The sequence below is a fragment of the Tenacibaculum halocynthiae genome (genome assembly GCF_964512825.1).
In the GTDB taxonomy this organism is placed as follows: Bacteria; Bacteroidota; Bacteroidia; order Flavobacteriales; family Flavobacteriaceae; genus Polaribacter; species Polaribacter halocynthiae.
Genome location: NZ_CAZELG010000012.1, coordinates 115,344 through 173,014 on the forward strand (window position 1 = coordinate 115,344; position 57,671 = coordinate 173,014).

General features: G+C 28.9%; 59 protein-coding genes (2 of these 59 cut by a window edge). 14 read left to right on the forward strand and 45 right to left on the reverse strand.

Going from position 1 to position 57,671, the window contains the following annotated elements; translation table 11 throughout:
• Positions 1-273: the 5' end (the start) of a 16S rRNA (cytidine(1402)-2'-O)-methyltransferase gene (gene rsmI, locus ACKTTQ_RS03895; RefSeq protein ID WP_093869646.1), read on the reverse strand. The gene continues 399 nt to the left of window position 1, outside the view; 273 of the gene's 672 nt are visible here — the first part of the coding sequence; it begins with the start codon at positions 271-273; its stop codon lies off the left edge, out of view.
• Positions 274-338: 65 nt separating this feature from the next.
• Between rsmI and dxs the strand changes: the two genes are divergently transcribed.
• Positions 339-2,102: a 1-deoxy-D-xylulose-5-phosphate synthase gene (gene dxs, locus ACKTTQ_RS03900; RefSeq protein ID WP_408048457.1), complete on the forward strand. Its 1,764-nt coding sequence runs from the start codon at positions 339-341 to the stop codon at positions 2,100-2,102.
• Positions 2,103-2,155: 53 nt separating this feature from the next.
• Here dxs and ACKTTQ_RS03905 read toward each other — a convergent pair whose 3' ends face one another.
• Both ACKTTQ_RS03905 and ACKTTQ_RS03910 read right to left on the reverse strand, forming a co-directional pair.
• Positions 2,156-2,872: a T9SS type A sorting domain-containing protein gene (locus tag ACKTTQ_RS03905; RefSeq protein ID WP_408048458.1), complete on the reverse strand. Its 717-nt coding sequence runs from the start codon at positions 2,870-2,872 to the stop codon at positions 2,156-2,158.
• 53 nt (positions 2,873-2,925) lie between these two features.
• Positions 2,926-4,836 (reverse strand): Ig-like domain-containing protein, encoded by a 1,911-nt coding sequence (locus ACKTTQ_RS03910; protein WP_408048459.1) that lies wholly within the window; start codon positions 4,834-4,836, stop codon positions 2,926-2,928.
• Between the two features lie 190 nt (positions 4,837-5,026).
• Between ACKTTQ_RS03910 and ACKTTQ_RS03915 the strand changes: the two genes are divergently transcribed.
• Positions 5,027-5,905: a hypothetical protein gene (locus ACKTTQ_RS03915; protein WP_408048460.1), complete on the forward strand. Its 879-nt coding sequence runs from the start codon at positions 5,027-5,029 to the stop codon at positions 5,903-5,905.
• Positions 5,906-6,168: 263 nt separating this feature from the next.
• Here the strand turns inward: ACKTTQ_RS03915 and ACKTTQ_RS03920 are convergent, their stop codons facing one another.
• The 29 genes from ACKTTQ_RS03920 to gdhA form a co-directional block, all read right to left on the reverse strand.
• Positions 6,169-7,806 carry a hypothetical protein gene (locus ACKTTQ_RS03920; protein ID WP_408048461.1) on the reverse strand — a complete coding sequence of 546 codons (1,638 nt, stop codon included), beginning with the start codon at positions 7,804-7,806 and terminating at the stop codon, positions 6,169-6,171.
• A gap of 96 nt (positions 7,807-7,902) precedes the next feature.
• Positions 7,903-8,763, reverse strand: a complete 861-nt coding sequence (gene atpG, locus ACKTTQ_RS03925) for an ATP synthase F1 subunit gamma (RefSeq protein ID WP_093869642.1) — start codon at positions 8,761-8,763, stop codon at positions 7,903-7,905.
• 63 nt (positions 8,764-8,826) lie between these two features.
• Positions 8,827-10,407 carry a F0F1 ATP synthase subunit alpha gene (gene atpA / locus ACKTTQ_RS03930; RefSeq protein WP_093869641.1) on the reverse strand — a complete coding sequence of 527 codons (1,581 nt, stop codon included), beginning with the start codon at positions 10,405-10,407 and terminating at the stop codon, positions 8,827-8,829.
• Between the two features lie 21 nt (positions 10,408-10,428).
• Positions 10,429-10,986, reverse strand: coding sequence for an ATP synthase F1 subunit delta (atpH, locus tag ACKTTQ_RS03935; RefSeq protein ID WP_093869640.1), 558 nt, complete (start codon positions 10,984-10,986; stop codon positions 10,429-10,431).
• A gap of 7 nt (positions 10,987-10,993) precedes the next feature.
• Positions 10,994-11,491: a F0F1 ATP synthase subunit B gene (locus ACKTTQ_RS03940; protein ID WP_093869639.1), complete on the reverse strand. Its 498-nt coding sequence runs from the start codon at positions 11,489-11,491 to the stop codon at positions 10,994-10,996.
• A 93-nt stretch (positions 11,492-11,584) separates the two neighbouring features.
• A complete protein-coding gene (gene atpE / locus ACKTTQ_RS03945; protein ID WP_053973883.1) occupies positions 11,585-11,773 on the reverse strand; it encodes an ATP synthase F0 subunit C in 189 nt (62 codons plus the stop codon).
• A gap of 54 nt (positions 11,774-11,827) precedes the next feature.
• A complete protein-coding gene (gene atpB / locus ACKTTQ_RS03950; RefSeq protein ID WP_113786184.1) occupies positions 11,828-12,967 on the reverse strand; it encodes a F0F1 ATP synthase subunit A in 1,140 nt (379 codons plus the stop codon).
• Between the two features lie 136 nt (positions 12,968-13,103).
• Complete coding sequence (locus ACKTTQ_RS03955) at positions 13,104-13,484, reverse strand: DUF6168 family protein (RefSeq protein WP_199488190.1); 381 nt, start codon at positions 13,482-13,484, stop codon at positions 13,104-13,106.
• Complete coding sequence (locus tag ACKTTQ_RS03960; RefSeq protein ID WP_093869637.1) at positions 13,477-13,707, reverse strand: AtpZ/AtpI family protein; 231 nt, start codon at positions 13,705-13,707, stop codon at positions 13,477-13,479. The genes ACKTTQ_RS03955 and ACKTTQ_RS03960 overlap by 8 nt, the downstream gene beginning before the upstream one ends.
• Positions 13,676-14,083 carry a bactofilin family protein gene (locus tag ACKTTQ_RS03965; protein ID WP_093869636.1) on the reverse strand — a complete coding sequence of 136 codons (408 nt, stop codon included), beginning with the start codon at positions 14,081-14,083 and terminating at the stop codon, positions 13,676-13,678. Before ACKTTQ_RS03965 ends, ACKTTQ_RS03960 begins: the two co-directional genes overlap by 32 nt.
• A gap of 23 nt (positions 14,084-14,106) precedes the next feature.
• Positions 14,107-16,350: a type IX secretion system periplasmic lipoprotein PorW/SprE gene (porW, locus tag ACKTTQ_RS03970; protein WP_299133037.1), complete on the reverse strand. Its 2,244-nt coding sequence runs from the start codon at positions 16,348-16,350 to the stop codon at positions 14,107-14,109.
• Positions 16,351-16,439: 89 nt separating this feature from the next.
• A complete protein-coding gene (locus tag ACKTTQ_RS03975) occupies positions 16,440-17,135 on the reverse strand; it encodes an ABC transporter ATP-binding protein (RefSeq protein ID WP_093869634.1) in 696 nt (231 codons plus the stop codon).
• 12 nt (positions 17,136-17,147) lie between these two features.
• Complete coding sequence (locus tag ACKTTQ_RS03980; protein ID WP_093869633.1) at positions 17,148-18,626, reverse strand: DUF5687 family protein; 1,479 nt, start codon at positions 18,624-18,626, stop codon at positions 17,148-17,150.
• A 117-nt stretch (positions 18,627-18,743) separates the two neighbouring features.
• Complete coding sequence (locus ACKTTQ_RS03985) at positions 18,744-19,145, reverse strand: hypothetical protein (RefSeq protein ID WP_299133032.1); 402 nt, start codon at positions 19,143-19,145, stop codon at positions 18,744-18,746.
• On the reverse strand, positions 19,146-19,625 hold the full coding sequence (locus ACKTTQ_RS03990) for a hypothetical protein (RefSeq protein ID WP_408048462.1): 480 nt from the start codon (positions 19,623-19,625) through the stop codon (positions 19,146-19,148). It abuts the gene before it with no gap.
• A 7-nt stretch (positions 19,626-19,632) separates the two neighbouring features.
• Positions 19,633-20,244 (reverse strand): hypothetical protein, encoded by a 612-nt coding sequence (locus tag ACKTTQ_RS03995; protein WP_408048463.1) that lies wholly within the window; start codon positions 20,242-20,244, stop codon positions 19,633-19,635.
• 53 nt (positions 20,245-20,297) lie between these two features.
• Positions 20,298-20,879 carry a Crp/Fnr family transcriptional regulator gene (locus ACKTTQ_RS04000; protein ID WP_299133028.1) on the reverse strand — a complete coding sequence of 194 codons (582 nt, stop codon included), beginning with the start codon at positions 20,877-20,879 and terminating at the stop codon, positions 20,298-20,300.
• 138 nt (positions 20,880-21,017) lie between these two features.
• Positions 21,018-21,518 (reverse strand): DUF1761 domain-containing protein, encoded by a 501-nt coding sequence (locus tag ACKTTQ_RS04005; RefSeq protein WP_093869627.1) that lies wholly within the window; start codon positions 21,516-21,518, stop codon positions 21,018-21,020.
• 192 nt (positions 21,519-21,710) lie between these two features.
• Positions 21,711-22,700 carry a DUF4837 family protein gene (locus ACKTTQ_RS04010; protein WP_093869626.1) on the reverse strand — a complete coding sequence of 330 codons (990 nt, stop codon included), beginning with the start codon at positions 22,698-22,700 and terminating at the stop codon, positions 21,711-21,713.
• 5 nt (positions 22,701-22,705) lie between these two features.
• Entirely contained in the window at positions 22,706-24,235 is a 1,530-nt protein-coding gene (locus tag ACKTTQ_RS04015; protein ID WP_408048464.1) for a lytic transglycosylase domain-containing protein, read from the reverse strand.
• 37 nt (positions 24,236-24,272) lie between these two features.
• A complete protein-coding gene (locus ACKTTQ_RS04020; RefSeq protein ID WP_408048465.1) occupies positions 24,273-25,034 on the reverse strand; it encodes an exodeoxyribonuclease III in 762 nt (253 codons plus the stop codon).
• A gap of 7 nt (positions 25,035-25,041) precedes the next feature.
• Positions 25,042-25,821: a hypothetical protein gene (locus tag ACKTTQ_RS04025; protein WP_093869623.1), complete on the reverse strand. Its 780-nt coding sequence runs from the start codon at positions 25,819-25,821 to the stop codon at positions 25,042-25,044.
• Positions 25,821-26,048 (reverse strand): hypothetical protein, encoded by a 228-nt coding sequence (locus ACKTTQ_RS04030; RefSeq protein WP_093869622.1) that lies wholly within the window; start codon positions 26,046-26,048, stop codon positions 25,821-25,823. The genes ACKTTQ_RS04025 and ACKTTQ_RS04030 overlap by 1 nt, the downstream gene beginning before the upstream one ends.
• A gap of 2 nt (positions 26,049-26,050) precedes the next feature.
• Positions 26,051-26,707 (reverse strand): 3-oxoacid CoA-transferase subunit B, encoded by a 657-nt coding sequence (locus ACKTTQ_RS04035; RefSeq protein WP_408048466.1) that lies wholly within the window; start codon positions 26,705-26,707, stop codon positions 26,051-26,053.
• Between the two features lie 2 nt (positions 26,708-26,709).
• Positions 26,710-27,411, reverse strand: a complete 702-nt coding sequence (locus tag ACKTTQ_RS04040; protein WP_093869620.1) for a CoA transferase subunit A — start codon at positions 27,409-27,411, stop codon at positions 26,710-26,712.
• A 20-nt stretch (positions 27,412-27,431) separates the two neighbouring features.
• On the reverse strand, positions 27,432-29,735 hold the full coding sequence (locus ACKTTQ_RS04045; RefSeq protein ID WP_408048467.1) for a penicillin-binding protein 1A: 2,304 nt from the start codon (positions 29,733-29,735) through the stop codon (positions 27,432-27,434).
• Positions 29,735-30,238, reverse strand: coding sequence for a gliding motility lipoprotein GldH (locus ACKTTQ_RS04050; RefSeq protein WP_408048468.1), 504 nt, complete (start codon positions 30,236-30,238; stop codon positions 29,735-29,737). Before ACKTTQ_RS04050 ends, ACKTTQ_RS04045 begins: the two co-directional genes overlap by 1 nt.
• Positions 30,219-31,841 carry a regulatory iron-sulfur-containing complex subunit RicT gene (ricT, locus tag ACKTTQ_RS04055; protein WP_408048469.1) on the reverse strand — a complete coding sequence of 541 codons (1,623 nt, stop codon included), beginning with the start codon at positions 31,839-31,841 and terminating at the stop codon, positions 30,219-30,221. Before ricT ends, ACKTTQ_RS04050 begins: the two co-directional genes overlap by 20 nt.
• 265 nt (positions 31,842-32,106) lie before the next feature.
• Positions 32,107-33,450 carry an NADP-specific glutamate dehydrogenase gene (gene gdhA, locus ACKTTQ_RS04060; RefSeq protein WP_113786198.1) on the reverse strand — a complete coding sequence of 448 codons (1,344 nt, stop codon included), beginning with the start codon at positions 33,448-33,450 and terminating at the stop codon, positions 32,107-32,109.
• A gap of 191 nt (positions 33,451-33,641) precedes the next feature.
• Here gdhA and pheS point away from each other — a divergent pair, with 191 nt between their 5' ends.
• From pheS to ACKTTQ_RS04080, 4 genes are all read left to right on the forward strand, one after another.
• Positions 33,642-34,661: a phenylalanine--tRNA ligase subunit alpha gene (pheS, locus tag ACKTTQ_RS04065; protein WP_093869615.1), complete on the forward strand. Its 1,020-nt coding sequence runs from the start codon at positions 33,642-33,644 to the stop codon at positions 34,659-34,661.
• Between the two features lie 4 nt (positions 34,662-34,665).
• Positions 34,666-35,205, forward strand: a complete 540-nt coding sequence (locus ACKTTQ_RS04070) for a phosphatase PAP2 family protein (protein ID WP_093869614.1) — start codon at positions 34,666-34,668, stop codon at positions 35,203-35,205.
• On the forward strand, positions 35,206-35,601 hold the full coding sequence (locus ACKTTQ_RS04075; protein ID WP_408048470.1) for a hypothetical protein: 396 nt from the start codon (positions 35,206-35,208) through the stop codon (positions 35,599-35,601).
• Between the two features lie 257 nt (positions 35,602-35,858).
• Positions 35,859-36,863: a hypothetical protein gene (locus ACKTTQ_RS04080; protein WP_408048471.1), complete on the forward strand. Its 1,005-nt coding sequence runs from the start codon at positions 35,859-35,861 to the stop codon at positions 36,861-36,863.
• A 62-nt stretch (positions 36,864-36,925) separates the two neighbouring features.
• Here the strand turns inward: ACKTTQ_RS04080 and ACKTTQ_RS04085 are convergent, their stop codons facing one another.
• The 9 genes from ACKTTQ_RS04085 to ACKTTQ_RS04125 form a co-directional block, all read right to left on the reverse strand.
• Positions 36,926-38,092, reverse strand: a complete 1,167-nt coding sequence (locus ACKTTQ_RS04085) for a kinetochore Spc7 family protein (protein WP_408048472.1) — start codon at positions 38,090-38,092, stop codon at positions 36,926-36,928.
• Positions 38,093-38,378: 286 nt separating this feature from the next.
• Positions 38,379-38,741, reverse strand: a complete 363-nt coding sequence (locus ACKTTQ_RS04090; RefSeq protein ID WP_093869610.1) for a cupredoxin domain-containing protein — start codon at positions 38,739-38,741, stop codon at positions 38,379-38,381.
• Between the two features lie 34 nt (positions 38,742-38,775).
• Complete coding sequence (locus ACKTTQ_RS04095; RefSeq protein WP_093869609.1) at positions 38,776-39,333, reverse strand: carboxymuconolactone decarboxylase family protein; 558 nt, start codon at positions 39,331-39,333, stop codon at positions 38,776-38,778.
• A 397-nt stretch (positions 39,334-39,730) separates the two neighbouring features.
• Positions 39,731-40,576, reverse strand: a complete 846-nt coding sequence (locus ACKTTQ_RS04100) for a helix-turn-helix domain-containing protein (RefSeq protein WP_093869608.1) — start codon at positions 40,574-40,576, stop codon at positions 39,731-39,733.
• Positions 40,577-40,754: 178 nt separating this feature from the next.
• Positions 40,755-42,956 carry a T9SS type A sorting domain-containing protein gene (locus tag ACKTTQ_RS04105; RefSeq protein ID WP_408048473.1) on the reverse strand — a complete coding sequence of 734 codons (2,202 nt, stop codon included), beginning with the start codon at positions 42,954-42,956 and terminating at the stop codon, positions 40,755-40,757.
• Between the two features lie 12 nt (positions 42,957-42,968).
• A complete protein-coding gene (locus ACKTTQ_RS04110; protein ID WP_408048474.1) occupies positions 42,969-43,427 on the reverse strand; it encodes a hypothetical protein in 459 nt (152 codons plus the stop codon).
• A gap of 11 nt (positions 43,428-43,438) precedes the next feature.
• Positions 43,439-43,987, reverse strand: a complete 549-nt coding sequence (locus tag ACKTTQ_RS04115; RefSeq protein WP_408048475.1) for a hypothetical protein — start codon at positions 43,985-43,987, stop codon at positions 43,439-43,441.
• Between the two features lie 15 nt (positions 43,988-44,002).
• On the reverse strand, positions 44,003-44,635 hold the full coding sequence (locus tag ACKTTQ_RS04120) for a DUF4412 domain-containing protein (protein ID WP_408048476.1): 633 nt from the start codon (positions 44,633-44,635) through the stop codon (positions 44,003-44,005).
• A 22-nt stretch (positions 44,636-44,657) separates the two neighbouring features.
• Positions 44,658-45,998, reverse strand: a complete 1,341-nt coding sequence (locus tag ACKTTQ_RS04125; protein WP_408048477.1) for an OmpA family protein — start codon at positions 45,996-45,998, stop codon at positions 44,658-44,660.
• Positions 45,999-46,111: 113 nt separating this feature from the next.
• On the opposite strand from ACKTTQ_RS04125, the gene ACKTTQ_RS04130 reads away from it, so the two are divergent.
• The gene (locus tag ACKTTQ_RS04130; protein ID WP_408048478.1) at positions 46,112-46,651 is read left to right on the forward strand and encodes an RNA polymerase sigma factor; all 540 of its coding nucleotides are present in this window, start codon (positions 46,112-46,114) and stop codon (positions 46,649-46,651) included.
• Between the two features lie 2 nt (positions 46,652-46,653).
• A complete protein-coding gene (locus tag ACKTTQ_RS04135) occupies positions 46,654-47,268 on the forward strand; it encodes a tetratricopeptide repeat protein (RefSeq protein WP_408048479.1) in 615 nt (204 codons plus the stop codon).
• Here ACKTTQ_RS04135 and ACKTTQ_RS04140 read toward each other — a convergent pair.
• Both ACKTTQ_RS04140 and ACKTTQ_RS04145 read right to left on the reverse strand, forming a co-directional pair.
• Positions 47,251-49,941 (reverse strand): CHAT domain-containing protein, encoded by a 2,691-nt coding sequence (locus tag ACKTTQ_RS04140; protein WP_408048480.1) that lies wholly within the window; start codon positions 49,939-49,941, stop codon positions 47,251-47,253. The two genes, ACKTTQ_RS04135 and ACKTTQ_RS04140, sit on opposite strands and share 18 nt — an antisense overlap.
• Before the next feature lie 78 nt (positions 49,942-50,019).
• Positions 50,020-50,595: a DUF3109 family protein gene (locus ACKTTQ_RS04145; RefSeq protein WP_408048481.1), complete on the reverse strand. Its 576-nt coding sequence runs from the start codon at positions 50,593-50,595 to the stop codon at positions 50,020-50,022.
• A 148-nt stretch (positions 50,596-50,743) separates the two neighbouring features.
• Between ACKTTQ_RS04145 and ACKTTQ_RS04150 the strand changes: the two genes are divergently transcribed.
• The 5 genes from ACKTTQ_RS04150 (at position 50,744) to ACKTTQ_RS04170 (ending at position 55,354) form a co-directional block, all read left to right on the forward strand.
• Entirely contained in the window at positions 50,744-51,325 is a 582-nt protein-coding gene (locus ACKTTQ_RS04150; protein ID WP_093869606.1) for a MarC family protein, read from the forward strand.
• Entirely contained in the window at positions 51,326-51,937 is a 612-nt protein-coding gene (locus ACKTTQ_RS04155) for an FAD-dependent oxidoreductase (RefSeq protein WP_093869605.1), read from the forward strand.
• Between the two features lie 4 nt (positions 51,938-51,941).
• Positions 51,942-52,856 carry a glutaminase gene (locus ACKTTQ_RS04160; RefSeq protein WP_113786202.1) on the forward strand — a complete coding sequence of 305 codons (915 nt, stop codon included), beginning with the start codon at positions 51,942-51,944 and terminating at the stop codon, positions 52,854-52,856.
• 131 nt (positions 52,857-52,987) lie between these two features.
• Positions 52,988-54,271, forward strand: coding sequence for a metal-dependent hydrolase family protein (locus ACKTTQ_RS04165; RefSeq protein ID WP_093869603.1), 1,284 nt, complete (start codon positions 52,988-52,990; stop codon positions 54,269-54,271).
• A 72-nt stretch (positions 54,272-54,343) separates the two neighbouring features.
• Entirely contained in the window at positions 54,344-55,354 is a 1,011-nt protein-coding gene (locus ACKTTQ_RS04170; protein WP_093869602.1) for a hypothetical protein, read from the forward strand.
• A 9-nt stretch (positions 55,355-55,363) separates the two neighbouring features.
• On the opposite strand, the gene ACKTTQ_RS04175 is transcribed toward ACKTTQ_RS04170, so the two are convergent.
• Positions 55,364-56,053 carry a LytR/AlgR family response regulator transcription factor gene (locus tag ACKTTQ_RS04175; RefSeq protein ID WP_093869601.1) on the reverse strand — a complete coding sequence of 230 codons (690 nt, stop codon included), beginning with the start codon at positions 56,051-56,053 and terminating at the stop codon, positions 55,364-55,366.
• 7 nt (positions 56,054-56,060) lie between these two features.
• Complete coding sequence (locus ACKTTQ_RS04180; RefSeq protein ID WP_233487122.1) at positions 56,061-56,741, reverse strand: sensor histidine kinase; 681 nt, start codon at positions 56,739-56,741, stop codon at positions 56,061-56,063.
• A 468-nt stretch (positions 56,742-57,209) separates the two neighbouring features.
• Between ACKTTQ_RS04180 and ACKTTQ_RS04185 the strand changes: the two genes are divergently transcribed.
• A protein-coding gene (locus ACKTTQ_RS04185) for an MBL fold metallo-hydrolase (RefSeq protein WP_408048482.1) crosses the window boundary here: on the forward strand, positions 57,210-57,671 show its 5' portion. The gene runs 1,032 nt beyond the window's last position; 462 of the gene's 1,494 nt are visible here — the first part of the coding sequence; its start codon is at positions 57,210-57,212; its stop codon lies off the right edge, out of view.

Genomic DNA, 57,671 nt, shown 5'->3' on the forward strand with positions numbered 1-57,671 from the left:
AGGATCAGAAATTGCTGGAGTTCCAGCATCAGAAATCAATGCAAAAGTTTCACCACTTTGCAAACGCCTAATAATTGTATCTACCGTTTTATGTTCATTATGCATATGATGAGATTGCATTGGTGTTGCAATTTCGAAATGCTTTAATAGCTTCCCACTTGTACGTGTATCTTCAGCTAAAATAGCATCAACTTCTTTAAGAACTCTAATTGCTCTTAAAGTCATATCTTCTAGGTTTCCAATTGGCGTTGGCACTACATATAATTTACTCATACTACAAAACTACAAAGTTTTATGCTTACAGTAGGGTTATATAATGCTTTTTGTACATTTGTTTAATGTCAGAAAGCCTATTACATACTATCGAATATCCCTCTGATTTAAGAAAAATCACTGTAAATAATTTACCTACAGTGGCTAAAGAATTACGCGATTTTATTATTGATGTAGTTTCAACTAAAGAAGGGCATTTAGGTGCTAGCTTAGGGGTAATTGAATTAACAATTGCATTGCATTACGTTTTTAACACTCCTGAAGATTTATTAGTTTGGGATGTAGGACACCAAGCATATGTTCATAAAATTTTAACTGGTAGAAAAAATGTATTCCATACAAATCGTCAGTTAAATGGAATTTCTGGATTTCCAAAACGTAGTGAAAGTGAATATGATACTTTTGGCGTAGGGCATTCTTCTACTTCAATATCTGCAGCTTTAGGTATGGCAATAGCTTCAAAACTACAAGGAAAAAACAAACATCATATTGCTGTTATTGGTGATGCATCTATTGCTAGCGGAATGGCATTTGAAGCTTTGAATCATGGAGGAGACACTAATGCAAATTTACTAGTTATTTTAAACGACAACGCTATAGGAATAGACCCTTCAGTAGGTGCTTTAAAAGATTATTTAACTCGTATAAAATCTACTCGATACGATGTAGAACAACATAATATTTTTGAAGGACTTAATTTTGATTATTCTGGTCCTATAGATGGTCATAATCTTGAAGAATTATTAAGAGAACTTGAACGCTTAAAAAATGTTCCTGGTCCTAAGTTTTTACATGTAATTACTACAAAAGGAAAAGGATTACGCCAAGCAGAAGAAAATCAAGTAAAATATCATGCTCCTGGTAAATTTGATAAAATTTCAGGTGATGTTTTACCGAAAGAAAAAAATGAGTTTACTAAATTTCAAGATGTTTTTGGAAAAACAATTGTTGAATTAGCTCATAAAAACAAAAAAATAGTAGGTATTACTCCAGCTATGTTAACTGGAAGTTCATTAAAATTTATGTTGGAAGAGTTTCCTGAACGTACTTTTGATGTTGGTATTGCTGAACAACATGCAGTAACTTTAGCTGCTGGTATGGCTACTGAAGGGTTAATTCCTTATTGTAATATTTACTCTACTTTTTTACAACGTTCATATGATCAAGTAATTCATGATGTAGCGCTACAAAATTTACCAGTTATTTTTTGTTTAGATAGGGCTGGACTAGTAGGTCAAGATGGAGCTACTCATCATGGTGTTTTTGACATTGCTTACTTACGATGTATTCCTAATTTAATAATATTTGCTCCTAGAAACGAAATAGAACTTCGAAATATATTATACACTGCTCAAAAAGAATTAAAGCAACCAATAGCAATTCGCTATCCAAGAGGAAGAGGAAACATCAAAAATTGGCAGCTTCCTTTTAATAAAATAGAAATTGGTAAAGCAACTTGTTTAAAAGAAGGTAATAAAATAGCTATACTATCAATTGGCACAATAGCTAAAAATGTCACTGAAGCGGTATATAACATTAAAAATAAAGATCTTGTTGCTCATTATGATATGCGTTTTGTAAAACCACTAGACATTGAAATACTTAAAAATATTTTTAAAACCTTTAATAGAATAATTACTATTGAAGATGGTTGCAAAAATGGTGGATTTGGAAGTGCTATCTTAGAAATTGCCTCAAACTATAACTATCAAGGTAAAATAGAAGTCTTAGGAATTCCTGATAATTTTATTCATCACGGAACTACTGAAGAATTACAACTACAATGTGGAATTGATCCGCAAAGTATTTTAAAACTAATTACTCAATAAAAAACGGATTACTAATTAATAATCCGTTTTTTAAAAGTCATTCTTATTATTAATTATTTCTTTATTATTTTTTCTGACAGTTTATTTTCTCCAAGTTCATTAAATATTTCAATAAAATAAATTGAATTATTAGTTAAGTTTGAAATATTTATAGAACTATTTATTACAGGTGCTTCAAGTATTTTTTTACCAGAAATATCAAGAACTTTCGCTATCCATAATAATGTGTTTTCACCTCCACTAATGAATAATCTATCAGAAGTAGGGTTCGGATAAAGAGTAATTTTTGATTTTAATGATGTTTCTTTCTTTTCTTTTTTTCTTGCAGAAGTATTCATTAAACAAAATTGTTTAGTATCTGAACTTGTAAAACTACCACCAGATACCAAAACTGTACCGTCAGTTTTCGTTACTTTATATGAACCGTTTCCATAATCACAACAAATTCCATCTCCATAGGTGTCATTAATACTAAAATCATAACACCCAACTGGTAAGCACTTAGATACCGTAATTGACTCTCCATTTCCTTGGGTATAATTTCCTCCACTCATTACCGTTTCACTACTACTATTTTTCAATGTCCATGAAGTTTCTTTTGAATATTTATCAAACACTAGAGTTACATAAACATCTTCACATTTTGGAGTATTTCCTCCTCCGTCGGAACTACCAGTTGTATACGTTATAACTAATTTTGGAGCTTTACTACTACTTCCTTCATATGATTCAGCAGTTCGCTCTCCTGTTCCTGAGATATAAAACATCATTGAGTTACCAAGACTCCAACTCGATTTATTTATTATTTTTTGTACTAATTCTTTTAACTCTGGTGTTTTTTTTTTTTATTCCCAGATTCTCCAACTGTAGTCCATGAGTTTGGATTCCAATTAATCGTTTTATTATAATACGATCTTGATGTAATGTTATACCCTTGAGAAGTTATATTTTGAGCATTTGACGAGTCTTCAATTTTTATCCCTAATGAAGTATTCCCTGAATTAGTTTCATCTGTAGTGAATTGAATGTATGCACTTGTTATCGTAGCATTTGTAGGTATGTTTAAATTTCTAAATAGTAGACCTATGTGCTGGTTTCCTTTTGAACTTCCATCATACACTAATTCTAAATCAGAACTATTCATATACATTTTACCAGATGATTCATATTGTTCAGCATCATCATCTCCACTATTAATTGTTGATGTTATTGTTTTTGATACCTCTCCTACAAAGATTGAAATTTCTTTTGATGTTGTTTCATTTCCATCATTGTCTATTGCTACAGTTTTTAAAATATATGATTGATTATTAACACTAGGTGTCCAACTGGTTGAATACGGTGAACTTGTATCTGTTTGTATTAAGTTATCATTCACATAAAACTTCACATTAGCTATTGTTCCATCACTATCCGAGGCATTCGCATTGATAGTTATTGCTATATTAACTTTATGAGTTGAACCATCAATCGGGTTAGTTAGAGTTACTTCTGGATAACTCACGTTCGAGTTTATAATAGTTACAACACTTCCATTTGACGGGTTCCAAACATCTAAATTAGAAGGGGTAGTAAATGGATTATCATTAGTTACTGAACCTACATTATTTGCATTATCTACTTTAATTGTTCTAATTTCAATTTTTGATTCTTCAACAAAAACCCATTTAAACTGATTAAAAGTACCATTATTTCTTGTCCAGTTTTTTGCATCATTTGAAGAACGTAATGGAGCTCCCCAACAACCTTCTCCAACATAAGTAGTTCCATTGTTATTATCTCTTATAAAACCATCATCGCATCCACTTCCGCCTGAACAAGGTTTCACGGGCCAAGTTGTTTTAACTGTATGTGAATCTGATTCAAAAACTAAATTAACACCTTTATCATAAAATAACTGAGCCCAGTTAGCATATTCATCATTCCCTTCAGATTTTGAAGATACGTGAGGTCTCATTGGTTTATGATATTGAGCAGATTTCCATATAGAACTATTTCCGTTTAGCTTTTGGTTCAACCAAGAATATTGATTTCCGCCAGCAGAAATTTCAGAATTTAATGTATAAATTGTATACAAATTATTTCCAAAAGTAATATCATAATATACATTAGATGAAGAAACATTAAATAAATTATAAATGCTATTGTTTGAATCTTCATGATTTCCTCTAGCTGGTATTATTGGAAACATTCTTCCATCAGTAGCTATTGTGTATTGCCAATCATTAAACCAACTTTGCCATTCTGAACTTGAATCTCCGTTAGTCATATCACCACCAAAAAAAACAGCTGTTGGTTTTAATTTTGACACTAACAAGTTAGCATTTCTTCTAGGGGTTCTATTATTCCTAGAATCTCCTCCTGCAATGAATGACATTCTTTGATTATTACTAGGAGCAGTTTTAAACCAGAAACGGCTACTGGTTCCTTGACTATCAGTAATAACGAAATAGTAATTGGTATTTGGGGTTAAGCCAGTCAATTTAGCAAAAGTATTACTCATTCCTTTATAAGAAATTGATCGATCTATACTTTTTGAACTTGGATAATTTTGCCAATTTGTTCCATAGTCTGTAGTGCCGTAATGCACTTTAGGGCTTGTACCAGAAATCTGATTCCAACCAATCATAATTGTAGTCGCTGGATTATCTGTTAGAATTAATCGGTACTTATCATTTGATGCGTAAGAAGTAACTACTAAAAAAAGTAGTATGTTTAAAAAAGATTTTTTCATCTTGAAGGGGGATTATGTTTAGTTAATAGAATTTAGTTACAAATATATTTTTACTGATAATTAGTATATAACCAAAAAAAAGAATTAATAGTATAATAAACTACTAAACAATATGTTAACCCTATAAACATAATCTACTAACGCATAGTTAACAAAGGAAAATCGTAGTAATTATATATTTGATCTTTTTATGAATCGAACAACTCTTCTTAATTTTTTAAAAATCAGTACCTTTTTTATTTTTTCTGGTAGAGCATATCAACATTTGTTTTGGGATGCTCCTTATAGAAGTGTATTTTGGGATCAGCAACTATTAGAACCTATAATTAATTTTGTTTTTAATACATCCTGGCAATCGTATGTTACAAACTTAAATACTGATCATGCTATACAGTTTTTAACCAAAAGTATAGGTGGCTTATACACTGTTTGTGCAATAATATCACTCACTATTACTGAAACTTCTAAAAAATGGCAACTAGCAATCTTGAAATTAGGAGCAGTTAGTATAGTAGTATTAGCGATGCTAATTACTAAAAATAAATTTTATCACTTAATTATGTTCTTTGAACATGCAATTCAATTTGGAGTTCCAATAGCATTAGTATATTATTTAAAAACTCGAAATATTCATCAATTGATATTTAAGTTAAAAATTTTCATTGCTTTGGCTTTTACTTGTCATGGAATGTATGCTATTGGTGTTTTTTATCCGTTACCAGGTAACTTTGTTACAATGACGTTAAATATATTACCCATCACAGAAACAAGCGCTAAAAACCTATTATTTATAGCTGGGATTATAGATTTTATTATTGCAATTGGTTTATTTATACCTAAAGTAGCAAAAACGATGTTACTATATGCTTGCTTTTGGGGTTTTATTACCGCTTTTGCAAGAATAATAAGCGGTCTAAGTTATGATGTATCATTGAGTATTATGCATCAATACATATATTTAGTATTATATAGAATACCGCATGGACTCATTCCCTTATTAGTTTATCTATATTTAGTAAATAGAAATAATCAAAAATCCAAGGCAATTAAAAACTTAGTATCTATTTAGCTTAGAAAATAATGTAAACAAAAAAGCGAACCAAGTTGGTTCGCTTTTTTTATTTATTACTCTACATTAAAAGTTATGAGGATAGTATAACCAACCCTTACAGATTTTCCTTCTTGATATCCAGGTCTAAGTTGTGGAGAAGTAATTTAACAATTCTTATCGCTTCATCTCTTAACTTAGGTGTTTTATTAACGCATTGTTAATTTAAAAAGTAAATTAAATTCTATTAATCAGAAATACATCAAAAAAATATCGTTTTAAAATTAATCTACTTCGTAAATACTTAATAATAAAGTTAATATACTCTTTAAGTTTTTATTGTTCTGATGAGTTTTTATTTTTATCTTCAATGAATCTATTATATCTTTTATATCATATTTACTGAGTGTTGAAGTTAGCTTTTTCAAACATGATAAATCTGAAAAAGAAGAAGCTAATCTTATAGGCCAGTCTACATATAAAAAGTAATGTATAATTCTATTATTTTCATCTAAACCTTCAGGGTTTCCTTCTTCTTGATTTATTATAAATATATCTATCAAGCTATTAATAATATTTTTAGATGTAAAATTACTTGATTTAAAATATTTTTCATTGTGTATTAGTGTATTAAAATATAATTGTTTCTGATAAAGGTTATACTTGTTAAAACTTTTCAATTGTTTCAATACTTTCTGATATTGTTTTAAGTTTTCTATTTCAAAAAACCTGGTTTCATTATGAAGAGGATTATTTTTAAGATAAGTTAAGTATGAATCTGGATTATAGTACTCTTCAAAAGTTGCTTGTTTTCTTATACTGGAACTTTTCATATAAATTTCTTTATTCTTTTTTAATAACATAAGATGATTTTTAATTCCTAAAAGAGCAAATAACTCTTCGTCATTTTGTTTTTGTAGTAGGTCTTCATTTAAAGGCACTTTCTTTTTTCTTAATATATCTTTTCCTTTCAGGATATTGGTTATTAATATATCTCTATCCAATGATTCTTTTAGATAATTTACAAAAGAAATACTAAATTTATGGTTAGTTGCTCCATAAATAAAAAATTGAAGTTGAACAGATAATTCTAATCTTTTATGATAAGTAAAAATATAAGATTTTAATTGTAATTTATTCTTAGGGCTTCTTTCAATAATATTAGTTAATTTTTCTTCTAACAAATCTTCTTCTAGTAAAATTTTTTCTATTAGATTATATGCATTTTTTTCAACAGCAATTTCTTTCTCAATTTCCTTACATTTTTTATTCTCACAATCTTCATTAAGATATTCGAGTAAAAGACGACTATTTATTAATTCTTTAAATTTATTATATACATCTAAAAGAAAAGAAAATTTTTCATTTTTACTATCCCAATCTTTAAAATCTACTATTGATAAATTTAAAAACAACTTGTCTTGATCTGTAAGTGGAATATTAGACTGTAGTAAGTCTTCTATTTTATCAATAATCTCTTTTTTCTTTTTAGGATTAATGTTGTAGTAATATGTTATAATATATTGTATTTTTAATTTTGTTTTTAGCATATTATCTTTTATCAATTTAAGATAATAATTATAATCATCAATGTTTTTAGTTAAAAGATTGACATATGCTTTAATATATATCCTATCATCGATATTTATTATATTTTTGTCAATATACTTTGTAAAAATGTCTAACCCTTTAGTGTTATATAATAATTGTCCTTTTACAATATAATATTCTAATGAGTTTTTATTAAGGTTATTAATAAATTTTTCTGAGACAGCAATATTTCCTCCATACGAAGTCGCAATTATCGCCATATCAAAATCTAAAAATGTGTTATTAATATTTATTGCTCGATTACCTACATAGGTAATTTGAGCTTCTAAAGAAAAAGTGGTAAGTAATAAAATAAAAAGTATTTTTTTCATAAATAAAATTTTTAAAAACTAAGATAAAAGTCTTCAAACAAAAAACCAGAAAACTTAAATGTTTTCTGGTTTTATAAAAATATCTATTAGTATTTCTTAATTATTCAATGCTTCAGCACCACCAACAATTTCTAAAATTTCATTAGTAATTGCAGCTTGACGTGCTTTGTTATACGTTAATAATAATTCGTCACGTAACTCAGTAGCGTTATCAGTTGCTTTATGCATTGCAGTCATACGAGCTCCATGTTCAGCAGCAAATGAATCACGAATAGCTTTGTATAACTGAGTTTTTAATGATTTAGGAATTAACTCTAAAACAATTTCTTCTTTTGATGGTTCAAAAACATAATCTAAATTTACGTTTGCGTCACCTTCAATTGGTTTAATAGGTAAGAACTGTTCAACTTGTGGTATTTGAGTTGCAGCATTCTTGAATCTATTATAAATGATTTCTATTTTATCATAAGAACCACCTACGTATAAATCCATTAATTGCTCTGCAACTAAAGCTACGTTATCAAAAGTTAACTCATCAAAAATATCATTTCTATTTTCAATAACATTATTTTCTTTTGATAAGATATCGTTTCCTTTTTTACCAATTGTAAATAAGTCAACAGTAACTCCGTTGTATGTTTCATTAATCGTTTTAACTGTTTCTTTTATAATTGAAGAATTAAAACCACCACATAAACCTCTGTTTGAGGTTATCGTAACTAACAACACTTTGTTTACTTCTCTTTGCGTTGAATATGCTCCACCTGCATCACTATCTAAAGTAGCGCTTAAGCTTTGCAATAATTCAGTAAGCTTAGATGAATAAGGACGCATTGCCGTAATTGCATCTTGAGCTTTTTTCAACTTAGCAGCCGATACCATTTTCATGGCAGAGGTAATCTGCATTGTTGATTTAATTGAAGTAATCCTGTTTCGTATTTCTTTTAAGTTTGCCATGTAATTGCACTTAAAATTTATAAGATTCCCGCAAAATTTGCGGGAATATTGTTTTAACTATTATTAAGCTGAAAATTTAGCTGAAATCTCTTTAGCAGCTGCTGTTAAAGTATCAATTACTTCATCAGTTAATTTACCTGCTTTTAATGTATCTAAAGTATCTCTATGCTTAGCATTTAAGTACTCTATATAATCTTTCTCAAATTCTTTTACTTTCTTAACTGGCACATCTTTTAACAAGTTTTTAGAACCTGCATAAATGATTGCTACTTGATCTTCAACAGTAAAAGGATCGTTTTGAGCTTGTTTTAAAATTTCTACATTACGTTGTCCTTTAGAAATCACATTCATTGTAGCTGCATCTAAATCAGATCCAAACTTAGCAAATGCTTCTAATTCACGGTATTGAGCTTGATCTAATTTTAAAGTACCAGATACTTTTTTCATAGATTTAATTTGAGCATTACCACCAACACGTGATACAGAAATACCAACGTTAATTGCTGGACGTACACCTGAGTTAAATAAATCAGACTCTAAGAATATTTGCCCATCAGTAATAGAAATTACGTTTGTTGGGATATATGCTGAAACGTCACCTGCTTGTGTTTCAATAATAGGTAATGCAGTTAAAGAACCTCCACCTTTTACAATTCCTTTTAAAGAATCAGGTAAATCATTCATTTCACTTGCAATTTTATCATCATTGATCACTTTTGCAGCACGCTCTAATAATCTTGAGTGTAAGTAAAATACATCTCCTGGATATGCTTCACGTCCTGGAGGTCTTCTTAATAATAAAGATACCTCACGGTAAGCAACTGCTTGTTTAGATAAATCATCATAAACAATTAATGCTGGTCTACCAGTATCACGGAAGTACTCACCAATTGCAGCTCCTGCGAAAGGTGCATATACCTGCATTGGAGCAGGATCAGATGCATTTGCAGCAACAATTGTTGTATATGCTAAAGCACCTTTTTCTTCTAACATGTTAGCAATAGCCGCTACAGTTGAAGCTTTTTGACCAATAGCTACATAGATACAGTACACTGGTTGCCCTGCATCATAAAATTCTTTTTGATTTAAGATAGTATCAATAGCAACTGTTGATTTACCAGTTTGACGGTCACCAATAATTAACTCACGTTGACCACGTCCTACAGGAATCATTGCATCAATAGACTTGATACCAGTTTGCATAGGTTCAGTTACAGGCTCACGATAAATAACACCAGGAGCTCTACGCTCTAAAGGCATTTCGAAAGTATCACCCTCAATTGGTCCTTTACCATCAATTGGTTGACCTAAAGTGTTTACAACACGTCCTACAATTCCTTCTCCAGCTCTTAAAGAAGCAATTCTTTCAGTACGTTTTACAGTAGAACCTTCTCTTACAGATGTAGAAGCACCTAATAATACAACACCTGCATTATCTTCTTCTAAGTTTAATACGATACCTTCTAATCCGTTATCGAATTCAACTAATTCACCGTATTGTACATTTGATAAACCGTAAACACGAGCAATACCATCACCTACTTGTAATACAGTTCCTACTTCATTTAACGAAGCTTTCGCTTCGAAATTTGTTAATTGTTCCTTTAAAATTGCTGATACTTCAGCTGGTTTAATTGCTGCCATCTTATATCTTTTGACGTAAAATTAAATTTTTGGAATATAATGACTGTTGTCAAATTCTCTCCTTAATTCATTAAATTGATTAGAAATACTTGCATCATACTGCACATCTCCAACACGTAAAATAAACCCTCCTAAAATAGATGGATTTACTATATTTTCTATACTAGCACTGTTACCTGTTAGGTCAACAATTTTTGCTTGTATTTTATCTTCTAACTCTTTAGTTAAAGCTACTGCAGTAGTAACTTTAGCAACTTGCATACTTTTATGATAATCATAAATAATAGTGTATTGCTTAGCTATTGGTTCTAACATAAGCATACGTTTGTTCTCTTCTAATAAATTAAACAAACCTTTTACTATAGTATCTACTTTATCACCAAAAAGCGCAACTAAAACTTTTTGCTTATCCTTAGCTTTGATTATTGGACTTTTTAACATTGTCTCTAAATCATCACTTTCAGCAATAGTATTTACGATTAGCTGCATGTTTTCATTTACTAAAGCATCATTACCTGATTCTTTAGCTAAATTTAAAACTGCTTTTGCATAACGTAATGCTGGTCTTGCTCCTTTCATCGATTAATTAGTTTAAAGTAACGTCTTGTAACATTCCTTCAACAAGTTTTAATTGTTCGTCTTGTGAAGCTAATTCTTTTTTAACAACAGATTGTGCTATACCTATAGATAATTCAGCAACATTCTTTTTTAACTCAGCAACAGCTGCTTGTTGTTCTTGCTTAATAGTTGCTTTAGCATTTTCAATCATGATAGAAGCTTGTTCTTGTGCTTCTTCTTTTGCTTCTGCTATAATGTTATCTTTAATTTCACGAGCATCTTTCATCATTGCATCTCTCTCTGCACGTGCTTCTTTTATCATCTTTTCATTATCAGCTTGCAAGTTTTGCATTTCTTTACGAGCATTCTCTGCTTGATCTAATGCATTTTGAATACCTTCTTCTCTTTCATCTAAAGAATTTAAAATAGGTTTCCATGCAAACTTTGCTAATAAAAATAATAATAGAATTAAGATAGTTAATTGCATTGCAAATAATCCTATCGAAAAATCATTAAAAATATCCATAATACTTAATTATTGTCTTTTTGTTGTTTAATTTTAAAAACATTTCTGCAACCAACCGTTGCAGAAAATGTTTTCGTTGTTTTTGTTTCGGAATTATTTTCCTAAAAGTAAAGCACCAAATGCTAATCCTTCTAATAATGCTCCGATAATGATCATCGCTGTTTGGATTTTACCAGCAGCCTCAGGTTGACGAGCAATTCCTTCCATTGCTTTTCCTCCAATTTGACCTAATCCGATTCCTCCACCGATTACGATTAATCCTGCTCCAATTAAATTGTACATACTAATTGATTTATATTAAATTAAACAAATTCTTATTCTACTCTATAATAATTCTTAGTGATCATGTGCATGATCATGCTCTTCTACTGCCATTCCAATAAACAAAGCAGAAAGCATTGTAAAAATAAATGCTTGTAAAAAAGCTACTAATAATTCAATAATTGTTAAAAACATAGTTAACAAAAATGAAATACCTGTTGCACCTACTGTTCCAAATTCAGTTTTCAACAACACCATAAGTGCTGCAATACCCATTACTACTGAGTGACCTGCTGTAATATTTGCAAACAAACGTACTAATAATGAAAATGGTTTGATTAGTAAAAACCCTGCTAATTCTAAAACAGCTAATACTGGTCTTAAAATCTTTGGAACACCTGGCATCCATAAAGTATGCGCCCAAAAATCTTTCGATCCGTTAGTTATATAAACTACTAAAGTAAACAATGCTAAACATACAGTTACTGCAATTTGACCTGTAACATTAAAACCTAATGGTGTTAATCCTAATAAGTTTAATATCCAAATAAAGAAAAACACCGTTAATAAATATGGCATAAATCTTTTATATTTTTTTTCTCCAATATTTGGCCTTGCTATTTCATCTCTTACGTATAAAACCAATGGTTCTAAAACACGACCAACTCCAGTAGGAATCGCTCCTTTTTTATACCCTTTAGCTAACGAACCAAAACCTAAAAACATTAACAATCCTGCTAATAAAATTCCAAAAACACTTTTTGTTATAGATAAATCTAACACCTTGTGTGCATTAGTTGCATGATGAGTTTCATCAAAAGCAACTGTTGTAGCGTTAGCATCTAACTCATAAATTTTACTATGAATTTTAGTTAACTTAACACCTCCAGCATCAACAACTAACTTACCATCATCATTATGATGAAATTTTGACGACATAAATGTTTTCAAACCTTTACTAGTCCAAACAATCACTGGTAAAGGAAAGCCTACATGCTTTCTTTCACCTGCATCGTTTGAATAAGAAAACAATGAAAAATCATGTGAATCCGCTAAGTGATGCTTGATGTAGTTTTTAATTTCTTCTTTGGTGTCTACTTTTCCACCGTCGTTTTCGGAAGATTTCTTATCTCCTCCACCAGCAAACACTCCAAAAGAAGTGAAAACCAATGCTAAAACTGTTAAAAATTTGATAGATTTTTTTGCTATCATCATACCTTTTTAAATATAGGGTTGTGGTCTCTAAATTTCCGTGCAAAGGTAAACAATTAATTAAAACTACAAACCGTTTTTTTATTTAGTTTTTATGAGAATGTTTTCATGAGATTTATTTCTAGTAAAAACTAGCAAACTATTTGCTGTTCAATAGTTTTGAAACAGCAATTGCTTCAAGAATTAAAAACAAAAACAACGGAATTACTAATGAAAACCTTTCTGGCTTAGTAAGTTGTTCATTTGTAAAAACTGAAGCTTGAAAAACTAACACGAAAAATCCGATTTTTAAAAATATGGAAGCTAAGTATGCATAACCTGCTTGATTGGGCATTTTATCTGCCACAAATTCAACTATAAGATACACTATAGTTGCTGATACCACATGAAACAAATATACTCCTAGTAATGAGAATGATAATTGAATTTCTTTTGCTATTATAACATAATTATGCGGAAAATAACTTACTGCTAAAACTATAAGTACTGCAGCAAGAAAAAACAAAATTCGTTTAATCATTGTTTTTTGAAATTTTTGTAACTTGTTGAATAACGGAGAACATTGCTAAAAAAACGGCCACTAATGTACATATTTTAGCATATAAGCCTCCTTCATTTGAATATTTGGTATCTAACCATTCACCTAGTAAGTTTCCTAAATAAATGGTTAAACCCATTTGAAAAGCAATAGTGGTAAACCGAATGTATTTGTTAAGCGGTTTTTTCGGCACGTTTTTGCCCATCTTTCTTCAATTCTTTTATTGCTCCTTTCATAGAACATGTTGCATTGAATGTAGCTCCTGGCTCTACTGATAACTTGCCTATAACTACATCTCCGGTAATATTAGCTGACGTTTTTACGGTTAACGTATTTGAAACTTGTAAATCTCCTGAAAATTTCCCTTCAACATCTGCATTAGTACATTCAGCTTTTCCTTTAATGAAACCTGTTTCACCAATAATAATTCTTCCTTTAGTTTCAATGTTACCTTCTAAAGTACCATCAATTCTAAAATCACCTTCAGAAATAATATCACCAGTTATTTTTGTGTTTTTTCCAATTACATTTCTTTCTGAGACAGATTTAACATTCGTTTTTTTACTTTCTTTACTAAACATATTTAAGGGGAGTTTTAATAAGGTTATTTTATTTTTTTCAGTTTTTTCATGATCTCTTTTGCCTTTTTTCCTTCAATAGTATTTGCATAACTTAAAGACACAAACTCTAAAGCTTTAGCATAAGCTACTTTATCTTGATACTTACCTATTGACAAGGCTTTTAGGAGTGCTAATTTAGGAATTAAATTTGAATTTTGAATTGATGAAGAAAACTTATCGATTTCAACTACAGTTTCTTCAAATTTATTTTCTTTGTACAAATAATAAATTTCTTTATACTTTTTTACAACTTGATCTTCTTTTTTATTTTCAATTAATTTTTTGTTTGGAGATTTTATTACTTGTGCAAATTTAGTTTCAGGGTACTTGTTTAACACAATATTCTTGTTGTAATCTGCTTTCTCTTGATCATTTATCTGGCTATAAACCTGATATAAATGGTAGCTAATTGCTAACTCCATTTTATCATCTTTTCTAAGTTTCTTTAACTTTTCAAGGTTTTTTATTGCTAACTCAGAATTTTTAAATTGTTCTTTATAAATTAAGCCTAGTTGATATAATGCTTCATTACGATCATCACTTAGTTTATCAATATCCTTTGATTCTTTAGGAATAGCATCAATATACGTTGATAGTTCATATCTTGGATCAACTTTCACCTCTGTAGGAGAATCATTTTCAGAGCTTTCTTCTTCACCTAAAAGTGAATTTTTGTCTGACAACCTCCAATTATCTTCTAAAACTCTATTTCCCCATACTCTTTCAAAAGCTACTTTACCAAACGCTACACTTTGTGTATTATAAAAATACCATTTCCCTTTTTTACCACTATTATTGGCTCCAATACCTCCAAATGAGCTACCAAAGTTTTGAGAATTCAACATTTGTTGTTTATTCTCTTCATCTTCTTTTTTTATTTTTTCAATATACTTTTCAAAAAACAAAACTTGTTCATCTTTACTCATCGCTACAAGGTTCAAAACACTATCGTTTGTTTTTACAGTTTCTTCAAACTTCCTAAGGGTTGTTAATCCTTTATTTTTTCTACGTATTCTTCGTATTCTTTTTTCTTGATCGAACTCTTTAGATGTAACAGTTAAAACACTATCATAATAAGCTCCTGCGGAAACATATTTTTGCTTGTTAAATGCGATATTCCCCAGTTGTTCATATGTATATGTTTTTTGATAATCATCATTATTTTTAGCTGCTAGTGACTTTTTAAAGTAATTTATAGCATTCTGTGTTTTATTTCTACCAACTTCTAAAACTCCTGCTTGGTAGTATAATACATTTAAAAACTTACGATTATCTGTATTTTTAATTAATTTTTTTAATCTACTCAACACCAGCACTGATGATGAATCATTTGCTGTATTTTTGGCTAATTCAACATTTGCTCTTATTCTATATTTATAAGGTGCTTTTTTATAATCAGCTAATTTTTTAAATACCATTCTAGCTGAATCTTTCCTATCTAATTCACTATAAATCTGTCCTAGAACAAACATATTTCTAGCTGACTGTTCTTTATTTTTAAATATTGTAACTGCCTTTGTTAAATGCTCAATTACTTTTTGAATTGTATCTGTTTTTTCATAAGCCATAGCCATAGCTGTATGTGCTTGTTCTCTTATTTCATCAGGAAGTTCTTTTTCATTTTCTTGAACTTCTAATAAAAATTTTAATGATTCTATTGCTAGCTTTTCATTGTCTAAACGAATGTTAGTTTTAGCTCTCCAAATTTTAGTTTCATTTATTAGATTAGCATTTGGATAGTTTGCAATTACATAATTGAAAGACTCTATTGCAGGAATGAAACGTTGCGTATAATACCTTGCTTTCCCTAGTAATAAATAGGCATCATCTATTTGACGATTTTTTTCATACCCATTAATATTCATCGAATGTTTTTGAATTGCTTTTACAGCCTTTTCTTCTGCCTTATCAAAATTAGTAAGGTTTTTATTTTCTTCTACCGCATCATCATTTCCAAAACCACTACCTGGTTTTAATGATACTTGTTGTATTTTTCTATCATTAAACGTAATTGGTTCAATAGCTAATCGCTTCCAGAAGTTATCTTTATGCTTGTCTTCAATCTCTTTAAGCCCTTTTAAATATGCTTGCTCTCCATTGAACAGCACATTATATTTGGTAGTTAATGCATGGAAGTTTCGACTTATAATAGAATTCTTTTTCACACTACATGATACTATGATAGTTAGAACAATACTGAAAACTAATATATTGGATAGTTTTTTCATAAAAAAATACGCATTTACTTTAACAACAACTATACCTTTAAGTTATTGTGTAAATGCGTAAAAATAGTAATAAAATGGTAATTTTTATATTATGCTGAAAAATAGCTCTCCAATTCTTTCAAAGTTTCTGTTGATGTATTTAAATCTTTTACAACATTTCCTTTATCTAGTACAACTATTCGCTCACAAACTTCTGTTACGTGACTTAAATCATGACTAGATATCAACACTGTAACTTCTTTGTTCTCAGTAAGTTTTTTAATGATTGTTTTTAATCTAATCTGTGTCGTTGGATCTAAATTAGCAAAAGGCTCATCTAAAACAACTACTTGTGGGTTCCCCATCATTGCTGCTATAATTCCAACTTTTTTCTGATTCCCTTTACTTAAATCTCTTAAGTACTTTTTCTTTCCTAAAATTTCATCATTAAAAAAGTCTTCAAATTGACTTAAATAGCTTTTAACATCTGCTTTATTCATTCCTCTTAAATCGCCAACAAATTCAAAATATTCTTGAGGTGTTAAATACCCTATTAAAAAACTTTCATCTATAAATGAACCTGTAAATGTTTTCCAATCTTCACTTTTATTAACTAACACATTATTATTAGATATTTCACCCGTTGTTGGTCGAATTAAATCTAAAAGTATGTTAAAATATGTTGTTTTACCTGCTCCATTGTTACCAACTAAACCAAATGATTGTCCTGTTGGAATTTGTAATTCTTCTATACTTAAAACTTGAGCGTTCCCGTATTTTTTAGTAAGTTTTGTTACTTGTATCATAATGTTTTCTGATTAGTTTTCTTGATCAAATGCGTGTATCATAGCGTACTTATTAGCTATGTATTTTCTAGTAATAGCTTTCATAATTTTTTGGTGAAATACAATACCTAAAAGCCCTAAAAAAATTAATGAGATTATAGCTATTTCAAAATTTACCAACCAACTTACAAGACCAAATATCCCCATTGGAATAAGCATTAATGGGATACCTATTATCCATTGAACTGCTCCAGTTCCTTGATAATTAAATGCAGCTTTTTCGTCTAAATTAATTTTCTTACGATTAAATGTACCTCCATACATAATTACGTGTGTATTAACACCAATATTATAAATGGCAGCTGCAAAATGAGCTAATAAAATTTTCCATCCAAAATAAACATAAGGTATTCCTAATAAAAAAAGAATAATTACACTCATACTCATTAACATAAACTTAGATTTTAAATATCGTTCATATTTAAAATTTTGACTCATAATCATTTTATAATATCCACTATCCCAAGCCGGAATAAATTGCCCAAAGTTTATTAAAAAAATACCTGTTGTAAATATTCCTATAAATGCAAAGAAAAATTCTTTATCTGCATATTGTGGTTGAGGATAAAAAAACAACCCGTACAAAAGCCCAATTATTAACATCCAAAGAGTAGATTTTGTTCTTTTATTACGCATAATTAGTTTTAAGTCTAATTGCATAAAAGGAGCTATATCTCCAAAACGCTCTGTCCAAGTATAATCTGAAGTTTTAGCTTCTTCTACTTTATTTTGTACCGCAGAATCTAGAAACAAATTACTTTTTAAAATTAAATAATTTGCATAGTATAAACCAACCAACAGTAAAAGAGGTATAGAAATTAAAATTGGATTGTTTGATATCCCTAAAATTCCTTTTGAAACCAAGTTAGAGAAAGAAACTATATTAAAATAATCTAAAGCAAATAGTCCTGAAGCAATAACTATCAACGGTAAAAAAGACAAATCACTTTTAGCACTTGCATTTTCTATTACAAAATTCAAAAAATTAATGATTAGAACCACTATTATCATAGTTGTCATCCATATAGAAATTTGAACTGTATCATATCCTTTTGTTAATAAAACAACACCAAAAGGAATAATTGCAAATAGTGGTAAAAAATTAAAAAATGACGCAGCAGACTTACCTAAAACGTAATTAATAATTTTATTCTTTTTCACAGGTAAAGTTAGCAGTGGTTTTATTGTCATAACTGGTAGTTTTTGAAGAAAAAAACGAGCAATTAAATCACCCATAATCCAAAAAAACAGAAATCCGTTAACTATTATAAAAGGATCCTTATCAGGGAACATTTTTTTTAACGCAGGAAATATCCCTACCCCTAAGAACAGAAACATTATAACAAAATATAAAGCAAAAAAACCTAATAAAATTTTAATTCCAATACTCCTTTGCCAATATGATGAACGAAAATATTGTTTCCATTCTAAATTTAAAAAGCGTGTAATCATTTTGGTTAATTATTTAGTTGACACTTATATGTATAGTTTTTACCTATTTCGTTACATAAAAAAAGTATCAATATTACTATTGACACTTTTCTTATATTTATACTTATAAAATAAAATTTACATTATTTTACAAGAAACAACAATTAAAAACCCTATTAACAATAGTATAAACCAACCAGGATGTTTCCCTTTTGTTCCAATCAAAACCAAAATTGCTCCAAAAAACATGGTAGAGCTAATTAGTTCTAATATAAAATTAACTAGTTCAATTTCTTGAAAGTTTTCTATTAATGATATTTTTATTAATAGCCCAGCAATACACCACCCAAATACTGATGCTAAATGCCATGTAGACCATAAAATTCTTAAGTGCCTTTCTCTTAATTCTAAACTATCTTTTGAAGGAACTATTTCTTTTTTTATTCTTTTCTTTTTAAAAATTAAATATTCACCTAAAACCGAATGGATTACTCCTAAAAGAAAAGATAAGATACCTGCTATAAATAAATAGTTGTTCATTTATATATTTTTAGTCATTTTTCCCAAATTTATTTTCTCTGCTCTTGTAAATTTAATTTCACGTACGTATTCCATACTTTTCCATAAATAAGTATTCCCTTTTAAACCTTTGGTTAATTTCATTCTTCTATTTAACCTAGCTATTTCTTTAGGTGTTGCTTTACGTTTTTCTCCTAATTCACCATAAAGTTTAATTCCTGGGCTTGTAGAAAACCTTTCTTTAAATAAAGAGGATATCCAAAAAAAACTACGACTGTTAACTCCTAAAACACAAATATTCTTTTTTTTGCTTTCTTGTAACTTAGATGTAAACTTTTCAAAATAAAAACCAGCTTGATTATCATTCAAAAACATAGAACCAATTGGTGTTACAGTTGGGTTACCGTCTGAAGTTATTGATGCAATTGAAACATGAAAATTTGAACGAAAACTTTTATTAAAATGATTTCTTATTTTTCCCCAATTTGTAGTTAAATCCATTTATATTTTATTTACCTATTAAAACATTATATTCTTTTGGAATTTCAATCCCTTTGAAACCATCTGTTAATCCATAAAGTATTACGATAGAAAACAACACTCCAAGAAATAAAATTATATATCCTTGTTTAGTAGGACTAGTTTCTAACATGTTTTTGTTCATTTTCATACTATGTATTGATGCTAAGTGACCAAAAAAAGAAATAATAGCTAACCCATAATATGGGATAAAAAACAAAAAAAAAGGAAACGTATTTAATCCAGCTACTCCGAAAAAAATATTAGTATCTAATTTTAAAAACAGTCTACCTACAAAAACAGCACTAAGATGAATAACTAAGAAAAAAGCTATATAAAGGCCACTCCATAACTGGAGTTTTTCAAAAAAATTCTTTGCACTATTTATTTTAATCAAAAAGAGTTTCACTCCAGATACAATCTGAATTAAGATTGAAAACAATAACAATATTTCAAAAAACAGATTTCTATAAAACATACGAAGTGTATCCATAACGTCAATATGTTTTTCTATCCCTACCAAACTGTAAAAATGATTATATAGATGGAGGCTTATGAAAACAGTTATTACTATTCCTGATATAAAATGAATTTGTTTCACCTTACTTTTTTTACAAAGGTCTATTCATTTTATGAATTATCATTTGATTTATATCAAATTCGGCTATGCAACTTTCTAATTCTACTTAATGTTTCAAGAGTAATTCCAATAAATGATGCTATATGTGTTAAAGGCACTCTTTGGGTAATTTGTGGATAGGCTAATAGAATATTTTGATATTTTTGTTCGGCTGATTGAAATTGCATAGATACAATTCTAGCCTGAAGTTTTAACATTGTTTTTGTGGCTACTTTATTAGTTAATTTTTCAAAAGCATGATACTCATTTGATAATTTCATTATATTATCTCTTGAAGTTTCAAGCAGTAGCGTTTCTTCTAAAACTTCTATATAGTGTGGACTTGGTATTTTTTGAAAAAAACTATTAATAGCACATATAAAATCATTTTCAAAAGCAAACCAATCTGTAATGTCTTTCCCATCTTTTAAATAATATGCTCTTGCACTTCCTTTTACTATAAAGAACGCTTTATCTGAATTTTGTCCTTCTTTTACTAATACATCTCCTTTTTTTAAAGTTAATACCTTAGAATTTCTTGCAAATTTTAATTTGCATTCATCATTCAAAGGAGCATATTTCTCGTTTATAATGCTTATAATTTTTTCCTTATCCATAAGTATAATATTATAATTCTAAAAATAGTATAAACACCTAAATGAAAAGCGTTTTCTTTTATATAAAAAAACAGAAACTGTTTTCAATAGTAGAAAACAGTTTCATTAAATATTATTTGCCGACTATTTTTTATAAAATTATGCCCATTCACAAATTATTCCACCCATTAACGCTAACGTTATAGTCCAATAACCAACATTTATAGCTATGTATTTAAATGATTTTCTTTCAAACAATGCTTTTGTACCTATAATAGGCAAAGCAATAAACAAACCGCTTATAACTCCATGCAACACACCATGTTTAAAAGTTCTAAAACGATCTCCAAAATTACTCATAAATTCTTCATAATAAGCAAAACCTCCTCCAGTCTTTTCCATAAAACCAGGTTCACCTGCTAATGTTGAAAATACACCTAATTGATGAATAACCAAGAATTGTATTGCAAAAGCAAGCATAATACTAAACACAAAACTTACTCCAAATATCAAAAGCATATTGCCTCCTTCTAAATCTTTTAAAGTAAAATTCATTTCTTTCATCCATGCCTTTTGAAAGAGCATTGGTCCGTACCAAAGAAAGCCTATAACCATAGGGATAAAAGCTGCACCTAAAATTGCTAAATAATTTATTTCCATTACTTTAAGTTTTTAGTTAATTGTATCAAATATAATTAAAATAACTTTTCTTATTTAATCTATTCATTAAAACCAACGGTTTTAAAAACTTAAAGTCTATGTTTTACATTTCTATAATTTTATTTCATCAAAAAAAACAAGCTCATTAAATTAATGAGCCTGTTGGTTGTATTATTTCTTAGGTAATATTCTCTATTTTATTTTCATTGACTTTGCAATCGCCTCTAATTCAAATAGAAAATTTCTTTTATTTACTGAAGGAGCATAAGTAAACCCTTCAAAAACTATTAATCTATTATTTTTTTTATCAACTACTGTATAATTTAAAAAAGGACCAGCCATGAAATCGTTTTTAACTTCCCATTTCCCTCTAGTTTCATATGCCTTTTTTCCATCAATTTCTGCTTTGTAAGTAAAAGGTGTGTATGCTTGTTCAGTAATCATATACATTCCTTCTTTACTTCCTGGAATATATTTTTTTCCAATAGAATCTCTAACTTCTGTGATATTATCAGCAACACTTCCTTCATTAATTAACGGAACACTATAAATTAAAACATTATTTGTTCCATCACCTCTTGCAATTCCACTTTTTAAATGCTGACGTAACCATAAAAAATCTCCAGTATCGTCTACCAATTTAAATCTTTTCGGAATATCAATTGAAATACCTAAATTTTGCGTTGTTTTAAATTTAGTTTCATCAAGACGTTCTTTTTTAAAAATATTTTGAATAAATTTAATATCCTCCTTTTGAAATATTTTAATTATTTCTTTACCTCTTTTGTTTATTAAATTTACGATTCCTTCTTCATTTTTGGCCGTAGCATAAACGATTACTTGAGGAGCTGCATATTTGTTTTTTTCAACAGTAACACTTTCCTTTTGCCCCTTTTTTATAAAAAGGATTGCTTTTCCGTTTCTCATAAATGATTTAAAGCCTGTAGGATCTATTTGACTCACAGAAAGTAACGTCTCTGGTTGTGGTAATCCAACCTGGTGTTCACCAAAAACAGTCCGTATTTCGTCTCCTATTTTACCTGCCCATTCATTACCCTTAGCAACAACTAATATTTTATTAGTGTTTCCTATTGATGTTGGTAATGTCACACTAGATTTTGTTCCTTTTTCGCAAGAAATTAACAAAAGTGCGGCTATTAAAAATGACATTATTTTTTTCATATCTATTAGCTTTTAAATATTTTTAGCTTCATACCTGGTTTAAGATTTTTTATACTCCAAATATTATTCCATTTTTTAATTTGTTCGACAGAAATTTTTGGATATTTTTTTGCAATAGTCCATAATGAATCTCCTTCTTTTACAATATACACTTCATGCTTCCCTTTTGGAAGTTTATTTTGTTTTTTTGAAACCTTTTTAGGTATCGCTAATTTTTTAGGATAAATACTTAAACGCTGCCCTATTTTTAAACGATGAGAACGCATACCGTTCCATCGTTTTATATCTTTTACACGTACACCAAACTTACTTGCTATTTTACCTAAATAATCACCACTACGTACTTTATAACGTATACGCTTATCCATTTCAAAATACTTCGGTAAAGGTTTTTCTCTTTTGCTATCATCTTCATCTGCCAATGCATAAATTTCCTTTTCTTTTTCTAAAAAAGTTATCATTTCTTTGCGTGGAATACGAACAGCATAACTTCTATTTTCTATAAATGGTATTATATCTAATTTATATGCAGGATTTAAAAAAGAAATTAAATCAACATCAATATCTGTTTTTTCAGAAATTTGATCAAAACTTATTGTTCTTTTTACATGAATAGTATCAGTTTCAAAATGAAAAATTTTGGGAGCTTCTGGATATAAATCATGCTTCTCAGCATATTCAAAAATATACATTGTAGCATAAAAAGCAGGAACATACCCCGCAGTTTCCCTTGGCAAAAAAGGTCTAATATTCCAATAATTTTTATACCCTCCTGATCGTTTTATTGCTTTTGAAACATTTCCTGGCCCTGAATTATATGCAGCTAACGCTAAATCCCAATCACCAAAAATTTTATATAACTGACTTAAATACTTACATGCCGCAACAGTTGCTTTTACAGGATCTTGTCGCTCATCAACATATGAACTTATTTTTAAATCAAATTGTTTTCCTGTTCCATACATAAACTGCCATAAACCAGTTGCACCAACATAAGAACGAGCATTAGGACGGAGAGCTGATTCAACTATTGCTAAATATTTCATTTCTAACGGAACATCATACTGATCAAGGTATTGTTCAAACATGGGAAAGTAATACTTTGCTTTAGCCATTAAAGCAGGATAGTATTTTTTTCTATACTTTAAATAACTATTTATAACCTTGTCTAATGACGGGTTATATGCTAAATTAAATGGAGTATTCGCATTTAAATCAACCAATCGCTTTTTAAGTAGTTCTGTTGATAAAATTTTAGTTGAATTTCCAATAATATCTTTATCGTTTATTACATATTGGATACTATCAAACAATGAAGAATTAAACTTTTCTTCTACTAATAAACTATCAATTTTTTTTAAGTCAGCATCAGAAAAAAGGGCATCTATTTGTCTGTTCTTAGTAGTATCTTTCGCTCTAAAAATAGAATCAACAGCTATTTCAACACTATCAACAGGAATATAAATACTATCAATAGGCTGTTGCGCAATAACTGTTCCTGTAAAAACTAATAGTAGTTTAAGTAACGTTTTCATTGTTTTTCTTTTAAAAAGAAGGGTAGTTCAAATTTAATTACACATCTAATTCTACCACGATAGGACAGTGATCAGAATGTTTTGCTTCGGGTAAAATATAAGCCCTTGTTATTTTTTCCTTTAAAGGTTCAGTTACCATAGCATAATCTAATCGCCAACCTTTGTTATTAGCTCTAGAGTTTGCTCTATAACTCCACCAAGAATATTCTTGTCGTTCCGGATTCATAAAACGAAAACTATCAATAAAACCGCTGTCTATAAACTTACCTAACCACTCTCTTTCTTCTGGTAAAAATCCTGAAACTCCTTTCATTTTTGGGTTATGAATGTCTATAGCTTCATGACAAATATTATAATCACCACAAATAATTAAGTTAGGAATTGATTTTCTTAACTCTGTAGCATATTCTAAAATCTCATCCATGTAATTAAACTTATAGTCTAAACGAGCGCTATTAGTTCCAGACGGTAAATACATACTCATAATAGAAACATCATCATAATCTACCCTAAGATTTCTACCTTCAAAATCCATTGTTTTAATTCCTGTTCCATATTCTACGTGTTTAGGTTCTTTTTTACAAAAAACTGCCACAGAAGAATAGCCTTTTTTTTCTGCTGAAAACCAATAATGATATGGATAACCAGCATTTTCAAATTCGGTTACATCTAATTGTTCTTTATGTGCTTTAGTTTCTTGAATGCAAATTACATCTGGTTTTGCTTGCTGTAACCATTCTAAAAATCCTTTTTTTAAAGCTGCTCTTATTCCGTTTACGTTATATGAGATTATTTTCATTTAAAAATTATTCAATAATTATTTTTTCTAAATTATCAAGTTCTTTATCAATACTAGACATATTTAAAAGTTTTGAAGATTCTATATCATAAATAGCAAATTTTTGTTTTTTGTATTCTTCTCTGATATTTTCTCTATCGGTATATTTAATAAAAATTTGAGAGTTCGAATTCGTAAATTCAAATCTATCAAGATTAATACTATTTGTAATTCTTATAAGATTTTTACCATTTAAATCTGAAAGATATAAATCATGATTATCTCCAGAATTTAACTTCCCATCTTTATTTGAGTCTTCAAAAGCTATTAAATATGCAATATATTTTACAGTCTTATCTAATTCATCTCTCTCTAATTTATATCTTTTCCTCTGAGGCTTTATTTGAAGGATAGATGCTTTCTTTTTCAATAAAGAAGTTATAACCTGATAGTTTTCGTCTACAAAAATAATATTTACAAATTTTAAAAGAGAGTCTCCAATATCATTAGCTACAGATACTAAATTTTTCACCCTCTTTTCTTCTTCATAAGTTAACAAAGAAATTGGAAGGTATTTATTTTTAGAATTGTATAAATCTATAGGAGTATAATATTTTAACCCTTGTAAAACAAGACTATCCTTTTTTGCTGTTTCTAATTCTTCTCCCAGAATAATCCCATCAGGGAAATTATTATTGTTTGGAAAAAACTCTTTAGTTAATTGAAATAAAAGAAAAATTAGAATAACAGGGAGTAATGTTCCATTTAAAATAATTAAAAACTTAATATATTTATTTGTTATTTTCATTAATCTAAGAAAATAGGTTTTTTAAGAAAAACCCAAGTTAATTGGGTTCTTTCTCCTGTTTGTGTTTGAATAATCTTTTTTCTTGGTGATAAAAAATAGGCTAAAGCTACTGCTATTGCTATTCCTAACCAAGATGGTTCTATTTGTATACCTTTATCAAAAATAAGGATAAGCAAAATCGCCAATATGGGATATATTCCTCTATAAAACTTTTTTATGAATGTCATTTTTAAATTTCCATTTCTGGAACATCTCCATTAATTACTAATGTTCCTTCAGTAGCATTTTGGATTTCTTCTACACTAACTTCAGGAGCTCTTTCTAACAAATGGAATGTATTATCTTTTACTTCTAAAACTGCTAAGTTCGTTACTACCTTTGTAACACAACCAACTCCAGTTAACGGTAAAGAACATTTTTTTAAGATTTTAGATTCTCCTCGCTTATTAGTATGCATCATTGCTACAATAATATTATCTGCGCTTGCTACTAAATCCATTGCTCCTCCCATTCCTTTTACCATTTTCCCAGGTATTTTCCAATTGGCAATATCTCCATTCTCAGCTACTTCCATTGCTCCTAAGATAGTAAGATGTACATGTTTTCCTCGAATCATTGAAAAACTTGTTGCTGAATCAAAAAAACTTGCACCAGGCATAGTAGTTATTGTTTGTTTTCCTGCATTAATAATATCAGCATCTTCTTCTCCTTCAAATGGAAAAGGCCCCATACCTAGTACTCCATTTTCACTTTGAAATTCTACTTCTATATCCTCTCTAACAAAATTGGCAACTAATGTAGGTATTCCAATACCTAAGTTTACGTAATATCCGTTTTTAACCTCTTTTGCAATACGTTTTGCTATTCCGTTTTTATCTAAAGCCATAATTAGTTTCTTTGTCTTACTGTGCGTTGTTCGATTCTCTTTTCATATTTTTCTCCTTGAAAAATACGTTGTACAAAAATTCCAGGTATATGAATTTGATTTGGATCTAACTCACCAACTGGAACTAATTCCTCTACCTCAGCTACAGTAATCTTAGCTGCACCACACATATTCGGATTAAAGTTTCTTGAAGTACCCTTAAATACTAAATTTCCTGCTGCGTCACCTTTCCATGCTTTTACAAAAGCATATTCTGCTTTAAAGGCTGGTTCTAACACATACATTTTCCCATCAAACTCACGTGTTTCTTTTCCTTCTGCTACTTCAGTACCATAACCAGCAGGTGTATAAAATGCAGGAAATCCTGCTTGTGCAGCTCTACATTTTTCCGCTAAAGTTCCTTGAGGAGTCAATTCTACTTCTAATTCACCTGATAACATTTGACGTTCAAACTCATCATTTTCTCCAACATACGATGAAATCATTTTTTTTATTTGACGATTTTGTAATAATAATCCTAATCCAAAATCATCAACACCAGCATTATTAGAAATACAGGTTACTTCTTTAACTCCTAATCGTACAAGTTCAGCTATAGCATTTTCCGGAATTCCACATAATCCAAATCCTCCTAGCATTAATGTCATTCCATCGCTTACACCATCAACAGCTTCTTGCACATTATTTACTTCTTTATTAATCATATTAGTTGTTTGTTTCTGTTTTAAAAATCTGTATCCTCTTCTTCCTTTTTTTCCTCTTTCTTTTCTTCTCCTTCTTTTACTTCTGGTTCTTTTTCACAATTAATATTAATTGTTAATTCTCCTGGAGGTTTTTCAAAATCTTCTTTACTTATATTTAGTGTTTTATCTTCATAACACTTTTTCATAAACAACCCCCAAGTTGGTAATGACATTGTTGCACCTTGACCTAAACCAATACCATAAAAATGTATTGCTCTATCTTCTCCACCAGTCCAAACTCCAGTTGCTAAATTTGGAACAATCCCCATAAACCATCCATCAGATTGATTTTGAGTAGTTCCTGTTTTTCCAGCAATAGGATTTGTAAATTTATATGGAAAACCTGTAGTTGCTTCTTTTCTTCTTGTCCATGCTGAACGAAGTCTAGCACCTGAACCTGATAAGGTAACACCTTTCATCAAATCTAAAATTACATATGCAGATTCTTCACTTAAAACCTCTTTCGTTTCAGGAACAAACTCTTGTAAAACTGTCCCATTTTTATCTTCTATACGAGTAATCATCATAGGACTAACACGTAATCCTTTATTTGCAAAGGTTGAATACGCACTTACCATTTCAATTAATGATAAATCAATGGCCCCTAATGCTATTGAGGGATTTGCTTCTATTTTTGATTTAATCCCTGCAGAAGCTGCTAAACGAGCTACATTTATTGGTGATACCTTATCTATTAACTGAGCAGTAACAACATTGGTAGATTGCGCTAATGCGTCTCTTAAGGTTAATTCACCACCGTACTTATCATTTGAGTTCTTAGGTGTCCAATCTTTTGGCATTCCATATTTTTCTTTTGGAATTGTATAAGGCGTATTTGGCAACTTATCACAAGGTGACATTTTTAATTGATTAATAGCTGTAGCATATACAAAAGGCTTAAAGGTTGAACCTACCTGACGCTTTTGTTGCTGAACAGCATCATACTTAAAGTATTTATTGTTAATCCCTCCAACCCATGCTTTTATATGTCCAGTTTGTGGTTCAATAGATACTAAACCAGAACGCAAAAAATATTTATAATAACGTATTGAATCGTACGGAGTCATTACAGTATCACGATCTCCTTTCCAAGAAAAAACTCGCATATCTGTTTCTGTTTTAAAAGCCTTGTCTATTTCTTTTTCAGATTTACCTGCAGCTTTCATTCTTTTATAACGATTAGAGTTTTGCTTAGCTCTTCGTATCGTACTAGCTATTTCAGACTTTTCCAAATCATAAAAAGGAGCTGTTTTATTATTCTTTTGCTCTTTATTAAAAAAAGATTGCAAATTTGCCATGTGTGTTGTTAAAGCTTCTTCTGCATATTTTTGCATACGAGAATCGATAGTAACATATACTTTTAATCCGTCTTTATAAATATTGTATGACTCTCCATTTGATTTAGGATTATCCTTTGCCCATCTCTTCAAAAATTGTTTCAAATTTTCTCTAAAATAAGTAGCTAAACCATCACTATGGCTTTCTGGTGTAAAGCTTATTTTTAATGGTAATTTTTGTAATGAATCTTTTTCTTTATCAGTTAATAACCCATTTTTTTTCATTTGAGAAAACACAACATTTCTACGTCGTAAAGATTTCTTTTTTGAACGTTCTCTGTAAGGATTATACTGTCTAGGGTTTTTTAGCATTGCTACTAAAATAGCAGACTCTTGTATATCTAATTCTTTTGGCTCTTTTCCAAAATAAATACGAGCTGCAGAACGTATACCTGTTGCATTAAAAAGAAATCCTTGCGTATTTAAATACATAGTTATAATTTCCTCTTTAGTATATTGTCGTTCAAGTTTAACAGCAACTACCCATTCTTTAAGTTTTTGAAGAACCCTTTTAATTTTATTTGTTGAAGCTCTTCCTGTAAAAAGATTTTTTGCAAGTTGTTGAGTAATAGTACTTGCCCCTCCTCCAGCTCCTAATTTAGAAACTGCTCTGGCCAATCCTCTAAAATCAATACCTGAATGTTCATAAAAGCGCTCATCTTCAGTTGCAACGAGAGCTTTTACTAAGTTTTGAGGTAAATCTTTATATTGAATTGGGGTTCTATTAGCTTTTACATAATATTTCCCTAATGTTTTTCCGTCAATAGAAATTACTTCTGTAGCTAAATCACTCTTAGGGTTTTCTAACTCTTCAAACGATGGTAATGGTCCAAAAGCTCCCCATGATGCCAATAAAAATAGTAAGCAAATAGAAAGAAATCCACCTAAAATGATTCCCCAAAACCATTTAATATATTTTCTAAAATTAGTTGTTTTTTCTTCTGTCATTATTCTGTTTTTTCAATTCTAAACCCTACATGAGTAAGCCCATCTAACTCTTCTATTCCATCAACATTTCCATTTTTTCTCATAGATTGACGTACTTTAAAAGTATAGGTTCCTTTAGCAGGAAATATTATTTTTTCTTTGTAAAAAAGTTTATTGTCTTTAATATCTAAAGTACCTTCTCCTAAAAACCTCCCAGCTCCATCAGCCATATCGTACTCTAAAGTATCAGTAATTACATTTCCGTCAGGGAAACTCATCTGAGCAATTATAAATAAATTACTAAAAGGATAATCTTTATTATTTCTAACATTAATAAAAAGATTATGTTTTTGTAATGTGTCTGTTGCTGTAAAAGCAAATTGTAATGTATTGTGTTTACTCCATTTTTGATTTAATATTGGTAAATACTCATCAAAAACCCTTTTTTTATCACACGAAATGAATAAAAAAGTTACTATAAAAAACATTATCAATACACTACTTTTATTTATTGTCTTCAGCATTTTTATTACCGTTATTGTTCCCTTTTTTATTATTATTTCTTCTTCTTTGATTATTTGGTTTATTACCTGTAGTCTTTTTTTGCTGATTAGGATTTTCACCTTTTGGTTTAGGGCCTTGAGTTCTTTTTTGTTGATTAGGATTCTTTTTTATTTCTCCCTTTGGTTTAGCCCCTTGAGTACTTTTTTGCTGGTTTGGATTCTTCTTTACCCCTCCCTTTGGTTTAGCCCCTTGAGTACTTTTTTGTTGATTTGGATTCTTCTTTACTTCTCCCTTTGGTTTAATACCTTGTGCTCTTTTTTGTTGGTTTGGATTTGGTTTCTGTTTTACCTCCCCTACTTTTGACTTATTATTATTTTTAGGTCTGTTTGACCTAGGTTTTCTGCTATCAGTTTTTTGATTATCAGCTACAGTTTTATTTGGCCTAGACACATTAGTTTTATTCTCTTTTGCCTTATTATTACTAATTCTTTTGCCTCTTCTTTTATTTCTTCTCGGTTTTTTTGGAGCATCAAAACGTGTTAAACTATCTTGTCCAACCACATTTTCAAAATCAACTTTTGGTTCTTCTACAATTTCTGATTCATATTCTTCTAACGGAGAAGCCAATTCATTATTGGCATTTAACTCGATAATTTCTTGAGTTTGCTCTAATGATATTCTATACCATTTGAAGCTCTCTTCTTTGTATGTATACCAAAGTAACCCTTTAAAAATATCCATCTTTACAAAAACAGCATCACCTTTTTCTGTTTTAAGTACCAAATCTTGTTTAGGAAACTTTTTTAATGCGTCTAGATAAGTATCTAACTCAAAATTTAAACAACATTTTAATTTACCACACTGACCTGCTAATTTTAATGGATTTAAAGATAACTGTTGGTAACGTGCTGCAGCTGTATTAACTTTTCTAAAATCAGTTAACCATGTTGAACAACACAACTCTCGTCCACAAGAACCGATACCACCTAATCTGGCAGCTTCTTGACGCATTCCTACTTGGCGCATTTCTACTCTAATAGAAAAAGCACTTGCCAAATCACGAATTAATTGACGAAAATCTACCCTATCATCAGCAGTATAGTAAAAGGTTGCCTTGGTACCATCTCCTTGATACTCTACATCTGACAACTTCATTTTCAATCCTAATTTACTAATGATTTCTCTACCTTTCCTTTGAGTTTCTTGTTCTCTTTGTCTGGCATTATGCCAAACATCAATATCTTTTTGAGAAGCTTTTCTATATATTTTTTTTACCTCTTCACCATCTGACTCAATTTTTCTTTTTTTCATTTGTACTTTCACAAGTTCACCTGCTAAAGAAACTATTCCGACATCATGTCCTGAAGTTCCTTCTACAGCAACTATATCACCCATAGAAATAGTTAATTTCTCTAAGTTTTTGTAAAAATGTTTTCTTCCGTTTTTAAAACGTACTTCGTAAATATTAAAAGGTGCTTCACCAGTTGGCAAAGTCATATTCGATAACCAATCAAAAACAGCTAGTTTATTTCCACTTCCACAAGATCCTGTAGCGCAATTTCCATTGCTTTTACACCCCTTAGGAACGCCATCTTTGTTAGTTGAGCAACCGCTACAACTCATAATTTATATGTATGTTTTTAGAATGCTTTTTAAACCTGAATACTTTCAGTATCAAAAAACACTTTATATTATTGATTTTTAGCTAGATAAAATCCCACTCCAGAATCTTCTCTTAATCAGTAAAGATACATATTATAACGGAATGTGAAAATTGATTTTTTTCTTAACCAAGTTCTTTTTTATAACCCCTAAATACTTTCGCAGAAAAAGGCCTTACAGATTAAAATCTATAAGGCCTTTTTAATATTATTTGTAGTAAATAAACTTACACTACTCCTTGATCTAACATTGCGTCTGCAACTTTTACAAAACCTGCAACATTAGCTCCTTTAACGTAATCTACATATCCGTCTTCTTGCGTTCCGTATTTTACACACGCTTCATGAATACTATTCATAATACCATGTAATTTACTATCCACTTCTTCACGTGTCCAAGACAAACGTAATGAGTTTTGAGACATTTCTAAACCAGATGTTGCTACTCCTCCTGCATTTGAAGCTTTTCCTGGTGCAAATAAAATTTTTGCATTTTGAAATACTTCAATAGCTTCAGGTGTTGATGGCATATTAGCTCCTTCAGCAACACATATACACCCATTAGCTACCAATGCTTTTGCTTCCTCTCCGTTTAACTCATTTTGAGTTGCACATGGTAAAGCTACATCACATTTAACACCCCAAGGTCTTTCTTTTGCAAAGAATTTAGCTGATGGATATTTCTCAACATATTCACCAATTCTACCACGGCGAACATTTTTGATTTCCATAACAAATGCTAATTTATCAGCATCTATTCCTTCTTCATCGTAAATGTATCCTGAAGAATCAGATAAAGTAACAACTTTAGCACCCAATTGAGTTGCTTTTTCAGTTGCATATTGCGCTACATTTCCAGAACCTGAAACTGCTACTGTTTTCCCTTTAAAAGAATCTCCTTTATAGTTTAACATATTTTCAGCGAAATAAACATCTCCATAACCAGTTGCTTCTGGACGAATTAAAGAACCTCCCCAAGAAGCACCTTTCCCAGTTAAAACACCAGTAAATTCATTACGCAAACGTTTATATTGACCAAACATAAATCCGATTTCTCTTCCTCCAACACCAATATCTCCAGCTGGAACATCAGTATTTGCTCCAATATGACGAGATAATTCAGTCATAAAAGATTGACAAAACTTCATAACTTCGTTATCTGACTTCCCTTTAGGGTTAAAATCAGATCCACCTTTTCCACCACCCATTGGTAATGTAGTTAATGAGTTTTTGAAAACTTGTTCAAATCCTAAAAATTTTAAGATTGATAAGTTTACTGAAGGGTGAAAACGTAGCCCTCCTTTATATGGACCAATTGCAGAGTTAAACTCTACTCTATAACCTCTGTTTACTTGAGTTTCTCCATTATCATCTACCCAAGGCACTCTAAACATTAAAGTACGTTCTGGCTCAACCATACGCTCTAATAATTTTTTTCCTTGGTATTTTGGATTGTTTTCTATAAACGGAATTACAGTTTCTGCTACTTCGTGTACAGCTTGCAAAAACTCTGGTTCGTACGCATTACGTTCCTTAACGTAATCCATAAAAGCATTTATTTTAGATTCCATAAATTAATTGTTGTGTTATTATAATTTTAACAATTTTACTTGGCAAATATAATTAATTTACAATTTCTTAAATTTGATTTTGTACTTTATTTTTCACTTTTCTACATCGTTTTCGTTATTAGGTGAAATCTCCTCATTTTTTAACTAAAAAAGCTTAAATTTGCAACTTAATTTTTTTGGATTAATAAATAATGTTAGATAAGGTAAAGGAATTGATTGGTGACGTAAAAGCTTTTAAAGCAACGTCTAAAGAAGAAGTTGAAACATTCAGAATTAAATACTTAGGAAGCAAAGGATTGTTAAAAGACTTATTTGCTGAATTTAAGAATGTTGATGCTGAATTGCGTAAAGATTTTGGGCAAGCTTTAAACAATCTAAAAAAATCTGCTGAAGGTAAAGTTGCTGAATTAAATGATGCCTTAGATAATGCTATTGAAGACAAAGGGATTTATGGTGATTTAACTCGTCCTTCTGAACCAATAGAATTAGGTTCACGCCATCCTATTTCTTTAGTAAGAAATCAAATTATTGAGGTATTTAATCGTATTGGGTTTACTGTTTCTGAAGGACCTGAAATTGAAGATGATTGGCATAACTTTACCGCTTTAAATTTACCAGAGTATCACCCTGCTCGTGATATGCAGGATACATTTTTTATAGATAAAAATCCAGATACTTTATTAAGAACGCATACATCATCTGTACAAGTTCGTTACATGGAAAATAACGAACCTCCAATTAGAACCATTTCTCCAGGAAGAGTATTCCGTAATGAAGACATATCTGCTCGTGCGCATTGTATTTTTCACCAAGTAGAAGGTTTATATATTGACACTGATGTTTCTTTTGCCGATTTAAAACAAACTTTATTATATTTCACTAAAGAGATGTTTGGAAAATCTAAAATACGTTTACGTCCTTCATACTTCCCTTTTACTGAACCTAGTGCTGAAGTTGATATTTATTGGGGACTTGAAACTGAAACCGATTACAGAATTACCAAAGGTACTGGATGGTTAGAAATTATGGGCTGTGGAATGGTTGACCCTAATGTTTTAAAGAACTGTAATATTGACCCTACTAAATATTCTGGGTATGCTTTTGGAATGGGAATTGAGCGTATAGCAATGCTTTTATATCAAATTCCAGATATTCGTATGTTCTATGAAAATGACAAACGTTTTTTAGAGCAATTTAAATCTATCATCTAAAAACATGAGGCATTTTTGTCTGATTTTTTTTATTTGCTCTTTTAGTATTAATATTTTTTCACAAAAAAGCTTTGTAGAAAGATCTGGAGACATTATTCAGATTGGAATTCCTATAATTGCTTTAGGTAGCACTTTTATTTTTGAAAATAACGATAAACCTTATTGGCAATTTATAAAAGCTTTTGGGGTTTCTTTTATAGCTACCCATACATTAAAAAGAATTATTAATAAAAAAAGACCAGGTGGAGGAAACTATAGTTTTCCTTCAGGACATACCTCAGCTGCTTTTACCGGAGCTGCTTTTATCCAAAAAAGATATGGTTGGAAATATGGTTTTCCTGCATACTTATTAGCTAGTTATGTTGGATACTCAAGAATTTATGCAAAAAAACATGATGTTTATGATGTAATTGCTGGGGCAAGTATTGGATTTATATCTTCATATCTTTTTACCAAAGCCTATAAAAATAATAAAATTAAAATATCATTAAATAGTAACCTTAACAAAGATACTATAGCTATAAGTTTAAATTATTCTCTTTAGATGAAAAAAGACATACAAATACCAGAAGTTTCAGGTGTAGAAATGGCAATTGTTTTAGAGCACAATGAAGTTCACAAAACAGATGACTGGAACGTATATATTATTAATAAAAAAGACATTGCTATTGAAATGGTTGTCATTGTTTCTCAAGGTTTTTCAGAAACTAAAACCACTTCCGTTTTTCGTAAAAAAATAGACCTTTTGTCAGGTAATTCTATTGCCAAAATTGAATTAATTCAACCAGAATTATTTGCTTTAGACAATCGTTTTCAAGTAACTTTCTTTGAAAACAATACACTGCAAGACAAAACTTTTACTTTTAAGAAAGACACAATAAAAGAGAGTAACTTACAAATAATTCAACCTTTTAATAAGAGAGGAGTAATAATATCATAATATTATTTTTTTCGTATATTGCTAGCTATCAAACTATTATTAAGCTAGTATCATAAACAGAAATAGCCTTCCCTTAAAAGAGAAGACTATCATTAAAGAATTCTTGCAATACATACAAAATCTCTATAAGAAAGAATATACACCCTTCAAAAAGTATACTCTATCATAATACAAATAAAATTCATTTCCTATAAAGAAGAACGCAAAAAATTACATTTTTTGAAATTTTGATTTGCATTTTTTACAAAAGACAACAAATGAACGAAGAGATAGAATATTTTTTTTGTCAAATTAAACAAAAGTTACCTAACAATATTTCTCTAGTAGAAGAAATAGCTAGCGTTTTAGATATAAATTACGATGCGGCCTATAGAAGAATAAATCATAAAACTGAGCTTTCTTTTAAGGAAGCTCTTTCTCTTGCTAAATTCTACAAAGTTTCATTGAACAATATTTATAGCTTTAAAGAAAAGGAATCAATAGTGGTTCAAAAAAACTATAACTTTCAAACGAATAACACCCTAGAGTCTTTCTTTATAAAAAGTAATAAGTTAGTTAATCTATTTTCCAAACTAGAAAACTCTGAAGTATTATACGCTGCAAAAGATATACCTTTATATTATTTTCCACAAAACAGCTTACTCCAAAGGTTTCAAATATATATTTTATTAAACTTACCTAATTCAAAAGAAAATTCTAAAACAGGAGAGATAGCTTTTGAAAAGTTTAATATTTCTTCAAGCTTAATATATGAATCTATTTGTTTTAAAAATGCGTTTAAAAAGGTTAATTGTATAGAAATATGGGATGATCATACAATTAATAGTATCTTATATCAAATATATTATTGTTATAAAATAAAGTTAACAAACCAAGAACAAGCAATACAATTATGTGATGAATTAAAATTAATGATTACAAGTATAGAAAACAAAATTAAAAAAGAATCTAGGGATGAAAATTCAAGTGTAAAAAACAAAATGTATTATAGTAAATTAGTTTGTTTAAATAACACTGTAGTTTTCAATTCAAAAAAAACAAAAACACTTCTAATACCCTACATAAGAACATCTTATTTACGAATAGATGACAATCTTATTTGCGAAGAAACTATTAGCGCATTTAATAAAAAAATTCAATTATCAAAAAAAATATCAGGAAATGCCGAAGTGGATCGAAAATTATTTTTCTCTTCTATGTATCAAAAAATAAACGGCATTTATAATCAAATAATAAACGAGGAAACATTATTCTCATTATAAAAAAACCTCATCATAATTTATGATGAGGCAATACAATCAAGTTAATACATTATCAAAACAAGTTATTTTAATTGTACTGTACATGCTTTGTTTATTTTTTCAACTTCTGCAATAAATCCTTCAACATCATTGTATATATTTTCAAAAACATTTAGTTCATTTACAAGGTTATTTATAGGGTCAATTGCTTTCATTATAAATGAATTTAAATCTTCAGATAAATCATTAAGAATACTCAGCCCTGGTATAGATGGTAAATGTATATTTAAGTTTAACGCTCTTAATACTGGTTGTAAAACTGCATTCATAGCTTTATTTAGCAAATCCATAACTGGCCCTATAACACTCAGCCCTCCTTTTATAATTTGTTCTACACTAAATGAAAAGTAAACGGTATGCCAACCACACGGATAAGGTACTTTTACTCCTAAAACATGTTTATAACAAACTTTAGGATACCCTCCATAAGGAACACGTATTGTATGACTTAATACATTTTTAACTGAATTTAAAGCAGAAATTAAAGGATTTAAAACATTCATCACTGCATTAATTTGATTTTCTAGACTTACTAGCCCCATTACTAAGTGTTTAATTTTCTCAACTTCCTCAGTAGCTTCAGCTATACCATTTAAAATTTTTATTTGAGCATCATCAAATGTTAAAACTACAGGATCAACCTTACCTGCTACTGTATCAATTTCGTTTACTAACTCCGTTTTTACTGTTGAACTTGGAAGACTATTAATACAATTTATTGCACCTCCTAAAGTAGCTATAAACTGATTTTCAGCATTCATTAATTTTAATAACACCTCGTCAATTTGTTTTACTTTGGGCTCTACTTTTTCAATAGCATTTCTAATTGGCGCAACTACTTTTTCTACTTTATTAGAAACATCCAGAGCCTCATCTATAGGTTTTTTGAACGTTGATAATACGTTTTTTAACTCTGATGCTTCAGTTCCTATTTCTGGAATTATTGAAACTACTTCTAATAACTCTACAGCTTCACTTAATGCAGAATCTAAATCTTTTAATTTTGTATTTATCGTTTTAGACATTGTTAAATCATTATCTATTGTTTGTAGATCTTGACTAACTGTTTTAACATCTGCTTCTAATTTTGCAGTATTTCCTTCAGTTGTACTAACATCATGCATTAATTTGTTTGCTTCATTCATGCTAGTGGTAACCGCATCTGTAATTTGACTGTTTACTGTTGACATAATTTTAAGTTTAGTATATATATTTAATTAGACACTAAAAAAATCAACAAATCAAACAAAGCACCATACTATTTCTCTTATTTTTAAGGAAATCAATATCGTGATTTATATTTCTTTTACTCAACTTTCTTAGCTATCTCAAAGTTTAATATTTTAAACCTATGATCTTAAAAAAATACCGTAAGCGACTATTTTTCAAACATTAGCGTACTTAAAACAATAATATATACATAAAAACCTCTTCATTTTACTGAAGAGGTATACTAAAAACTACGTAAGCAATGTATTACTTCACTGTTAATGTATATTGTGGTGTTGGGTTTAATGGGCAAAAATAAACATACTCTCCTTTTTTAAGAGTTACTTTTTTAGAAGTAGACTTTCCATTGTTTTTAACTAATGAAGTTACATATGCATTTTTTATATGATCTTTCTGCTCAACCTTACCTTTAGGTGCTAATACAAAACCAACATCATGACCTACTTTATTATTTGCTATTTCAAAAACATAAGTTCCCTCTGATAGTGTTAATGATTTTTGTGTAAACTCCCCTTTAGTTTGTTCTAGGGCTACAGTTTTTACTTCTTGTGCATTTGCTTGAAATGCAAATCCTACTAATACGATTAAGATTGCTATTACTTTTTTCATGTGTTCTTAAGTTTTAAATTATTTATTATTTTTATTATGCCTTTACTGTATATTTTCCAGCTTCTACTTTTGGAAAATCAATTTCTGTTTCTGCAATATGATTTACGTAGTTAGTTAATGTATTAGCTACAACATTTAACACTACTTCTAAAACATCACTATCATTATATCCTGCTTCTTTAAAAGCCTTAATTTCTTCTGAAGTTACATTTCCTCTATTTTTAGTTATGCTCTGAGCAAATTGCAACCCTACTTGTACTTTTTCTTCCGAAGCTTTACCTTTTCTATTTTCTTCAGTTTCTTCTTCAGATAAACCATTCATTTTACCAATTGCTGTATGAGCTGATAAACAATAGTTACATTTATTTTCTTCAGCAATTGCTAACGCTAACTGTTCTCTAAATTTATTAGAAAAATTACCACTTGCTGTTAATTCACCTAAGCTTAAATAACTTTGTAACGTTGCTGGTGAATTACCAAAAACTTTAATTAAATTTGGAATAAATCCTAGTTTGCTTTGCACAGCGTCAAATAATTCTTTTGATTTTCCAGTAGTTGTGTCAGGGTTTAATGTTTCAATTCTTGTACTCATAATTTTATTTATTTTAAATTTTATTTATTTGTTTTTTCACAATTACACATTTCTCTTTCAGGAAATTGATCATCGTACTCTTGATATCCCCAGCAGTTAGGGCATTGGATATTTTCAGCTCTCATAATTCTTTGTTTTTAATTCTGATACAAAGATGCGACGGAGACACACTTTAAAAAATGGACAAAAGTTCCTGTTACTTGGACAAGTATGAAATAAATAAAAAAAAGAAGTTTATTAACCTATGTTAATGTTTTGAATTACAGCTTACTATATATTTGCTAACCTAGACAAACAACAAGCTAACAAATGTTATTTATCTAGAATTAAAACCCTTCTATACTCGTAGCTTCCCCTTGTGTTACGAGTTTTTTATAAAGTTAAATATTAGAAGAGCTTATGACTTTTGCTCTTTTTGAAATTGCTTTGGAGATTGCCCCGCTGATTTAGTAAAAAAACGAGAAAAATAAGCTGGATCATTAAATCCTAAATCAAAAGCAATGTGTTTTATTGCATCAGAAGAATAGATAAGCTGTCTTTTAGCTTCTATAATTATTCTGTTCTTAATAAAATCACTTGGAGTTTGTGTACCTATTTTCTGAAAATGTTTTGTAAGAGATTTTGGAGATACTCCTAATCGTTTAGCGTAATCAGTAACGCTATGTAGTTTTTTAAAATTTTGTTCTACTAATAAACTAAAATCTTTAAATAATTTAGTTTCTAAATCTTCCTTTACAGTATCATATCCTTTTTTAATTCGTACAGAATAAATAATAAACTGCTTAAGAAAGGACTGCAACATATCATATTGCGCCGTTTCTTCTAATTCAAATTCTTCTATCAAGTTACTTAATATAAAGTTTAATTTTTCAGTATCTCTATTTGTAGGAGATACAAATGGAGTTTCATAAACATTATTAAACAACACACCATTACATGCTATTTCAGTATCATGAGTTTGAATGCAATAAAAATCTCTTGAAAAACTTAATTGATATGCTTCTTTTATTTTTTCTGAATCTACTGTAAAAACTTGTCCTGGTGATAAGAAAAACAATACATTTCCATTAAAAGAATAACTTTTAAAATCGATATTATAAGTTCCTTTCCCTTCTTTTATCCAAAAAATTTTATAATCATCAACTTGTTTAGGCTCATTAACAATGCAAGCTTTTTCAAACTCCACTAACTGTAATGAAAATATACTTTGAAAATTATATGTTTTTACTTCTTGAATTGCCATCAATGTACTTTATTTATTCTTGGTCGTAAAAAAGAAGGTAGCTAACAGATATAAATACTATTATAATTTATAGATTTCGCATCAAGAATATCTTCTTTAAAATAAAGATATTAATAAAAAACCACATCAATAATAATGTGGTCTTTTTTAATTTAGATATAGTTATTCTTTCAAAAAATTAATCAATAATTAATTTATCTGAAAAAATAGTTTTTCCTGATCTTATTTTTACAACATAAACACCTTTCTTTAAATGAGGTAAATTTAAAACCGTTTTAGTCGTATTTTTAAAAGAGCTTTCAAACATTGTTTTTCCTAATACAGAAAACATCTGAACCTCATCAATAAACTTAGTCGTTTTTGAATGCAACGTTATTTTTTCAGATGTTGGATTTGGGTACATACTTACTTGATTAGAAATAGTATTTAAACCACTACCCGTTGATAACACTTGATTAAGCTTAAGAAAAATATAAGCATTATTACTTAATGATTCATTAAGAGTTATTGTTTGATTAGTTTTATTAAAACTTGTTGGTGTTACTTCCTTCCAAGCACCATTTTCATAAATCAATACTGTTAATTTATTAACATCTATTATAGGTTTATCAGAAAACATTTCATTTTTATATGATAACTCTATTTCGAATTTATTTAAAGTTGTTGTTGCTTCTATACTTCCTATGTTATAGAACAATGTTGAAATATACTTTTTTTCATATTGATTTGGCAATGTTACTATTTCAAATTTATATTGATTAGAAAGCGTATCTAAAATTTGAGTTCTAACTTTTTTAACCTCTTTAGCTGTACTTTTTAACTCTACAGAATAATTAATTTGTTGATATTTAAAATTAGCTATATTTTGTAAAACCCCTCCCCTTGTGGTATTATTAGGGTTAATAATTTTTGATCTTTTTTCTATATTCCATGTATATATTTTACCATTATTTGTTGTAAAAACAAAACCAGTAGTGTGTGCATAAAAATTAGACATATTTACATCTATTCCCTCTGGAAAAACAAATGCAACTTTTATTTCAGATTCTCCTTCTATATAAGATAGTAATTGAAACCTGTTAACACCAGATACTGTATACTTAGCTAAAAAATACACTTTATCATTGTTTATCTTTAGAGGACCAAAAGAGTTTAAGGGTTCGATAGAACCTGAAAAAAAAGGAGGTTCAAATGATTTTGTATTATTAAGTAACCCATTTGCACTATACAATTTTGTTTTTTTGTACCCCAGTCTTGAAAGTATATATACCTTATTCTTTAATTGAATAAACTTAAACGTTTGAGTACTACTTTCCGTTTTTATACCTAATGATTCTCTACTAGGTAATGCTAAAAAAGAACCTCCAAAGCTTCCTTTTACATAATATAATATTTGCTGATTTACTTTACCTAAAACAACTTCTGAATGCTCGGTTTCTGTGTATGATTTATACCCTAATGAACCATCATCTCCGTTATAAATTCCTGTATCTGTACTACCAAAATCAATATCCCCGTTAGTATAACAAACCGCAGTTGGATAATTTCTTTTTACAGGTCCTGGTGTTATTTCTGTATAAAAACCATCTCTACCTAAAAAATAAATATACTCTTTAGATAATAGAAAACTATTAGGGTTCACTCCTTTAAAACTTGTAGGTTTAGAAACCTTATTTTGGGTAACTCTAACATCACCATCACCTAAAGCATCAGCTTTATACAGGTCTTTTTCACCATTTACATCAGCAACAAAAAACAGTTTTTTATTCCAACTAAAGAAGCTTCTAGGCTTAGCATTAAATAGTTCTTTACTTAATTTATACTCTCTTGTTTCAGAAGTTATAGAGTTTTTAATAAAGTGACGCAAAAGAAGTTTGTTATTACCACCTTCAGTAATCGTGTCAATAGTTATCAACCCGTCATTTGCAACCAAGTTAACATTATCACTCCCAGATGCACTACTCGCAGTAAATCTGTTTTCTGGTATAAAGGAATTTCTAAGGGGACTTAATTTATAAACACTATTAGAATTGGTAGGTTGAATTATTTTAGCATATACATCTTTACCTGTTGTATATTTTCCTTCTTCATGTAATCTAAGTTCGCTTTGTCCTATTGTTGCATGAAAATATGCTCTCGAGTTAGTTTCTTTTAGAAGTTCAACTCTATCGTCTTTATTTCCATTCCCTATAAAAACTCCATTCGTCTTTCCATTATTTGTATTACTTATAAACGAATATAAAATATCATTATCATATACACTTAATGAATAAATAATACCAAGATTACTTCCTTCAGGTTCATCTAAAAGTTCAAATTGGGCACTCATTTTTAAAGAAAAAAAAGTGAAAACACTTATCAATAATAATTTTTTATTCATCTTTTTACACATTTATTCCTTAACAAAAACTAATTCATTAAGAGGCTTAATAATCATATTCCAATCGTTATTTTTATTTACAGTTTCAATAAAAAAACTAACACTATATTTTGAATCATCCATTTCATTAAATAAATCACCTGGAAAAAAAAGATCTCCAGGGAAAAACAAATCACCAGGAAATAGTATTTCACTCACAGGTTTTCCTTTATAAACAGTTTTTCCTTGTTTAAGTAACAGGGGAGTTATTTTTAAGCGCAATCCTTGCTTTTTTATTTTTTTATAATAACGCTTTTTAACGATCAATTTAAACCCAACCCATTTCGGATTTTTATGAATAAAATTCAACATTTTCTTAGGTGTTATTTCTTCCAATTCAGATATTTCTTCATTAAACTTATAAGAAATCTCAATTTGAGCATTTGTGGTAAAAACAAAGAATAATGCAATAATTGTAATTAAGTTTTTCATGATGTGTGTGTTTATTGATGTAATAAAGTAACCAACTGTTTAAGTTGCTTCTCTGTAAATTCTTGATTTGTGCTTGTTGTACATATTTCAGAAGAAAACTCATAGCTGTTTTGAATTCTTGTTCTTAGGTGATAAAAACGTAGTCCTCTATTTATATAAACACCTAAAATTGTTTGAGTTCCTGAACCTTCAATTTCTTTATAAGTAAATTTCTGATTCCCTTTAGTTAGAAAACTAGAAAACTGCCTTTCAAGCACCTTATTTTCAATAGCTTTATCACTTTTATGATAGCTTTTTAAAATTACTGATTCCGATGTTTCCTTTTTTCGATAACTACAATCAGAAAAATTATAATCTTTAAAGCTGAAGTTTTGTTGTTGTTTTACTTCTGATATATCCCACCCCATAATACTGGCAACTTTAGCTAAAGTAGTTTGTTCACAAGCATCTATTTTTTCTAATTTTTTAGTACTTGATTTTTCAGTTGATTTTGTAGATATTTTATCCTTTGGACATCCAACTAATAAAAAAAATGCTATAATTGTAATTACTAATTTCATGTTTTATTTTTTTAATTAAAACCCCATTGATTTATATTCACTAGTATTAATGACTAGTTTGGCGTTTTTGTTAATTTCTGTAACAGCTACTCTACCATTTCCGTTTTTAGATTTTAATACTATTTCTAACACAAAACCTTTAATCACTTTGGATTCATTACGCATTCCTAAAATGGGTATAAAAGTTCCAGTTATAGGAAAACTTGCCGTAGTTGCCCAAACATGAGTAGTAGCTTCTTTTGTCTTAGCGAGATATTCATAGCATAGGTAGCCTAGAACTCTTTTTGTTTTTCCAGTTTGTGTAATATTAGCAGTATCTATTTTATCATAATTATTATACTGCATCATATCCGTTTTTCCGATTGATTTTTTCATTTTCATACCCATCATGTTCATATATACAATATTTTGTTTCTTACTAAACACCATATATATTTCTCCAGCAGCTTCTCCACTATCTTCCATTGTTGAAGGATCTACTTTCATACAGCTCAAATCTTTTTGATTAGTACTGAAAAAATATTCGAACGGAACCTTATCTCCTTCATTAGAAGTAACCTCAATCGTTACAGATTTATTAAACTGTAATGTTTGTGCACTGATTGTTATAGTAATAAAGGTGATTAAAAAAGTGATTATTCGTTTCATAGTTAATTGGTTTTATAAATGATTATTGTTTTATAAACTCGACACGGCGATTTTTAGCTTTACTTTCAGAAGAGGTACCCTCATTTAGCAATTCACTTTCTCCTTTGCCTTTATATGACAATTGATTTTCGCTTACGTCAAATTCAGTAACTAAAACATCTTTTACTGATTTAGCTCTACTCTTAGATAATATTAAATTAGTGTCAGCTGAGCCATCAGCATCAGTATGTCCGACAATAAGTACTTTTACCTTTGGGTTTTGTTTTAAAACTGAAGCAATTTTCTTCAATGTTCCGTAAGAAGAAGTTTTTATTAAAGAAGAATTAATATCAAACGTTATTCCGTAACTCACTAACTTACCTTCAGTAATCAATTTACCACGTACATCAGGTTTTCCAATAGCATATCGTACATTGGATATATAATAATTGTTATTTTCTTCTGTGATAGATGAAAAGAAACGAACATTTTTAAGTGTTTGTTTTTTACTAAAAGCTCGTGGAATATCGAAAACTTTTTCTTCATTAAAATATACGCGCATTCTTCTTTTTTGCCTCCAAACAGCAACATGCATTTTTTTTCCTCTTCCTTTGTTGTCTGTTTCTAAAAACTGATTTCTTTTTTTACTACTTAAGTTAAGTTTGGCATCAGAAGCATATTTTTTATATCGGAGTTCCCCATGATAACTAACTCCTCCTGCTATAGTAAAGCTGAAGCCATTATTTCCTGGAGCATTTTTTTCTAAATCATATTCTGGATTTTCAACATCAGAAAATATAACTGAAACCTCTCTTTCTAAACAATATTCAGCAATGTCATAATTATATATAATATCAAATTCAAATGTGAAATTATCAGGAAACTCTTCAATAAAATCAGGAACAAAAGCGCCAGCTCCTTTTACCAATTGCATCCATTTACCATCTATTCCTTCAATAGTTACAACTTCGGCTGAATTAGTAGAATTCCATCGAGCTGGTAAATCACCTATTTCATCTTGAGAAAAGTCTTCATAGGCAATTATTTTTTCTCCTGAGATAAAATCAAACTTAGAATATGATTTAAATGTGGGAGTTATAGATGTATTACTTTTTAAAACAGGTTCTTTAAGCTTTAAAGAATCTTTATGAGTTGTTATTTTAGAATTCTTTTTTGAAGATTTATTCTGTTTCTTGTTTTTACCATTAAGTGTTTTATCTAGAATTTTTTCTGCTTCCTTATCTACCTTCTCTCCTACTTTTTGTTCAACTTTTTTTTCAATTTTATTTTTTAGTTTCTTCCATAATTGAGCTTGTGAAGCTTGTGAAAACCCAATTAAAAGAATAATAAATAAAAGAAGTTTACTATTTGTTTTTACCTTCATCAGTATACCTGTTTTTATTATTAATGAAACAAAAACTAAAAGGTTAACATTTTTCGAAGAAATTTTTTTGTTAACCTGTTTTGTTTACTTTTAACTTTAGAAAACATTAATAGATGAATGATAGCAAACAAATATTGCTACTAAAAAAAGGAGATCAAAGTATTTTAAAAAAACTCTACATTGAATATAGAGCTGATTTTATAGCTTTTGGGAGAAAAATTTCTGTATTAGAAGACGATGTTTTAGACAGCTATCAAGATGCTATTATCGCTTTACAAGAGCAAGCTTTTAAAGGAAAGTTAGACAACATAACATGTTCTTTAAAAACATATTTATTTGGAATAGGAAAATATATATTATATGAAAAAAATCGGAAGCAACAGAAAACTGTTTTAAAAGTTGTAGAAACGAATGACTATGAAACAATTGAAGTTGATATTTTTTCAAATACAGTATCTAATCAACAACAAAAAATTCAAACAGGATTTAATAAGTTGGGAAAGAAATGTAAAGAAATATTACAGCTTTTTTATTATAGAGGCTATACAATTGAAGATATTACTGATTACTTAAACTATGAAAACAAAAACGTTGTGAAGAGTCAAAAATCTAGATGTTTAAAACAATTAAAAGAGATAATTAAAGAGTTATAACAATGGAAGGTTTTGAAAATGATTTAAAAAAGGTAATTTCTTTAGAAGAAAGAGCCAAAATGAAAGCTTCTTTACAAGAATTAGAGTACAATAAGTATTCTAAAAAAAGAAATAGGAGCTATTTGTTTGTTGCTGCTTCCATAGCAGTTTTAATTTCTTTTATTGGGTATTCTTTAATCGTTAATCAAAAAACATCCACAGATGATTTGTATGCTGAATATTTTGAATCTTATAGGAATGTTATCCAACCAATAACTAGAGGAGTTGAATCTAAAAACAATTCAACAAAAGCTTTCGAAGCCTATGAAAAGGGTAATTATAAAAAAGCTTCTACATTACTAATAAAAGCATACTCTGAAGATAAAAACAATGCTTATTTATTGTATCAAGGAATTAGCTTCTTACAATTAAACAACTCAGATAAGGCTATTGAGGTATTAAATAAACAACTAGAAATCACTGATAAATTTAACATAAAAACACATTGGTATTTAGCTTTAGCTTATTTAAAAAACAATGAAGTAATTAAGGCTAAAAAGTCTTTAGAAAAAGTGCTTGATTCATCAGGAGATTATAAAAAACAAGAAGCAAAAAGTATTTTAAGAAACCTTAATTAACTTTTTTCTGAAAACTAGTAGTAAAACAATACTAAATACTAATAGTAAAACTAAGTATGCGTATTTATTGACGTTTGGTTCACTTACTATCGCTTCAGTGTTTCCATTTAAAACAAAACCAGCCCAGTAATAAGGATGTAATAAAAAAGGATCGGTGGTAGTTTCTAAATACTCTTTCTTAGCTAACTGTAATGCTTTACTTTTTGTTTTACCGTTTTTTAAATGAGTGTAAAATAAACGCATAATTTGCGAAGTTTCTTTATCTGGAACTTTCCATAAACTAGAAATTGTGGCTGGTATACCTGCAAATGTAAAAGCACGTTGTAATGAAACTGCTCCTTTATTAGAACTTAATGAGCCTGTACCTGTATTACATGCACTTAAAACTGCTAACTTAGCATTCAATTTTAAAGCATATAATTCTTCTAAATATAAATTCTCCTTGGTTGAATTTCCAAATAAAAAATAACTCAATTCTGGCTTTTCGTTATCAATTTCAGCATGCATTGCTAAGTGAACTAATGATGCTCTTTGAATGTTTTTAAAAAAATTACTTTTTGTAGCTAATTGACCAGTATACAATTCAGAATTAAATAATTTAGCAATGAAGAAAGCTTCTTCTTTTGCTCCTTTCAGCTGGTTAGTATCGTATTTATTATTTATAGAATCTTTAAAATCATAAGTAGGCAAAAACAATTGTAAGTCATTCTCTTTATGAAAATTAAAATCTTTTGTTTTGGTAAAAATCAAATCAGAAGCATAACTAACAACATGATTTTTTATCAAATACTCTTCTTCATTAATTAGTAATGATTCAAAAGGTAAATGATAAAGTATTCCATCAGGAATTATAATTATATTGTTATAATTATTAAGGTTAAAAGGAAATAATTTTTTAAAAATCTCTTGAGAAATAACTTTGTTTTCATCAATGTTTTTAAGCAACTGAATATATCTGATTAATTTGTCTTTAAAGTTTTTTAGATATTCAACTAGCTTAATTTCAATATTGTTTTGAGTGATTTTAAAGACATATAAATTTTTCTTTATTATTTTATATCTAAAAACTACCTCATCGTGTTTTAATCGCTCTTGAAAAGAGTTAACTTTAAACTTTGAAAGAATTGATTTTGATATTACAGGGTAGATTTTAGTTAAAAAAGTTTTATATGTTTTTATTTGATTTTCTAATTCTAAAACCAGTAAAGAATCATTATTTTTTCTTGCAAAAACTAGTTGTTTTCTCAGTATGAAGTCTTTTTTTATGATAGAATCAGGAATTGATGTTTTTGAATAATTTCTATTATAAATAAACTCTTTCCATGCCAACCTGTTTTCAATGTTTTCAATAGCATTTACTATTTCATCATTTTCTAAAGAACCAAAACCTAATCTTTTTGTTTTTAATAACCCTCCAATAGTTAAATTGTAATAATTTTTAAGCTTGTTGCTAAATTCTTCACCTTCATAGCAGTTTTTAAATTGCTGAAGTCCCATTTTATAGAAGCTAGATGATTGCTGAAAAACAAGACTATCATTAGGAAAGTGTTTTAATAATATGTCAGGAATTTCTACTAGTAAACCTGTATGATTTATATCACTATTGGGCACAAAATTAGCTCCGGTTTTTTTTAATGAATCAGCTCCTTTATGTATTAAAGAAACCATTTGATACAACTCTTTTATTGCATTTTTTTTATCTCCACTCTCTGCATAAATTATGCCTCTTTGCGCATAAAAAAAAGGAGCTCTAAAATCATCTGCTTTAGCTAAATCGATCATTTTCCGGCTCTCCTTTAAAGCTTTTTCAAATTCTTTACTGTACCTAAGTTGTTTTACTAGATTAAATTTAATTTCAATTAAATCATCAGGATGTTTTTTTATATTTAAAACATCAATCGCTTTTAATAAATATTCTTTCCCTTTTTGTAAAGGAAGTTTTTGTTTTAGCTTATCTCTAAAATTAAGATAAAAATCGCCAACATGATTTAATGAAATAGCAAAAAGTCGTTGTTCTTTATCGTTAAATCTCTTTTCACTTTTTAAACTTTCAAATTCCTTTAAAGCTTCTAACATTTTAAGCTCATCTCCTTTTCTACTATATAAATACACTAATTTATGCTTAAATATTACTTCTTTAGAGGCCTGATTAGTGTTCTTTACCTTACTTTTTTTATACTTTAATTGATAAATTTTTAATCCTTTTTTTATATAATACTCAGCTTCTTCAAAAAAACCATAATATGTTGAAGTACCACTAATATCAGCATATATAGATAATAAGCAGTCATAGTCAGGGTTTTCAAGAGCACTTAAAATTTGTTCAGCTTTTTTTACTGTTTTATATGATTTAGTATATTGTTGAAGATAATATTCAGCAAAAGCGCGATCAAACAATATGATTCCCTTTTGGTTTTTTCCAGTTTCAGAATTAGGAGTATTATTAATAGCTATATTATAAAAAAGAATAGTTTTTTTATAATCGCCTAATTGATAAAGAGCATTTGCTTTTAAATGTATAATTTTTGAAAATAGCAGGCTATCTTTAGTACTCTTTAACTTAAAAGAATCTTCTTTAACCACTTCTAAAAGTAGTTCTTTATATTTTTCTTCATTATACTTTTTCTCTATAACTTTAAGTAACTTATTTAAACTTATCTGCTGAGCAGACAACGAAATAAAAGTTATAAAAAAAATGAAAAACAATACCTTTTTCAGCAAAGTCTTTTTTTTATGGTTAGATTTCTAAAGTTACTGCTTTTTTTTATGATTTTCTGCTAACTTTTCTAATTCATCGTACCAATTTTGTCCAAATTTCCTTACTAATGCTTGTTTCACAAACTTATAAACAGGAACCTGTAACTCTTTTCCTAAAGAACAAGCATCATCACAAATTTCCCATTTATCATAATTTACTGCAGAAAACTCACTGTAGTCTTTTATTCTTACAGGGTACAAATGACAAGATACTGGTTTTTTCCAATCAACTAAACCTTGATTATAGGCCTCTTCAATAGCACACAAAGCTGTATTTTTTTCATCAAAAATAACATACGCACAATCAGCATCGTTTATTAAAGGAGTTTCAAGCTCGCCAAAATCACCTTTAATCCAAGTTCCTTGTTTTTCAATTGCATCAATACCTTCTTTACGTAAAAAAGGTTTTACTTGTGGATATATTTTTTCTAAAATCTTAGTTTCTTCTTCATCTAAAGGAGCCCCAGCATCACCATCAATACAACAAGCACCCTTACAAGCAGATAAATTACAAACAAATTCTTTTTCTATAAGATCCTCCGAAACAATTGTTTTTCCTAGTTGAAACATATATTGTTTTATATTATTTGTGTTTGAAAATTAATTAATTTCACAAACTAAAAGATAAAGTCTTATATTACGTTTGTGTAAAATTTAATGCAAAAATAACAGATTGTAAGTTTACTTATCTAATTTTGCAGATGAAAAACAATGTATCATGAATTTTAATTTAAAAGAAATTTTTACAGCCTTTATGGTATTATTTGCGGTAATCGATATTATTGGTAACATACCCATAATTATTGACTTACGTAAAAAAGTAGGACATATACAATCAGAAAAAGCATCTGTTATTGCTGGTGTTATTATGATAATATTTCTGTTTTTAGGAGAACAGCTATTAGGTTTTATAGGAATTGATGTACATTCTTTTGCGGTAGCTGGAGCTTTTATTTTGTTTTTTATTGCTTTAGAGATGATTTTAGGTATTACCCTATATAAAGAAGATGATGATGAAGCATTAAATGCTTCTGTATTTCCAATTGCATTTCCATTAATAGCAGGTCCTGGTAGTTTAACTACATTACTTTCTTTAAGAGCTGAATATTCTTGGGAAAACATTTTAATAGCTATCCTTTTAAATGTATTTTTAATTTATGGGGTATTAAAAACTTCTGCTAGAATTGAAAAGATGATAGGTCAAAACGGTATTAAAATTATTAGAAAAATATTTGGTGTAGTATTATTAGCTATTGCTGTTAAATTATTTGCTGCAAACATTAAAATGTTAATGGCGTAAATGATTTTTAATACTTTAATTGTTGGAGGTGGTGTTGCTGGTATGCAATGTGCCTTAGTTTTAGGGTCTGCTCAAAAAAAAGAATATGCTTTAAATAAAAAAGTTGGTATAATTTTACATCAACGTTCTTCACATTTAAAAGATGCTTTATTTAATAATGTTTTAGGATTACCAGCTGGCACCTTAGGTAAAGATATTTTAACAGAAGGTAGAGACCAATTAAAAAACTTATATCCAAACGTTTCTCAAATAGAAAACGAAAAAGTTGTTGCTGTGCTTGACGATAAAAAAGGGTATAAAATTGTTACAAATAAAAATGAATATTTCAGTAAAAACGTTGTAATAGCATTAAACTATTCAAAGCCTTTTGATATTGCTGGACTTGAACAATATATTGAACGTCATTCAAGGGCCAATGCCATGAAAGATAGAATTCAACTACGCAATTTTAATCACTTAATAAAAGAAGGATTATATGTTTGTGGAACGCTTGCTGGTTGGAGAAGTCAATTTGCTATAGCTGCAGGAAGTGGTGCAAGTGTTGCTACTGATATTTTAACAGTTTGGAATAATCATGTACCTACAAAAGTACATGATAAAAAAGTAGAATAAACAAATGAGTTTTGATACTATTATACAACGTCTTTTTCTTGAAATAAAGAAGATTGAAGATACAGGGGAAATCGCTTCTTATATCCCTGAATTACAAAATATTGACACTAATAAATTTGGTATATACATTGCTTCAACCAATAACTCTAATTACGGAGTTGGTGACTATGCTGAAAAGTTTTCTATTCAAAGTATTTCAAAAGTATTGTCATTAAGTTTAGCATACAACATACTTGGTGAAACCATTTGGAATAGATTAGGTGTTGAACCTTCTGGCACAAGTTATAATTCATTAATACAACTTGAAACCGATAAAGGAATACCTAGAAACCCATTCATTAATGCTGGTGCTATAGTTATAGCTGATATTTTATTAAGTAAATTAAAGTATCCTAAAGAGGATTTTTTATCTTTTATCAGAAATTTATCTGGTTCTGAAAAAATTAACTATTCTAGTAAAATAGCTACTTCTGAAAAATCTGTTGGCTATAGAAACATTGCCCTGTGTAATTTTATAAAGTCTTTTAATAACATTCAAAACGCCCCTTCTGAAGTACTAGATTTTTATTTTGATATCTGTTCTCTTGAAATGAGTGCTAAAGAACTATCAAACACTTTTTTGTTTTTAGCTAATAAGGGTATAAATCCACATACTAATAATCAAGTTTTAACACAAAGTCAATCTAAAAGAATCAATGCTCTGATGCAAACATGTGGTTTTTATGATGAGTCTGGTGAATTTGCTTTTAAGGTGGGTTTACCTGGTAAAAGTGGTGTTGGAGGTGGTATTGTTGCTGTACATCCTGGACATTATGCAATTACAGTTTGGAGTCCAAAGTTAAATAAAAAAGGAAACTCTTTTAAAGGAATACAATTTTTAGAAAAGTTTACTACAGCTTCTAAATTATCAATCTTTTAAACAATAAACTTTATATTTTCTTATTTCTCATTAAAATTTATTAAAAACAAACTTTTTTGTGAATTCTAAAGAGTACTATTATTTAGTTTTTTAAAAGCTTATATTTAGGGTTTTATTAACCACGATATACTATGACTAAAATAAAATTTCTACTATTACTTCTAATCACAACTATTTCAATTCAAGCTCAAACTACGTATATATTGTGTGGTAAATTAGTTGATACCAAAGAAGGAAAAATCAAAGAAAAACAAACAATTATAGTTGAACAAAATAAAATTGTTAATGTTATTGATGGTTATGTAGCTCCAAAAAGTAAAACTGCAAAAACAATCGATTTAAAGAACAAAGTGGTTATGGCTGGGCTTATTGATATGCATGTGCATATAGAGCAAGAATTTAGTGCTAAAACACGTTTAAATAGATATATTTTAAATGAAGCTGATGTTGCTTTTAATTCCGTTGGTTTTGCAAAAACAACATTGTTAAAAGGTTTTACAACTGTTAGAGATTTAGGTGGTACTGGAGTAAACATTGCTATTAGAAAAGCTATTGACGCTGGTAAAATTCCAGGGCCAAGAGTTTTCACTGCAGGTAAGTCATTAGCAACCACTGGAGGTCATGCTGACCCAACAAATGGTAGTAGTAGAGTTTTAACAGGTAACCCTGGACCTAAAGAAGGGGTTGTTAATAGTGTTGAAGATGCAAAAAAAGCTGTACGCCAACGTTATAAAAATGGTGCTGATTGTATTAAAATAACGGCTACGGGTGGTGTTTTAAGTGTTGCTAAAAGTGGAGATAACCCTCAATTTACCATTGAAGAAATTAAAGCTATTTGTGAAACAGCCAAAGATTATGGAATGCATGTAGCTGCCCATGCTCATGGTGATGAAGGTATGCAACGTGCCATTTTAGGAGGAGTTAAAACTATTGAACACGGTACTTACATGAGTACTACAACAATGGAATTAATGATTAAAAACGATGTATACTTAGTTCCAACGATAACCGCTGGAAAAGAAGTAGAAGAAAAAGCTAAAATAAAAGGATTTTATCCTGACATAGTAGTACCAAAAGCTTTAAAAGTTGGCCCTCAAATTCAAGGAACTTTTGCAAAGGCATATAAAAAAGGAGTTGGTATTGCTTTTGGTACTGATGCTGGTGTTTTTAAGCATGGTAATAATGGAAAAGAATTTGGGTATATGGTTGAGGTAGGTATGCCTGCTATGGAAACAATTCAAGCAGCAACCATAACCAATGCCAAAATTTTAAAAATGGACACTGAAATTGGGCAAATAAAAAAAGGTTTTTATGCTGATATTATTGCTGTAAATGAAGACCCTACTGTAAATATAAATACTATGGAAAATGTTGTTTTTGTAATGAAAAACGGTATCGTTTACAAGAGAAAATAATTCTAAAAAACCGTAACAAAACACATTTTAAAGCTACTAATTAATAGTAGTAATTTAAATAATAAATGTGTTATGCAAAATACTTTTAAAACAAGAGAAAGCTTAATAGTTTACGGAATTCCTTTATTGATGATTTTATCACTTATAGTAATGGTAAAATCATCTTTTTTTACTCCCAATTTATCTCCTTTTGTAATAATCGATTTTTTAATTACTATACCTTTAGTTCATTTCTTTTTAATTAGAAAAAAAGAGATCTCTAAAAAATCTATTATAACTGTTCTTATTTTAGGTTTTGTTATTTCAAATTATATTCTTCCAAAAGAAAACTTAGAAGTATTATCTAGAATACAAGTAGTATTAATACCATTATTAGAAACTTCTTTACTAGTATATATAATTATAACTGTACGAAAATCAGCCAAAGAAATAAGAAAAAACAATGATGCTACTTTAGATTTTTTTGATCAGGCCCAACAGGTTTGTACTAAAATTTTACCTTCAAAAGCAGGAATTATTTTAGCTACTGAAATTGCAGTTATTTACTATAGTCTTTTAAATTGGAAAAAACGACAATATGATGATTTAGAGTATACCTATCATAAAGAAGGAACGGCTATTAGTTTAGTTCTTGGTTTTTTATTAGTTGTAATTATAGAAATGTTTGTTACACACACTATGATGAAACAGGGTAATATTAATGGTTCATTAGTTTTAGGTATTTTAAGTGCCTATACTGCTCTTCAGGTAATTGCAGTTATGAAATCATTATCTAAAAGACCTTGTTATATTGATACTGAAAAAAAACAATTAATATTAAAGTTTGGTATTTTATCAAAAGCCGCTATACCTTTTGAAAATATTGAAAAAATAGAAATTTCATCTAAAGAATTACCAGAAAAAACTACTATTAAGTATTTTTCACCTTTTGGAAATTCTTTAGGTCATAATTTAGTTGTACACTTAAAAAATGAAATTTCATTTAACAGTTTTTATGGTTTCACTAAAAAAGCAACATCTTTAGCGATTTTTATAGATCAAAAAGTTGAATTTAAAAATGAACTAAGCAAGCATATTTCTTAGTAATACTATTTAACTCTTACTAGAATTAATACTTTCTGAAAAACTATTTTTATACGTTCTTCCTAACGGAAGCTTTTGTGTATTTATAAAAACGTTACTTCCTGAGTATTTTTCAATCTTTTTTATATTTATAATATATGATTTATGTATTTGAATAAACTGTTTTGAACTCAATACTTCTGCCCACTTTTTTAAAGAATCAATAACACTTAGCTTTTTATTTTGAGTAAAAAATGTAACATAATTTCTGTCAGATTCTATATATAATATATCTTCTACATATAGTTTATGTATTGTTTTGTCTATATTTAAAAAAATGGCTTTTTTTTGTGTTTTTTCCTGATGATTAATTCGATTTTCAGCTTTATTAATTGCCTTCAAAAACCGATCAAAAGAAAAAGGTTTCACTAAATAATCAACAATGGTATCCAGTTCAAAACTATCAACTGCATAATCTGGGTAAGCTGTTGTCATGATAATTTTTGGTGGATTTTTAATAGTTTTAATAAAATCTAACCCAGATATATCTGGTAAATTTATATCTAACAACACAAGATCAACAGTTTCTTTTTTAAAAAATTCATTAGCATTCGTAGCTGTTTGAAAATTATCAAGAAGTGTTAAATCAGGAATTTTATTAATATAATTTTTTAAAATTCTTTGCGCTGGCATTTCATCTTCTATTATAATACAATTCATAATTTACCTACGCTAAGTTTAATATAAGTGTAACAATGTATTGACCACGATTTTCTACTAACAACTCATAATCTTCTTTATACAATAAATCTAATCGTTTTTTTAAGTTATTTAACCCTATTGTATTTTCATTTACTTTTTTAGTATTATCATAATCATTTTTACAAACACACTTTAATCGGTTGTTTTTTACCGTTAATTGTATATCTACAATACTATTAACACTACTATGCTTAAAAGCGTTTTCAATAATCGTTATAAGTAATAAAGGAGCTATTTGATGGTAATCCTTATCAACAAATACTTCATAATTTATTTGTTTAAGACCTTCAGTTCTAATTTTATGAAACTCAATATAGTTTTTAATAAAATGGATCTCCTTTTTTAAACTAACTTTTTTAGCATTACTCTCGTATAAAACATGTTTTAAATTATCTGATAATTTTAAAATCAAATCTGGTGTTTCATTCGGTTTTTCAATTGAATAAGAATAAATTGTATTTAAATTATTAAATAAAACATGTGGATTTATCTGTGATTTTAAAAATTTCAATTCCATTTCTGTTCTCTCTTGCTTAATCTTTTCTACTTCCTTAGTTTGATCAATATATCTGAATAAAATCCATACAAATGCAAAAAAGATAAGCGGTACTAGAGTTTGCCATAAATAATCACTTAAGCACTTCATAATTGAGCAACCACAAAGTGCAAATACATTACAATATAATTGTGTTGCTAAAAATGAAATTAAAAGAAATAAAAGAGTATACAAAAGATACCATTTCTTCCTTACAAAAAATGGAAGCAATAATTGGTTATTAACATAAACTAGTACAACCAATATAAAAAAGTACTGTAAAAATGGATTTTCAGCCCAATAATAGGGAGTGAAAACAAATAAAGATACAAATACAAACAACATCCAAAAAAGAAGATGAATTAGTATTTGTGTACTATGTTTTTTTAGTGTTTGCATAAATTATTTAGGAAGGTATGAAAATAGCTCCATTAATCAAAAAACAAGTATCAACTACTATTTAAATAGTACGTACTGCGGTATTGAGGTTGTTAATACAAGTTTTTATGTTGTAGGTACTTATCTTTTTTTAACTAGCTAGATCTGTAATATTTTCGTGAAGATCATTACATCCAATATATGAGAAACAAGTACACAACATTGAACATAAAACAAAAAGTGCGTATTTATAGTATACCCTTTTTAATTATTTCAGTTTTAATAGTAACAATGGAGTCTTTCTCAACAACTACACCTCTTAAAAAATGTTGGGAAAAGCAGGGTAAAATTATAGATAAAAACCTTGTTACGTTTTATTTTAATGAAGAGTTAAATAAGTTAGGACATAACTTTAAACCCTGGGAAAAAACAAAATATTCAATCTGTGGAAATATATGGGTTAATCAAAACCGATTTTTAAAAAATGATACATTAACAACCAAACGTAAAAGAAAATATTATTCTAAAATTGAATATTATAAAAACACATTATTGCATGTAGATTATGGTAAAAAAACATTAAGTCCAATTACCAATAAAATGTACTTGGAACAATTAATTAAATCTGCTAGGTACTCCCCTATTTATTTACTTAATTATTTT

Coding starts and splice junctions, on each gene's coding strand:
- porW (WP_299133037.1), bottom strand. CDS start 16,350: ATGAAAAAACTATCCAATATATTAGTTTTCAGTATTGTTCTAACTATC.
- ACKTTQ_RS04040 (WP_093869620.1), bottom strand. CDS start 27,411: ATGATTAATAAAGAAGTAAATAATGTGCAAGAAGCTGTTGATGGTGTA.
- atpB (WP_113786184.1), bottom strand. CDS start 12,967: ATGATGATAGCAAAAAAATCTATCAAATTTTTAACAGTTTTAGCATTG.
- ACKTTQ_RS03980 (WP_093869633.1), bottom strand. CDS start 18,626: ATGATTACACGCTTTTTAAATTTAGAATGGAAACAATATTTTCGTTCA.
- atpA (WP_093869641.1), bottom strand. CDS start 10,407: ATGGCAGCAATTAAACCAGCTGAAGTATCAGCAATTTTAAAGGAACAA.
- ACKTTQ_RS04175 (WP_093869601.1), bottom strand. CDS start 56,053: ATGAATTGTATTATAATAGAAGATGAAATGCCAGCGCAAAGAATTTTA.
- ACKTTQ_RS04145 (WP_408048481.1), bottom strand. CDS start 50,595: ATGTTTCAACTAGGAAAAACAATTGTTTCGGAGGATCTTATAGAAAAA.
- ACKTTQ_RS04045 (WP_408048467.1), bottom strand. CDS start 29,735: ATGACAGAAGAAAAAACAACTAATTTTAGAAAATATATTAAATGGTTT.
- ACKTTQ_RS04005 (WP_093869627.1), bottom strand. CDS start 21,518: ATGGAAATAAATTATTTAGCAATTTTAGGTGCAGCTTTTATCCCTATG.
- ACKTTQ_RS04170 (WP_093869602.1), top strand. CDS start 54,344: ATGCAAAATACTTTTAAAACAAGAGAAAGCTTAATAGTTTACGGAATT.
- ACKTTQ_RS04025 (WP_093869623.1), bottom strand. CDS start 25,821: ATGAAAATAACAAATAAATATATTAAGTTTTTAATTATTTTAAATGGA.
- atpE (WP_053973883.1), bottom strand. CDS start 11,773: ATGTACAATTTAATTGGAGCAGGATTAATCGTAATCGGTGGAGGAATC.
- ACKTTQ_RS03990 (WP_408048462.1), bottom strand. CDS start 19,625: ATGGATTTAACTACAAATTGGGGAAAAATAAGAAATCATTTTAATAAA.
- ACKTTQ_RS04075 (WP_408048470.1), top strand. CDS start 35,206: ATGAAAAAAGACATACAAATACCAGAAGTTTCAGGTGTAGAAATGGCA.
- ACKTTQ_RS04115 (WP_408048475.1), bottom strand. CDS start 43,987: ATGAAATTAGTAATTACAATTATAGCATTTTTTTTATTAGTTGGATGT.
- ACKTTQ_RS04050 (WP_408048468.1), bottom strand. CDS start 30,238: ATGCTGAAGACAATAAATAAAAGTAGTGTATTGATAATGTTTTTTATA.
- ACKTTQ_RS04090 (WP_093869610.1), bottom strand. CDS start 38,741: ATGAAAAAAGTAATAGCAATCTTAATCGTATTAGTAGGATTTGCATTT.
- ACKTTQ_RS04030 (WP_093869622.1), bottom strand. CDS start 26,048: ATGACATTCATAAAAAAGTTTTATAGAGGAATATATCCCATATTGGCG.
- ACKTTQ_RS04150 (WP_093869606.1), top strand. CDS start 50,744: ATGAATTTTAATTTAAAAGAAATTTTTACAGCCTTTATGGTATTATTT.
- ACKTTQ_RS04000 (WP_299133028.1), bottom strand. CDS start 20,879: ATGGATAAGGAAAAAATTATAAGCATTATAAACGAGAAATATGCTCCT.
- ACKTTQ_RS04110 (WP_408048474.1), bottom strand. CDS start 43,427: ATGAAAAACTTAATTACAATTATTGCATTATTCTTTGTTTTTACCACA.
- ACKTTQ_RS04015 (WP_408048464.1), bottom strand. CDS start 24,235: ATGAAAACGTTACTTAAACTACTATTAGTTTTTACAGGAACAGTTATT.
- ACKTTQ_RS03965 (WP_093869636.1), bottom strand. CDS start 14,083: ATGTTTAGTAAAGAAAGTAAAAAAACGAATGTTAAATCTGTCTCAGAA.
- dxs (WP_408048457.1), top strand. CDS start 339: ATGTCAGAAAGCCTATTACATACTATCGAATATCCCTCTGATTTAAGA.
- ACKTTQ_RS03940 (WP_093869639.1), bottom strand. CDS start 11,491: ATGGATATTTTTAATGATTTTTCGATAGGATTATTTGCAATGCAATTA.
- ACKTTQ_RS04095 (WP_093869609.1), bottom strand. CDS start 39,333: ATGAGTACAAGAATTGAAACATTAAACCCTGACACAACTACTGGAAAA.
- ACKTTQ_RS04125 (WP_408048477.1), bottom strand. CDS start 45,998: ATGAAGGTAAAAACAAATAGTAAACTTCTTTTATTTATTATTCTTTTA.
- ACKTTQ_RS04080 (WP_408048471.1), top strand. CDS start 35,859: ATGAACGAAGAGATAGAATATTTTTTTTGTCAAATTAAACAAAAGTTA.
- ACKTTQ_RS03920 (WP_408048461.1), bottom strand. CDS start 7,806: ATGAAAAAAATACTTTTTATTTTATTACTTACCACTTTTTCTTTAGAA.
- ACKTTQ_RS04180 (WP_233487122.1), bottom strand. CDS start 56,741: ATGAAGTGCTTAAGTGATTATTTATGGCAAACTCTAGTACCGCTTATC.
- ACKTTQ_RS04165 (WP_093869603.1), top strand. CDS start 52,988: ATGACTAAAATAAAATTTCTACTATTACTTCTAATCACAACTATTTCA.
- ACKTTQ_RS04010 (WP_093869626.1), bottom strand. CDS start 22,700: ATGAAAAAAATAATGTCATTTTTAATAGCCGCACTTTTGTTAATTTCT.
- ACKTTQ_RS04135 (WP_408048479.1), top strand. CDS start 46,654: ATGGAAGGTTTTGAAAATGATTTAAAAAAGGTAATTTCTTTAGAAGAA.
- ACKTTQ_RS04035 (WP_408048466.1), bottom strand. CDS start 26,707: ATGGCTTTAGATAAAAACGGAATAGCAAAACGTATTGCAAAAGAGGTT.
- ACKTTQ_RS04155 (WP_093869605.1), top strand. CDS start 51,326: ATGATTTTTAATACTTTAATTGTTGGAGGTGGTGTTGCTGGTATGCAA.
- ACKTTQ_RS03910 (WP_408048459.1), bottom strand. CDS start 4,836: ATGAAAAAATCTTTTTTAAACATACTACTTTTTTTAGTAGTTACTTCT.
- ricT (WP_408048469.1), bottom strand. CDS start 31,841: ATGAGTTGTAGCGGTTGCTCAACTAACAAAGATGGCGTTCCTAAGGGG.
- ACKTTQ_RS03975 (WP_093869634.1), bottom strand. CDS start 17,135: ATGATACAAGTAACAAAACTTACTAAAAAATACGGGAACGCTCAAGTT.
- ACKTTQ_RS03905 (WP_408048458.1), bottom strand. CDS start 2,872: ATGATGTTTTATATCTCAGGAACAGGAGAGCGAACTGCTGAATCATAT.
- ACKTTQ_RS03915 (WP_408048460.1), top strand. CDS start 5,027: ATGAATCGAACAACTCTTCTTAATTTTTTAAAAATCAGTACCTTTTTT.
- ACKTTQ_RS03985 (WP_299133032.1), bottom strand. CDS start 19,145: ATGAACAACTATTTATTTATAGCAGGTATCTTATCTTTTCTTTTAGGA.
- ACKTTQ_RS04100 (WP_093869608.1), bottom strand. CDS start 40,576: ATGGCAATTCAAGAAGTAAAAACATATAATTTTCAAAGTATATTTTCA.
- ACKTTQ_RS04130 (WP_408048478.1), top strand. CDS start 46,112: ATGAATGATAGCAAACAAATATTGCTACTAAAAAAAGGAGATCAAAGT.
- ACKTTQ_RS04160 (WP_113786202.1), top strand. CDS start 51,942: ATGAGTTTTGATACTATTATACAACGTCTTTTTCTTGAAATAAAGAAG.
- pheS (WP_093869615.1), top strand. CDS start 33,642: ATGTTAGATAAGGTAAAGGAATTGATTGGTGACGTAAAAGCTTTTAAA.
- ACKTTQ_RS03955 (WP_199488190.1), bottom strand. CDS start 13,484: ATGATTAAACGAATTTTGTTTTTTCTTGCTGCAGTACTTATAGTTTTA.
- gdhA (WP_113786198.1), bottom strand. CDS start 33,450: ATGGAATCTAAAATAAATGCTTTTATGGATTACGTTAAGGAACGTAAT.
- ACKTTQ_RS04070 (WP_093869614.1), top strand. CDS start 34,666: ATGAGGCATTTTTGTCTGATTTTTTTTATTTGCTCTTTTAGTATTAAT.
- atpH (WP_093869640.1), bottom strand. CDS start 10,986: ATGAAAGGAGCAAGACCAGCATTACGTTATGCAAAAGCAGTTTTAAAT.
- ACKTTQ_RS04105 (WP_408048473.1), bottom strand. CDS start 42,956: ATGAATAAAAAATTATTATTGATAAGTGTTTTCACTTTTTTTTCTTTA.
- ACKTTQ_RS04120 (WP_408048476.1), bottom strand. CDS start 44,635: ATGAAACGAATAATCACTTTTTTAATCACCTTTATTACTATAACAATC.
- atpG (WP_093869642.1), bottom strand. CDS start 8,763: ATGGCAAACTTAAAAGAAATACGAAACAGGATTACTTCAATTAAATCA.
- ACKTTQ_RS04020 (WP_408048465.1), bottom strand. CDS start 25,034: ATGAAAATAATCTCATATAACGTAAACGGAATAAGAGCAGCTTTAAAA.
- ACKTTQ_RS03960 (WP_093869637.1), bottom strand. CDS start 13,707: ATGGGCAAAAACGTGCCGAAAAAACCGCTTAACAAATACATTCGGTTT.
- ACKTTQ_RS04085 (WP_408048472.1), bottom strand. CDS start 38,092: ATGTCAACAGTAAACAGTCAAATTACAGATGCGGTTACCACTAGCATG.